Raw genomic sequence first — 56,983 nt, 5'->3', positions numbered from 1 at the left:
CCGCGCGGAGCTTCAGCGACGCGCGGTGGGCCGGAATCAGCAGAGCCACGAGGGCCGCGGCAAGGCATACGACAGTGAGCAGGGCGAAGCCGTGGGTGTAGCCGGATTCGTACGGGAGCCCGCTCGGCTGGAGCCGGCCGGTGACCAGGATGCCGGTGACCGCGGCGCCGATGGAGCCGCCGATGGTGCGGATGTTGGCGTTCATTCCGGTCGCAGCGCCGGTCTGCTCGGCCGGGACGCTGTGCACGATGAGGGTGGCCATGGAGGCGAACGCCAGTCCGATGCCGAGGCCGAACACTCCGGCGGCCACAGCGACCTGCCAGGCCTGCCCGTGCCAGACGGTGAGCAGCCCGCAGGACACCGCGCCGAGAACCGCACCGGCGACGAGCAGGTTCTTCGCGCCGACCACGGGAGCGAGGCGGCCGCTGAGCACACCGGAGGCGAACATGGCGACCAGCATGGGCAGCATCAGCAGTCCGGCCCCGGTGACACTGGAGCCGAACCCGTACCCGGCGGCCGACGGGGTCTGCGCGAAGCCCGGCAGGAACGACCACACCGCGAACATGCCCGCCCCGAAGAGCAGTGCGGCCGCGTTGGTCGTCCACACCGGGTACAGCCGCATGATGCGCAGATCGATCAGCGGGTGTTCGGCCCGCGACTCCGCGACCAGCCACGCGGCGAACAGCACGACGGCCACACCGAACAGGCCGAGGACCCGGGCCGAGCCCCAGCCCCACGAACTCGCCTCGCTCAGCGGCAGCAGCAGCGCCACCAGCCAGCCGGAGAGCAGAATCGCGCCGGCCCAGTTGACCCGGCCCTCGGCGCGCCGCGGCGACTCGGGCACGTACCAGAAGGCGATCACGGCGGTCAGCGCGACCACCGCCACCGGCAGCCAGAACAGCCAGCGGTAGTCGAGCGTGGCGACGATGGGCCCGGCGAGAACCATGCCGAGGCCGCCGCCCGCGGCGATAACCGCGGACAGGTTGCTGATGCTGGCGCCGACCCGGGAGGCGTCGAACTCGTCGCGGATGATGCCGAAGGACAGCGGGAAGAGGGCGCCGCCGATGCCCTGGACGACCCGCGCGACGATCAGGACTCCGATGCTGGGCGCGAGCGCGGCGAGCAGACAGCCGACGAGTACGGCGACCAGCGAGGCGACGAGCGTGCGCTTCTTGCCGATCAGGTCGCCGACGCGGCCGAGGATCGGGGTGAAGATCGAGGCGGAGAGGAGATAGGCCGTCATCACCCAGGTCACGGTCGCCTGCGAGGTGTGCATCGCATGCTGGACGGTGGGCAGGGCCGGCGCGATCAGCGACTGGAGGAGGGAGAACACACCCGCACCGGTCGCGAGGACGGCGAAGGTGACCCGGTTCGAGGAACGCGGTCGGGATGGAGCGGACAAAGTCGGCTTCTCTCTCGGGCATGCGGGCATACCCGTTCTGCGGAACAGCGGAGCACAGGCGTACGTCCCGGTGCGGGGTGCCCGGGGGCACGGACGCGGGCGCGGCCTCGCTGCCGCGTCTGGAAGGATGGGAGTCGTCGGACACAGCCGACGCCGGACGCTGCTCCACTGGTAAAGTGGAGGAGAGCCTCCAGATTAGCGGAGGCGCACCTCCGGTTCAAGTCAGTGAGGCAACACGGTGGCGCACACCCCTGTGAGCGAGATCGTCGAGGCCCGGCGCCCGCGCCGCGCCGACGCGCGGCGCAACTACGACGCGCTGTTGAAGGCCGCCCGTGAGGCCTTCGCCGAGCAGGGTGCCGAGGCATCCCTGGAGGACATCGCGCGCCGCGCGGGCGTCGGGATCGGCACGCTGTACCGCAATTTCCCGACCCGCGTCCAGCTATTCGAGGTCGTCTACGCGGACGAGGTCGACGCGCTGTGCAAGGTCGCCGACGAGGTCGCGGACGAGCCGCCGTGGCAGGCGCTGACCATCTGGCTGCGCCGCTTCGTCGAGTACATGGTCACCAAGCGGGCGATCCGCGAGGCCATGGACGGCGAGTCCGACGTGTTCGTCTCCTGCCGCGCCTCGATGTACGAGGCGGGCGGCCCGCTGTTCGCCCGCGCCCAGGAGGCCCGCGAGATCCGGCCCGACATGTCCTTCGACGACCTGATCCGCATGGTCGCGGGCGTCACGGGGGCCTCGTACCCCACGACCGAGCAGCGCGACCGCGTCCTGGAGATCGCCCTGGACGGCGTCCGCGCCCGCTGACCCTCAGCTCTCGGTGACCCTGCCCCCGTCCACCCGCAGCATGCGCGTGGTGCGCACGACGTCGAGCATCCGCCGGTCGTGCGTCACCAGCAGCAGCGTCCCCGTGTACGACTCCAGCGCCGATTCCAGCTGCTCGATCGCGGGCAGGTCGAGGTGGTTCGTCGGCTCGTCCAGCACCAGCAGGTTCACTCCCCTGCCCTGGAGCAGGGCGAGTGCCGCCCTCGTGCGCTCGCCGGGCGAGAGGGTCGTCGCGGGGCGCATCACATGGTCCGCGCGCAGGCCGAACTTGGCGAGCAGCGTGCGGACTTCGGCCGGTTCGGTGTCGGGAACGGCCGCGCAGAACGCCTCCAGGAGCGACTCCGAGCCGTGGAACAGCTTGCGCGCCTGATCGACCTCGCCGACCACCACGCCCGAGCCGAGCGTCGCGTGCCCGGAATCCAGCGGGAGGCGGCCGAGGAGCGCGGCAAGGAGGGTGGACTTGCCCGCCCCGTTGGCGCCGGTGATGGCGATCCGGTCCGCCCAGTCGATCTGCAGGGACGCCGGGCCGAAGGTGAAGTCGCCGCGTACGACCTGCGCCTCGCGCAGGGTGGCCACGACCGAGCCGGAGCGGGGTGCGGCGGCGATCTCCATCCGCAGTTCCCACTCCTTGCGCGGTTCGTCGACGACGTCGAGCCGTTCGATCATGCGCTGGGTCTGCCGGGCCTTCGCGGCCTGCTTCTCGCTCGACTCGCTGCGGAACTTGCGGCCGAGCTTGTCGCTGTCGGTCGCCTTGCGGCGGGCGTTCTTGACGCCCTTGTCCATCCAGGAGCGCTGCATCTGAGCACGCCCTTCGAGGGCGGAGCGCTTGTCGGCGTACTCCTCGAACTCCTCGCGGGCGTGCCTGCGGGCCCTCTCGCGCTCCTCCAGATAGGCCGCGTACCCGCCGCCGTACAGGTTGATCTGCTGCTGGACCAGGTCCAGTTCGAGGACCTTGGTGACCGTGCGCATCAGGAACTCGCGGTCGTGGCTGATGACGACCGTGCCCGCGCGCAGCCCAAAGACGTAGCGCTCCAGCCGCTCCAGGCCGTCGAGGTCGAGGTCGTTGGTGGGCTCGTCGAGCAGGAAGACGTCGTAGCGGGAGAGCAGGAGGGAGGCCAGACCCGCGCGGGCTGCCTGGCCGCCGGAGAGTGCGGTCATCGGCAGGTCGAGGCCGACGGTCAGTCCGAGGTCGGCGGCGACCTCCTCGGCGCGCTCGTCGAGGTCCGCGCCGCCGAGGGCCAGCCAGCGTTCGAGCGCCTCGGAGTACGCGTCGTCGGCGCCCGGCGCCCCGTCGACGAGGGCCTGCGTCGCGGCGTCCATCGCGGTCTGTGCGTCGGCGACGCCGGTGCGGCGGGCCAGGAACTCCCGCACGGTCTCCTCGGGGCGGCGCTCGGGCTCCTGCGGGAGGTGGCCGACGGTGGCGGTGGGCGGGGAGAGCCGCAGCTCGCCCTCCTCCGGCCGGTCGAGTCCGGCGAGCAGCCGGAGCAGGGACGATTTACCGGCGCCGTTGACTCCGACGAGACCGATCACATCACCGGGCGCGACGACGAGGTCGAGTCCGGCGAAGAGCGTGCGGTCGCCATGTCCGGCGGCGAGGTCTTTGGCGACGAGAGTGGCAGTCATCAGGGTGTCGATCCTAAACGGCGACCGGGCAGGTCCGGGCAGCCCGGCCATCCCGGTGCCGGTCCAAGTCGCCGGGAGGCCCGCCGTCACCGGCGGATCCCCCCGACGCCCACACCTTCCTCACTCTCCGTATCCGGCACCGTCCATGGTGCTCACCTCATGGGATCAACAAGTGGTATCGGCCTGACCGGTCGTGAGGTGATAGGTCGCCCGCCCGTCCAGGAGTAGCGGGATCAGATTCCGGGCCGACTGCCGCAGCGGTACGTACGCCCCATCACCGTCGGGCCGGGAGGTGACGCCGTGCAGGGCGAGTTCGTCCTTGACGTCGGCGAACTGGGCCCCGGTGAGCCGGTATCCGCACGGCGGGTCCTGGAGGACCTGGCCGTCTGCGGGCGTCTCGTTGTCGGCGCCGCCGAGATAGACGGGGCCGCGGTCCTTCGACCCGGCGGCACGGGATGCGGCGGTGGCGGCCTCGATCCGGCCGCGGCGTTCGCCGGTGAAGGCGAACAGGCCGTCGAGTGCGGCGAGTTGTGAGTGGACGCGGCGTCGGCTGTTGAGTGCCGGGTCGGCCTTCTCGGCGTCGGTGAGCGCGTCCACACGGGATTCGATGAGCAGGCCGACGGCGTGCTTGATGCCGGAGGTGTTGCGCAGGATGCGTTCCTGTCCGTCGCCCGCGGTCTGCTTGATCGGGTCGCCGGTGACCGGGTCGGTCCAGATGCCGTAGAGGCCGCTGCTGTAGCCGGCTTCCTTGGCGGTGGGCCGTACATAGCCTTCGGCGAGGGTGTGCGATTCGTCGTGCACCCGGTCGGAGGCGTTGAGGTTACGGGGCCACAGGACGAAGAGGTCCTTGTCGTAGTAGGGCGGGGTGGCTCCGTACTCGTGGAGGTCGTAGATCACATCGGGCTTCCGGTCACGGATGACCCCCGCCATGGCACGGGCCTCGGCGGTCTGCAGCGCGATGTGGTCGCGGTTGATGTCGACGCCGTCGGAGTTGCCGCGGGTGTCGGCGGCGCGTCCGTCGGGGTTGGCGGTGGGCAGGACGAGGACGGTGGTGCGGGAGAGGAAGGCCCGGGTCCAGCGGTCCCGGGCGTGGGCCAGATCGCGGATGGTCGTCAGACACGCTTCGCGGCCGGAGGGTTCGTTGCCGTGCTGGCTGCAGATCAGCAGCATCGTGTTCGCGGTGGGGCGGTGGCTGCCGATACGGACGAGCTGGAGCGGGCGGCCCTGTTTCGTCGTGCCGATCCGGTCGATGGAGACGCGGTCGCTGCCCCGGTCGACGGCTGCCAGGAAGGACTGTTCCTCGGGCTGGCCGGTCCAGCGGGCGCCGTTGCTGATCTCGAAACCGGTACGGGGCTCCAGGTGCGCGGCCTCGGCGGGCACGGTGACCAGGGGGACGGCCAGGACGGCGGCCGCAGCCGTCAGGAACAGGTTGCGGCCGACGGTCCGGTGCGCGGTCGGAGTACGGGGTGTCATGAGCGGCTGCCTCCCGGGATGCGATGGGCGGGACGCGGCGGTGCCACGCCCTCGAAGCGGTCTGCAAGGGGGGTGGCTGTCGCGGGCGCCGAGCCCGCGGTGGCGCGCACGAAGGCTCCGGCGCCGCCGACGAACGGCAGCTTCGCGGACGTACGGGCCAGGTCGAGGGCGATCGTGGGCATGGAGTCCGGCGGGTCGATGAGGTCGCGGTCGGTGCCTGCGACGATCAGGGCGAGCCGGTGTCCGGCCGGGACGACATGGTCGGTGGCCGCGAGGTCGATGGTGATCGTGTAGGCCCTGCCCGGGGTGAGCGGGCGGCCGTGTCCGGCGGTGGCGTAGGTGCCGAGGTCGGCCCAGCCGCGGCTGATAACGGTCCGGTCGACGTCGGCCGTGTCGGCCAGGGTCTCCTTGAAGCAGGAGCTGTCCCCGGTCGTGCTCGCGCCCCAGCAGGTGCGGTCGTCGAGGGTGGTGATGCCTTCTCCGGACGCGCCGTAGTCGCGGATGGTGTCGGGTCCGATGTCCACGAGGACCGCGGAGAGATGGGCGGTCGATGTGCTCGGGGTCGCGGTGACGGTCACCGAGGACGATCCGGCCAGCCGCAGGTCCCCGGTGAGCGGCGCGGTGCGGAATCCGGTCTTGGCGTCCGTGGTCCGGTCCAGGTCGGCGGCCCACTGTGTCTCGCTCTGCGCCGGATCGTCGGTGAACGTCTCGGTGGCGCCGGGGCGGGCGGGCTTCAGGGTGAGGGCGCCGACGCCGGGCGCGCTGCCGGCGGTGGGGCGCACGGTGGTGGTGTGCGTGGTGCGGGGCGGCCAGACCCGGTCGGTGGACCACTGGTCGGGGTGGCGTTCGATGTCGGCCATCGGTTCACGGTCGATGCCGTTGTCGTAGCCGAGGAGGTAGTGGTCGAACCAGCGGTGCAGCGTGTGGACCCACTCGGCGCGCCGGTAGTCGAACGGGTCGACGTGTCCGGTCTGCGAGAGCCAGATCTTGCGCTCCACGCCCTGCTCCGCGAGGGCGTCCCACCACTGGCCGAGGTGCTTGGTGCGGACGTTGAGGTCCTGCATGCCGTGTACGGCGAAGACGCTGGCCCGCACCTTGCGGGCGTCCTTCACGTAGTCTCGCTCGCTCCACAGCCTCGTCCAGTCGCCGGTGCGCGGCGCCTGGTCGATCAGTTTCTGCTGGACGGCGGCGCAGCGGTCGCGTGCCTCGGGGCTCTCGACGTAGCCGGAGAGCCAGTCGGGGCCGCTGTTGTAGAGGGGGGCGCCCTGGGCGAAGTAGTAGTCGTACCACGAGGAGATGGCGCCGATCGGCACGATGGTGCGCAGCCCGTCCACTCCGGTCGCCGCGACGCCGTTGGCGACGGTGCCGTCGTAGCTCTTGCCTATCATTCCGGTGCGGCCGTTGGACCAGCCCGCGGTGGCGCGGTCGCCTCCGGTGCGGGTGGTATAGCCGCGGGCGCGGCCGTTCAGCCAGTCGATGACGGCCTTCGCGGACTGGACATCGGAGCGGCCGCCGACGTCGACACAGCCGTCGGAGCGATTGGTACCGGCCAGATCTACAGCGACGAAGGCGTAGCCGCGCGGCACGAAGTAGTTGTCGTAGTGGAGGGGGAACCGAACGGGCCGGCCGTCGGCGTCGTACGTCTTGAGCTGGCTCTCGTTGCCGCGTCCGCAGCAGGCGTAGTACGGGCTGGCGTCCATGATCACGGGGATCTTCCGGCCCTGGTGGGCGGGTTCGCGCGGGCGGACGATGTCGACGGCGACGCGGTCGCTCCTCCCGTTTCCGTCGCCGTCAAGTCCGGTGTCGACCCAGACGGATTCGCGCACGGCGTTCTCGTACGAGTAGACGGGCCGGCTCTCCGGAGGCCCGGATTCCCGGGCGCCGCTCCCCGGGGGCCTCGCGGCGCCCTGTGCTCCTGCCGGTGAGAGCAGGACGGCCGTCAGGGCGGCGACTGCCGCCACCACCAGCGTTCTGTACGTCAAGCGGGTGCCCCGCACACGTGTCGCCATGGGCGGAAGGTACCCCGGTCAACTCCTGTGCGACAGGGGGCGATTGTCGATGAACGTGGCGTGCCCATGTCGTAACAGGGGTCGTGTGCCATGTCGGCCGAATGGCGATCGTGTGACAGCAGCGGCCATGGACACGACTGATGCGGCAGTCGCTGAATAGTGTCGACACGACGGTTCGAAAGATCATTCGCCCCGACGACCTCGGAGCATTCGTGCACCGCAGATTCATCGTCCCGAGCGCACTCGCGGCCTCCCTGCTGCCGGCCGATCCCGGCCTTGGCCGCCGAAGGCACCGTGGGCGCCCCGGGCATAGGCGACCCCTATTACCCGGCCAGCGGCAACGGCGGCTACGACGTGTCCCACTACGACCTGCGGCTGAAATACCGGCCCGCGACCGACCTGCAGGAGGGAACGGCGACGATCCTCGCCACGACGACCCAGCAACTCTCCCGTTTCGACCTCGACTTCGGGCTGGAGGTCTCCGAGGTGCGGGTGAACGGCAAGAAGGCCCGTTACGCAAGGAGCGGCGACCAGGAGCTGGAGATCACCCCGGCGGCAGCACTGGCGAAGGGCAAGGCCATATCAGTGGTCGTGGTCGTGCGGTACGCCGGGAAGCCCTCCGGGCTGAAGATCAACGGCTGGACCTCCTGGGCCCGCACCCCGGACGGCGCGGTGGCCGCGCAGGAGCCGGACTCGGCCGTGTGGTGGTTCCCCAGCAACGACCACCCGCTGGACAAGGCCACGTACGACATCTCGGTGTCCGTGCCGGACGGCATCCAGGCGATCAGCAACGGCGTGCTCCAGTCGCAGAGTTCCAAGCTCGGCTGGACCAGGTACAACTGGCGCTCCGGCAAGCCGCAGGCGACGTATCTGACGACGCTGGCGATCGGCAGGTTCGACATCACGACGGACACCACGTCGGACGGGCTGCCGGTCGTCAACGCGTACAGCAAGGACCTCGGCGCCAACGGCGGTGCGGCACGCGCCAGCATCGAGCGCACGACCGAGGTCGCCGAGTGGCTGACGGAGGTGTTCGGACCGTATCCCTTCGACGCGCTCGGCGGTTACTCCCCCAACGTGACCAGCGGGTTCGCGCTGGAGACCCAGACCAGGCCGTTCTACGGCCCGCGGCAGTTCGCGAACGGTGCGAACGTCTCGGTCGTCGTCCATGAGCTGGCGCACCAGTGGTACGGCGACAGTGTGTCCGTCAAGGGCTGGAAGGACATCTGGATCAACGAGGGCTTCGCCCGCTACAGCCAGTGGCTGTGGTCGGAGAAGGAGGGCGAGGGCACCGCGCAGGAGCTGGCCGACTACACCTACGCCCAGCATCCGGCGGACGACGCCTTCTGGACGGTGAAGCCGGGCGACCCCGGCCCCGACAACCAGTTCGACGCGGCCGTCTACGACCGGGGGGCGCTGGCGATCCAGGAGCTGCGCAACGAGGTGGGCGACGAGACGTTCTTCGAGATCCTGAAGGGCTGGCCGGCCGAGCACGCGTACGGGAACGCGAGCGTGGGGGACTTCGTGCGGTACGCGGAACGGGTCTCCGACAGGCCGCTCGCCGGGCTCTTCGACACCTGGCTGTTCCAGCCGACGCGGCCGCAGGAACCGGCGGCGGCCGGGGCGCGCTCGCTGCGCGCGACCGCGCAGCCCGCACGGCCCGCGTCGTGGAAGCAGATCGCGGCCACGAACACGATTCACGACCACCACTGACGGCTCCGCGGACCGGGTCCGGGCACCGTCGCTCCCTCTCCTCGGCGGGGCGACGGTGCCCGGCGGGCGGCCCGGAACGCCGGTTAGGCTGGTGGCGTCGGCGTTGTCCGGCCGGCCCCGGCCGATTCCGGGCCGATCCCGCGCGTACGAGGAGCGTCCCTTGTCCGGTCCGACCCCCGGTTCCCCTCGCGATGCCCGTCCCACGCTGGAGGCCGTGGCGGCCCTCGCCGGGGTATCGAGGGCCACGGCCTCCCGGGTGGTGAACGGCGGGGCGGGTGTGCGGCAGCCGCTCGTGGAGCAGGTGCGCAGGGCGGTGGACGAACTCGGTTACGTACCGAACCACGCCGCGCGGACCCTGGTCACCCGGCGCAACGGCGCGGTCGCCGTGATCATCGACGAGCCGGAGTTCCGGATCTTCTCCGACCCGTTCTTCTCCCAGCAGATCCGTGGCATCAGCCGTGAACTGAATGCATACGACGCCCAGTTGGTGCTGCTCCTGGTGGAGGGCAGCGGAGACTTCGACCGCGTCGCCCGCTATCTGGCCGGCGGCCATGTGGACGGCGTGCTGGCCTTCTCGCTGCACATGGACGACGAACTCCCCGCGATCATCCGCCGGTTCCGGGTGCCCACGGTCTACGGCGGACGCCCCGGCCGGCCGGGCGCCGCGTCCGAGCAGGCCGTCCCGTACGTCGACTGCGACAACCGGGGCGGCGCGGCCGAGGCCGTACGCCATCTCGTCTCCCTCGGCCGGCGGCGGATCGCGCACATCGCCGGACCGCGCGACCAGACCTCGGCGCTCGACCGGATCGACGGCTACCGCGACGTGCTGCCGGACGCCGATCCGGCGCTGCTCGTGGAGGGTGACTTCACCGTCGAGGGCGGCGCGCGGGCGATGACGCGACTCCTTGAGCAGGACCCCGGTCTCGACGCGGTCTTCGCCTCCAACGACCTGATGGCCTCGGGTGCGCTGCGGGTGCTGCGCGAGCACGGTCGCAGAGTGCCGCAGGAGGTGGCCCTGGTCGGCTTCGACGACATGGTGTCGATAGCCGAGGCCACCGATCCCCCGCTGACGACGGTCCGTCAGGATGTGGAGGGCATGGGCCGGTTGATGGTACGGATGCTGATGCGCCGACTGAACGGCGAGAGCGAGGGCGAGGAACTCGAATCGGTGATCACGCCGACCGAGCTGGTGCGCCGGGCCTCCGCCTGAGCCTCCCGTCGCCCCGGACGGCCTCGCGGTGCGCCGCCCGTGCCCTGCGCGCGTACGGCAGATAGCGCAGCCGCTCGGGCAGCACGGGCACGACACGCCGCACCACCGCGCACAGCCGCCGCAGCTTGCGCTCCTGCGCGTCCGTCCACTCCAGCCCGATGGCCGCCCGTGCGTCCGGCGGCGTCAGCCCGATGGTGACGAAACGGCGGAACCCGGCCAGCGGCGGAAACAGCACCGGCCACAGGGCCTTCAACAGCAGCCGGACCGGCAGCGGCCCACGGTCCGGTGGCGGTACGGGGCGATCGGTGGCGATCAGCTCCTCGACGACGACGGTCAGCTCGATCTCGTCGGCGAGCACCTTGCGGAAGTACGGCCAGAACTCCTCGATCGTCTGCGGCATGTCCCGGTCGTGGATGCCCAGAACCCGGCCGACCTGGAGCCACTCGCGGTACAGGGCCCGCTCCTGCGCGTCGGTGAGCGGGCGGACGAGATAGCGCGCGGCGTGCTGATAGACGGGAAATCCCGTGGCATGCACCCACGCGTAGTTCGCGGGCGACAACGCGTGGTAGCGGCGCCCCCGGGTGTCGGTGCCCTGGATGGTGCGGTGCAGCCTGCGGAGCCTGCGGCCCTCCTCGGCGGCTGCCTCACCCCCGTACACCCAGAGTTGGAGCGAGCGCAGTGAGCGCTCGCCGCGCCCCCACGGGTCCGTACGGAAGACGGAGTGTTCGTCGACGCCCGCACCGACCGCCGGGTGGGCGACCTGGAGGGTGAGGGCTGCGGGCAGCATCAGCAGGGCGCGGATGTCGCCGGAGAGGCTCCAGAGCACACCGCCGGGCGGAGGCGGGACGGGGCTGTCGCCTCTGGCTGCTTCGGTGCTCATGGGGTGCTCCCGGCGGTCGGCGGGGCGTGCGGCTCGGTGCCCGACCCTTGTGTGATCCAGTATGCAATCTGCGCGGTGCTGAAGGCGTTGTCGAGGACGAGTAGGACCACCGGGAACCGGAGGCGCCGTATGCCGCCCGGACCAGGGTGCCTGGGCTCCGCCTACGGCCGGGGGGTGTCGGGACACGAGCTGTCCGACTGCGTCATCGTCCATCCGTCCCCGAGCACATGGACGTTCGTGCGTGAGCGGAGGCGTGGCGCATTGGCGGGAGGAGCCGCAGGGGCGCCGTCCCGATTCGCGTCCGCGGGCAGTGCGGGAGACGGCAGAGTCACGTGAGCCACTGTGCACGCCAACTGCCGCATGGCCAGCCGGCTGAGAGGAGGGACACCTTTGGGGAGCTGGATGGAGACGGTGTGGTCGCGTTCGATCGTCACGTCCGGTGTATCCGCCAGGCGGGGCAGCTTTGAGGTGGCCGTCGCGGCCTCGCTCGTGGTCGGTCCGTCGAACAGCAGGCGCACGACGGTCACGAAGTCCTGAGGGTTGCCGATCTTGCGGGGATAAGGCGTCAGATCACCGTTGTGCAGGAAATAGAAGGGGATGACGGTCGGCACCTGGGGCTTCGCGCTGGGAGAGAACATGCCGCTCGCCGGTTCGCCGGCCTGGATGACGTCGGACGGGGGGACTCCGCACGCCGCCAGCGTGAGCGCGGCCGTGAGCCCGCCCAGCAGCGCCGCCACGCGCGAGCCCCTCACCAGGCGCTCCCAGTGACGTCGTCGGCGGCTGCGGAGTCGCGGTGCAGGGGGAGTTCGACCGTGAACGCCGCGCCGCCCCCGGGCGGATTCGCGGCACTGATGCGTCCTCCGTGCAGGTACACGTTCTCCGCCGTGATGGCCAGACCCAGCCCGCTGCTCTCACTTCTGGTCCGTGTGGTGCTCGCCTTGTAGAAGCGTTCGAAAATGTGCGGCATGGCTTCCTCGGCAATCCCCGGTCCATTGTCGGTCACCTCGATGACGGCCCACGCCACGTCCGCTCGCTCCTCCCGCACGCCCATGGTCAGCCGCACCGGCGGCGCACCGTGCCGCAGCGCGTTGCCGACCAGATTGGCCACCACCACGTCGAGTCGGCGCGGATCCACGCGCGTCCTGAGCACGCCCGGTCGGGGCAAGCGGGTCTCCACCTGGCCCACCCACCCCCGAGAAGCGAGCGTGTGCTGCATGAACTCGGCCAAGTCGATCTCGTCCAGGCTGAGTTCGGCCGCGCCCGCGTCGAAGCGGGAGATCTCCATCAGGTCGTTCACCAGCACGCTCAGCCGACTGGTTCCCTCACTGATGAGCTGCAACGCCTCGCCCGTCTCCTGGTCCAGGCGCAGCGCCTTGTCGTCCAGCATGTCGGTGACCGCCGACATCGCCGCCAGCGGCGTCCGGAGCTCATGAGAGACGTCCGCGACGAAGCGGCGCGCCCGGGCCTCCAGGCGGCGCAACTCCGAGACCGACTCCTCCAGTGCGGCCGCCGTGTGGTTGAAGGACCTTGAGAGGTCGGCCAGTTCGTCGGAGCCGTTGACGGCCAGCCGGACATCGAGGTGCCCCTCGGCCATCCGGCGCGTGGCCCGGCGCAACGCCCGTACGGGACGCAGGACGCCGCTCGCGGCCAGCAGCGCCAGAACGACGGCGAGGCACAGTGCCACCAGGGTGGCGTGCTCGATGGCGCTGACCATCGCTTCGACGTAGGCCTGTTCGGTGTTCTGCGGCACCACCAGGTACATCACGAGCCCCGAGAGCTCGGACTTCGTACCCTCGCCGCTGTTGTACGTGACCGGCATTCCGACGACGAGGTAGGGACGCCCGTCGGCGTTCACCCGCTGGAACACCGCGGCACGTGCGGTTTCCACGGACAGGCGAAGTTGCAGGCTCAGCTTGTTGGAGACGTCCGTCGACGTGTAGGCGCGGAGGCCTTCGTACGTGGCCATCACCTGCCACCCTTGTGCCTGGTTGGCGCGGAGCACCTGGTTCACCGCCACCTGCAAGTCCGACTGGCTCGGCGCCAGGGGAGTGTAAACAGCCACGGCGTCGACGCTGGTCCGGAACTGCCGGATAACAGCGTCCTGGCTCTGCTGCAGCACCCCCGTGCGCGCCTCCCGGAAGGCGAGGGCTCCGGTGCTCAGGGCACTGACCACGGCCACCAGGGCGAAGGCCGCCACCAGGCGGGAGCGCAGACCTCGCAGCGCAAGCGGTGCCTGCGCCAGGACCGCCCGAAGAAACCGCGTCGGCCTGGAACCCTGCCCGGCCGCGACGGCCTCGCGTTCCCGTACGCCTATTCGTGTCCGCACGGATCCCTGGCTGCTCACTGGATACCGAAGCGGTAACCGAAGCCGCGAACGGTCTGGATGTACCGGGGGTCGCCGCCCAGCTCACCGAGCTTGCCACGCAGTCGCTTCACACAGGCGTCCACGAGTCGTATGTCGCCGTGGTAGCTGTGCTCCCAGACCGCTTCCAGCAGCTGCTGGCGGCTGAACACCTGTCGCGGCGAGGCCGACAGGGTCAGCAGCAGCCGAAGCTCGGAGGGAGCGAGCGCGATGGGTTCACCACGGTGTGTCACCACGAGTCCGGCCCGGTCGATGACCAGCTCGCCGTGCGACTCCGCCCTGGGGCGGACGGCACTGGAGACCGACGCGTCCTGTCTGCGCAGTACGGCCCGTATTCGCGCGTCGAGCACCCGGGCCTGCACGGGCTTGACCACATAGTCGTCCGCGCCGGCCTCCAGGCCGACGACCACGTCGATGTCGTCCCCCTTGGCGGTCACCATGATGATCGGCACCTGGTCGCGATCCCTTATCCGTCGGCATACATCGAGGCCGGACATGCCGGGCAGCATGAGGTCGAGCACGACGACGTCCGGGTGGAAAAGGCGGAGTTGTTCCAGTCCCTCTTCACCCGTTCCGGCGGCGAACACGTCATGCCCCTGATGTCGCAGCGCCAGTTGGACGGCCCTACGGACATCTGGGTCATCTTCGACAATGAGGACTCGCGGCATTTTGACAGTATGCACAGATCGTGTTCGGTGACCGTCCCGGGAGAGGGCCCCCTCGGGGGCTGTTACAGAAGGATCACAACGGACAGGGATGCGCGGGCGGCTTCCGGCGGCACACCGCCGGGCGGACAATCCTGTCGAACCGGCCGGCCGAGACGGACCCGCCTGGCGGCAGTCCGGTCCGAAGCGGCGAAAGTCACCGGAAAATCGCCCGTTACCCTTTCGTGACCGTCTGAACCAATGGCGATCATCTGACGTGCCCAGTCTGGGCTGCCATGCATTCGGCACAAGAGCGGGAATCCGCACCGACGACCGGCAGCGCCGCTGACTCCCACCGGGGCGGCAGTCAGCACCGGTCGCACCGCCGTCGGCACCGTCCGCGCCGCCGGGGCCGGAGTTATCTGGTCGGCGCGCTGGTGGCCGCCGGTCTGCTCAGCTCCGCGGCGTTCTTCCTGGACGGCGCACGAAGCGACGCGTCGAGCGCCACGCCGCACCCGCGGAGCACGGTGCACATCACCACCACTCCCACGCCCACTCCGACCCCGACACCGAGCCCCACCAAGATCGACGTCCCCGAGACAGGCCCCGGCACGTTCGTCACGGCTCAGGCCAGTGGCGCGAAGGTCGGTCACGGTTCGCGTCCGCTCCGCTACGTGGTGGATGTCGAGACCGGGCTGGACATCTCACCGAACCAAGCAGCGAACGAGATCGCCGACATACTTGCCGCTCCCCGGGGCTGGACCCACAACGATGCCTACTCGTTCCAGTTGGTGAGCGCGGGGCAGCCCTACGACCTCAAAGTGAGGATCGCGACAGCGGGAACGGCGGACGCCCTGTGCTGGACGGGCATCCACCAGGACACCAAAGGTGAATACAACTGCGAGATTTCCGGCGGGGTGGTGGTGAACCTCAAGCGCTGGGTCATGGGCTCACCCACGTTCGACGGTCCGATCCACGACTACCGGGCGCTGATCATCAACCACGAGATGGGGCACTTCCTGGGCCACTCGCACATGGCCTGCGGGGGCCCCGGGCAACCGGCCCCGGTCATGATGCAGCAGATCAAGGGTCTGCACGGATGCATCGCCAACGCCTGGCCCTATGACAAGAACGGTGACTTCGTCTCCGGGCCGCACGTGCAGTGAACCGGCGGCGACCGGCCGTCCCCCTGATCGTCGCTCAACTGCCCACCCCGCAACCACGCGGCCCGACGGCCTCCATAAGAAACCTTTCCAAGACTTCACGATTAGGGCATTTGATCAGTGAGTGAACCAACACGAGAATGTGCGGATGCTCGGCAGCAGGTCGAAGCCGAGGAGCGCGCCGAGACCCTGGACACGGCGGAGACCAAACAGAGCGTCGCCGGCCGGCGGGATACCGGCCCCGGTACCTGGCGCGCGGGCATTCGCCGGGCGATGAGCGCCGCCTCCCGGCCGGGGCCGTGGAGGCGCGGCCGGGCGCTCGCGGCGCCGGCGCTGCTGCTGGGCCTGTTCATGCTGCTGCACACCGAGATCCCGAACCGGATCCGGACTCTCGGCAGCCTGGTGGAGACCTTCCTGCCGTGGTTCGGCCTGTTCATCCCGGTGCTGTTGGCCGGGGCGCTCTGGCGCCGCTCCGCCTCCGCGGTGGCCGCGCTGCTGCTGCCGGTCATCGTGTGGCTGAACCTCTTCGGCGGGCTGCTCAGCGACAAGTCCCACCCGGGCGGCGACCTCACCGTGGTCAGCCACAACGTCGGCGCCGGCAACCCCGACCCGGCCGGCACCGCCCGCGACCTGGCCGCCTCCGGTGCGGACGTGCTGGCCCTGGAGGAGCTGACCCAGCAGGCCAGGGGCACGTACGAGAAGGAGCTGGCGAAGGCGTACCCGCACCACACGGTGCTGGGCACAATCGGGCTGTGGAGCAAGCTGCCGCTGTCGGACACCCGGACGGTCGACATCAAGCAGGACGTCGGGCCGCGGGCGGACACCAAGTCGGCCGAGGACAAGCTGCCCTACAACCGGGCGCTGCGCACCACGGTGGCCACGGACAAGGGGCCGCTGGCGGTGTACGTGGCCCACCTGGGGTCCGTACGCGTGAACCCCAGGGAGGGCTTCTCGACGGGCCATCGGGACAGGAACGCGCAGGCGCTCGGCGAGGCCGTAGCCGCCGAGAAGAACGAGCGGGTGGTACTGCTCGGCGACCTGAACGGCACCATGGACGACCGCGCGTTCACCGGCATCACCTCGCAGCTGCGCTCGGTTCAGGACGCGGCCGGGGACGGTTTCGGCTTCACCTGGCCGGCGCCCTTCCCGGTGGCGCGGATCGACCAGATCCTGGTCCGCGGCGTGGAGCCGAAGAGCTCGTGGCTGCTGCCGGCCACCGGCAGCGACCACCGGCCGGTGGCGGCCGGAATCAGCTGGTGAACACCGCGTAGGGGCTCCGATTCCGTCCCGGCATCCGGGACATCGGCACCACCGAGGATGACGACCAAGGTCACCGCCTTCTCCGGGTCAGCGACGACGCTGGTGCTCGCGCTCCTCGGCCCCGGACATGCCCCTGGGCGCGCTGGTCGCCGCGCTCGCCACCGCGGCATCCTCATCACGGCGGACGTCTCATCCATTCCCGGTGGCGAAGTCGTACACCGTCACCGGTATGCCCCGCCGCCGCAGCCTCTGCTCTATCAGCGGCTCGATGCGGGACCACTTGCCGCCCGCCAGCCCGCAGCCGATCCGCGGCATGTGGACCGAGGCCCCCAGCTCGACGGCCCGGTCGGCCACGGCCCCCAAGGCCGTGTCGATCGCCTCGTAGCGCACCGGCACCCCCTTGCTGCCCGTGCGCATCCCCCGCTGGCCCACCATGTTCGCCACCCAGAGGTACGGGCTCACCTGGACGAACTGGACCGCGCCCAGGGCGAAGTCGTTGTCCGCACGATTCCGGTGCCAGTGGCGGTAGGCCGTCTCCGGTTCGGGCCAGCGGCGTGAGACGGCCAGGACGAAGCCCTTGCCCCAGCCGCCCAGGTCGTTGCAGACATGCGCGATCAGCTTGACGCCCTTGCCCTGTGGGGCGGTGGCATCCCCCCGTACGTAAGTGATCTCCGACATGAACCCAGCGTAGGCGCCACCACCGACAGCGCTGCCGGGACCGTGCTCGGATGCCGCCGGAGACTTTCACAACAGTGGTGAGACAGCAATACTGTTGGACCTGATTGGTGCAGACGCAGCAGTTCGCCGCTGGGTCGTGACGCGAGGAGCAGCCATGGCGACCGGGACCGAGGACCCGACGCTCACCGTCGACGAGCTGGCGGCGCGTGCCGGTGTCACCGTACGCACCGTTCGTTTCTACAGCACCCGGGGTCTGCTGCCGCCGCCGGTGATCGGGCCGCGTCGCGTCGGGCACTACGGGCACGAGCATCTGTCCCGGCTCGCGCTCATCGAGGAGCTTCAGCACCAGGGGATGACGCTGGCGGCGATCGAACGCTATCTGGAGCAGCTGCCGCCGGATCTGAGCGCGCACGATCTGGCGATCCACCGGGCGCTGGTGGCGTCCTGGGCGCCGGATTCGGCGGAGGACGCGACGCGGGGGGAGCTGGAGCGACGTGCGGGCCGGGCGCTGACCGAGCAGGACATAGCGCGGCTGGCCGCGATGGGGGTGCTGGAGCGGGCGGAGCCGGCTGACGGCACCTACCGGGTGGATCCGGGCCTGCTGCGGCTCGGGGTCGAGCTGCTGGGCGTACCGATCGCGCACGAGACGATCCTGGCCGCGCGCACGGTGCTGCTGGAGCACTCCCGGTCCGCCGCGCAGGAGCTGACCCGGCTGTTCCGGGACGAGGTCTGGGGGCCGTACCGGGAGCGGGAGTCCGATCCGGAGCATGTGGCGGCGATGAAGTCGCTGTCGGCCCATATGCAGCCAATGGTGCTGCAGGCACTGGTGACCGCGTTCCAGCGGTCGTTGAAGGAGGAGCTGCGGGCCGCGTTCACGGCACAGTGAACGCCGCCCGCGGGCTGCCCGTCAGTCGTGGAAGGTCTCGCCCTTCTCGGCCTTCTCCAGGAGCAGCGGGGGCGGCAGGAAGCGGTCGCCGTACTTCTCGGCGAGCTCCCGGGCGCGGGCCACGAAGCCGGGCAGGCCGCCCTCGTACCCGTTGATGTACTGGAGCACGCCGCCGGTCCACGGCGGGAAGCCGATGCCCATGATGGAGCCGATGTTGGCGTCGGCGACGGAGACGAGGACGTTCTCCTCCAGGCAGCGGACGCTGTCCAGGGCCTCGGAGAACAGCATCCGTTCCTTCATGTCGATGAAGGGGAGGTCGGTGTCGGCCTTCGTGAAGTGCTCGCGCAGCCCCGGCCACAGGCGGGTGCGCTTGCCCGCCTCGTCGTACTCGTAGAAGCCCGCGCCGCCGCTGCGTCCGGTACGTCCGAACTCGTCGACCATCCGGTCGATGACCGCGTCCGCGGGGTGCCCGGCCCAGGTGCCGCCCGCCTCCTCGACCGCGCGCTTCGTCTCGTTGCGGATCTTACGGGGCAGGGTGAGGGTCAGCTCGTCCATCAGGGAGAGCACCTTGGCCGGGTAGCCGGACTGTGCCGCGGCCTGCTCGACCGACGCCGGCTCGGCGCCCTCGCCGATCATGGCGACGCCCTCGTTGATGAACTGGCCGATGACACGCGAGGTGAAGAAGCCGCGGGAGTCGTTGACGACGATCGGCGTCTTCTTGATCCGGCGGACCAGGTCGAAGGCGCGGGCCAGGGCCTCGTCGCCCGTCTTCTCACCCTTGATGATCTCGACCAGCGGCATCTTGTCCACAGGTGAGAAGAAGTGCAGCCCGATGAAGTCCGCGGGGCGTGCGACTCCTTCGGCGAGGACCGTGATGGGCAGGGTCGAGGTGTTGGAGCAGAGCAGGGCGTCCGGCTCGATGATGTCCTGGATCTCCTGGAACACCTTGTGCTTGAGCGCGGTGTCCTCGAAGACCGCCTCGATGACGGCGTCGCAGCCCGCCAGGTCGGCCGGGTCGCCGGTCGGGGTGATGCGGGCCAGCAGCTCTTCGCGCTTCGCCTCGGTGGTACGGCCGCGCGAGAGCGCCTTGTCGAGGAGCTTCTCGCTGTACGCCTTGCCCTTGGCGGCCGCCTCCGTGGAGACGTCCTTGAGGACGACGTCGATGCCGGCGCGGGCACAGGAGTACGCGATGCCCGCGCCCATCATCCCGGCGCCGAGGACGGCGATCTTCGTGACCTGGCGCTCCTCGATGCCCTTGGGGCGGCTGGCGCCGGAGTTGACGGCCTGGAGGTCGAAGAAGAACGCCTGGATCATGTTCTTCGCGACCTGGCCGGTGACCAGCTCGGTGAAGTACCTGGCCTCGATGGTGAGCGCGGTCTCGAAGTCGACCTGCGAGCCCTCGACGGCGGCGGCCAGGATGTTACGGGGTGCGGGCATCGGGGCGCCTGCGAGCTGTTTCTTCAGGTTGGCCGGGAAGGCGGGCAGGTTCGCGGCGAACTTGGGGTGGGACGGAGTGCCGCCGGGGATCCTGTAGCCCTTGACGTCCCAGGGCTGCTGGGACTCGGGGTGGGCGTCGATGAAGGCGCGGGCCTTGTCGAGCATCTCTTCGGGCGTGGCCGCGACCTCGTGGACGAGGCCGTTCTCCAGCGCGCGCTGCGGGGTGTACTGGGTGCCCTGGAGGAGGACCTTGAGCAGCGCGTCGGCGATGCCCATGAGGCGTACGGTGCGGGTGACGCCGCCGCCCGCGGGCAGCAGGCCGAGGGTGACCTCGGGCAGGCCGATGCGGGAGCCGGGGGCGTCGAGGGCGATGCGGTGGTGCGCGGCGAGCGCGATCTCGTAACCACCGCCGAGCGCCGCACCGTTGATGGCGGCGACGACGGGGATGCCGAGGGTCTCGATGCGGCGCAGCGAGTTCTTGATGGCGGTGCCGGTGTCGAAGGCCTGCTGGGCGTTCTCGGGACCGACCCTGATCATGTCCTTGAGGTCGCCGCCCGCGAAGAAGGTCTTCTTCGCGGAGGTGTAGATGATGCCGCGGATGGAGTCCTTCTCGGCCTCGGCGCGGTCGGCGATGGCCGCGATGGAGTCCTTGAATGCCTGGTTCATCGTGTTGGCGGACTGGTTGGGGTCGTCGAGTACGAGGGTGACGACGCCGGTCTCGTCCTGTTCCCAGCGGATGGTCGTGCTCTCGGTCATTGCTGTGTTCTCCGTAAGCAAGGGGTGGCTGGGGACGGTCAGAGACGCTCGATGACGGTGGCGATGCCCATGCCGCCGCCGACGCAGAGGGTGGCGAGGCCGTACCGCTGGTCCCGGCGCTCCAGTTCGTCGATGAGCGTGCCGAGGATCATCGCGCCGGTGGCGCCGAGCGGGTGGCCGAGCGCGATGGCGCCGCCGTTGACGTTGATCTTGTCGAGGGAGAGCCCCATGTCCCTGGCGAAGCGCAGCACGACACCGGCGAACGCCTCGTTGATCTCGACGAGGTCGATGTCGTCGATGGTCAGTCCGGCCTTGGCGAGGGCCTTGCGGGTGGCGGGCGCGGGGCCGGTCAGCATGATGGTGGGCTCCGAGCCGGAGACGGCGGCGGAGACGATCCGGGCGCGCGGCGTGAGTCCGTACCGCTCGCCGATCTCCTGGTTGCCGATCGCGACGAGCGCGGCGCCGTCGACGATGCCGGAGGAGTTGCCCGCGTGGTGGACGTGGTCGATCTTCTCGACCCAGTGGTACTTCTGCAGCGCCACCGCGTCGAAGCCGCCCATCTCGCCGATCGTGGCGAACGACGGCTTGAGCGCGGCGAGCGTGTCGGCGGTGGTGCCGGGGCGCATGTGCTCGTCGTGGTCGAGGACGACGAGGCCGTTGCGGTCCTTCACGGGGACGACGGAGCGCGCGAAGCGGCCGTCCTTCCATGCCTCGGCGGCGCGTTCCTGGGAGAGTGCGGCGAACTCGTCGACATCGCGGCGGGAGAAGCCCTCGATGGTGGCGATGAGGTCGGCGCCGATGCCCTGCGGGGCGAAGCCGGTGTCGAAGTTGGTCATCGGGTCCATCGCCCAGGCGCCGCCGTCGGAACCCATCGGCACCCGGGACATCGACTCGACGCCGCCCGCGAGGATGAGGTCCTCCCAGCCCGAACGGACCTTGGCAGCAGCCAGATTGACGGCTTCCAGGCCCGACGCGCAGAAGCGGTTCTCCTGGACGCCCGCCACCGAGTCCGGCAGGCCGGCCGCGATGGCGGCGATCCGGGCGATGTCGGAGCCCTGGTCGCCGAGCGGGCTGACCACGCCGAGGACGATGTCGTCGATGGCCGCCGGGTCCAGGCCGGGGAAGCGGCTGCGGATTTCGTGGATGAGGCCGACGACGAGGTCGATCGGCTTGGTGCCGTGCAGGGCGCCATTGGCCTTGCCACGGCCGCGCGGGGTGCGGATCGCGTCGTAGACAAACGCTTCGGTACTCAAGACAGCAGCCTTTCGAGGGTGGTTGTGCGTCGGGGTCAGGCGAGCAGCGAGCGCCCGATGATCTCCTTCATGATCTCGGTCGTGCCGCCGTAGATGGTCTGGATGCGGCCGTCGGTGAACGCCTTCGCCACCGGGTACTCCGTCATGTAGCCGTAGCCGCCGTGGAGTTGGAGGCAGCGGTCGGCTACGCGCTTTTGCAGTTCGGTGGCCCACCACTTGGCCATCGAGGCGTGTACGGCGTCGAGCTTCCCGTCCGAGTGGTCGACGATGCACCGGTCGATGAAGGTGCGGGTGACGGCGCACTCGGTGGCCATCTCGGCGATCTCGAACCGGATGTGCTGGAGCTTGGAGAGCGACCGTCCGAAGGCCTCGCGCTCCTTGACATACTGCGTGGTGATCTCCAGCAGATGTTCGGCGGCGGCGATTCCGGCGACAGCTATGCCCAGCCGTTCCTGCGCCAGGTTGGTCATCAGATGGATGAACGCGCCGTCGCGCTCACCGAGCAGGTTCTCCTTGGGGACGCGGACGTCGTTGAAGAACAACTCGGCGGTGTCCTGGGACTTCTGGCCGATCTTGTCGAGGTTGCGGCCCCGCTCGAAGCCCTCCGTGCCGCGTTCGACGACGATCAGCGAGAGCCCCTTCGCACCGCCCTCCGGGGTGGTCTTGGCGACGACGACCACCAGGTCGGCGAGGATGCCGTTGGAGATGAACGTCTTGGAGCCGCCCAGCAGCCAGTGGTCGCCCTTGTCCTCGGCGGTGGTGCGGATGCCCTGGAGGTCGGAGCCCGCGCCGGGTTCGGTCATCGCGATGGCGGTGACGATCTCGCCGCTGCAGAAGCCGGGCAGCCAGCGCCGCTTCTGCTCCTCGGTGGCGAGGCCGGTGAGGTAGGGGCCGATGATGTCATTGTGCAGGCCGAGGGCGAGCCCGGGGGCGCCGGCCCGGGTGAACTCCTCGGAGAGGACGGCGCTGTAACGGTAGTCGGGGGTGCCACCGCCGCCGTACTCCTCGGGGACGGCGAGGCCGAGCAGCCCCTGCCGGCCGGCCGCGAGCCAGACCTCGCGCGAGACGATGCCGTCCTTCTCCCACTGCTCGTAGTGCGGGAGGACCTCCTTGGTGAGGAAGGTGCGGACGGTCTCGCGGAACGCGTCGTGGTCTTCGCTGAAGATCTGCCGCTGCACTGCAAGCCTCCTAGAGCCAGTTCTTGACGGTGGAGATCAGCCGGGCCGGTTCGGAGCCGACCGGAATGACGTTGAGCATCGTCACGCCGGACTCGCGGAAGGCCTCGATGCGGTCGCGTACGTAGCCCTCGGGGCCGCACAGCGACATGAGCTCGCAGAATTCGTCGGGGACGGCGGCCTCGGCCTCCTTCTTCTTCCCGGCGAGGTAGAGCTCCTGGATGAGGGCTGCTTCCTTCTCGTACCCGTAGGCGACGGCGAGGTCGTTGTAGAAGTTCTTGCCCTTGGCGCCCATGCCGCCGACGTACAGCGCGATCTGCGGGCGGGCGAGGTCCCTGAGCGCGGCCGCGTCGTCGCCGATGGAGAGGAGACCGCCTGCGACGGTCTGCAGGGGTCCGCGCGCAGGATCGCGCTTCGCCGCGCCTTCGGCGAGCGCGGTGCCCCACACCTGCCGGGCCTTCTCGGGGAGGTAGAGCGTCGGCAGCCAGCCGTCGGCGATCTCGGCGGTGAGCCGGACATTGGCGGGGCCGAGGGAGGCGATGTAGAGCGGGATCTCCTCGCGCACCGGACGGGTGAGGATCTTCAGCGGCTTGCCGAGCCTGCCGCCCTTCTCCTTCGGCAGTGGCATGTCGGTGATGCCGTGGTGGTCGATGATCTCGCGGCGCCAGATCCGGCGGCACAGTTCGACGGTCTCGCGGGTCCGGCCGAGCGGCTTGTCGTACGCCTTGCCGTGCCAGCCCTCGACGACCTGCGGCCCGGACGCGCCGAGCCCGAGCAGCGCCCGGCCGCCGGAGACCGCATCGAGTCCGGCGCCGGTCTGGGCGATGAGGGCGGGGGTGCGGGAGTAGACGTTGAGAATGGCCGCGCCGATCTTCATGCGTTCGGTGCGGGCGGCCAGATAGCCCATGATCGTGGGCGAGTCGAAGCCGTACGCCTCCGCGACCCACACGGCGTCGAGTCCGGCGGACTCCAGCGCCGCGACCTGGTCGCAGGCCTCGCGCGGGTCGCCCGCGTAGTTCAGCGGCAGGGAGAGTTCCATCAGTCGGTGGTGTCCTTCCGGGGCCTCGTGATGCTGGGTACGTTCCAGTCGGCGGCGACGGCCTCGGTGTCCGCGCCGGGCAGTGCGGGCCCGCTGCGTACGGACACGGGGGTGGCGGAGAAGCGGGGTGCGGGGGCCGGCTGGGTGAGTCCGCCGTGCTCGACGAAGGTGGAGCGGGCGGCGATGTGCGGGTGGTGGGGCGCCTCGTGGAGCGAGAGGACGGGGGCGACACAGGCGTCCGTGCCCTCGAACACCTCGCTCCACTCCGCGCGCGTACGGCTCCTGAACCGGTCGGCGACGAGCGTGCGCAGTTCCTCCCAGCGGGCGATGTCCCCCCGGTCCGGGGCCTGGTCCCCGATGCCGAGGAGCCCGCTGAACTCGTCGTAGAACCGCCGTTCCAACGGGCCGACCGCCATGTACTGGCCGTCGGAGGTCTCGTACGTGCCGTAGAACGGGCAGCCGCCGTCCAGGAGGTTGGAGCCGCGCCGGTCCTGCCAGCCCCCGGCCGCCAGCATGCCGTGGATCATCGTGGCGAGATGAGCGGCGCCGTCGACGATCGCCGCGTCCACGACCTGGCCCCGGCCGCCGGGAGTGCGGGCGTGCTGGAGGGCGGCGAGGACCCCGACGACGAGATAGAGCGAGCCGCCCGCGTAGTCGCCGAGCAGATTGGCCGGGACGGTGGGCGGCTCACCGGGCTTGCCGATCATGGAGAGCGTGCCGGTGAGGGCGATGTAGGCGATGTCGTGCCCGGCCCGTTCGGCGAGCGGCCCGTCCTGGCCCCAGCCGGTCATCCGTCCGTACACGAGCTGCGGATTGCGGGCCAGCGCGGCGGCGGGGCCGACACCGAGGCGTTCGGCGACGCCCGGCCGGTAGCCCTCGATCAGGATGTCGGCGCGCTCGACCAGATCGAGCACCTGGCCCGCCCCGTCCTCGGCCTTGAGGTCGATGAGCACGGAGCGCTTGTTGCGGTTGGTGAGGTCGTACGCGGGGTCGATGCCGAGCCCCGGACCGGCGGGCCGGTCGACCCTGACGACATCGGCGCCGAGGTCGGCCAGCAGCATCGCGGCAAACGGCCCGGGTCCGATGCCCGCCAGCTCGACCACGCGCACGCCTGCCAGCGGGCCGCGCTCCGTCGTTGCCATCAAACCCCCAGCGGTGTGACACAACTGATGTAACAGCGATGATGCTAAGAACGCACCACGCTCCGCACAACCCCTTGGGGCGAGCAAGCGCTTAGCACTTTCCCCGGGATCCTCCCCCACGATCGCCGCCCGGCCGCACACCGCCACGAACCCCTCCGCTAACCTCTGCCTGCTACATCGGCGCCGGCCCCTGCGGAGGCAGTCATGAACAGGCAGAACGGGGCACAACGCCCCTACGACGTGGTCCTCTTCGGCGCCACCGGCTTCGTGGGCGCCCTCACCGCCGAATATCTCGCCGCCCACGCACCCGCCGGCTGCCGCTGGGCCGTGGCCGGACGCAACCGGGCCAAACTGGAGCAACTGCGCGAACGCCTCACCACGATCGATCCCCGCTGCGCGGATCTCCCGCTGCTGCACGCCGACGCCGAGGACGAGCGCTCGCTGCGCGAACTCGCCGAATCCACCCATGTGGTGGCCACGACGGTGGGCCCGTACGTCTGGTACGGCGAACGGCTGGTCGCGGCCTGCGCCGAGGCGGGGACGGACTACACGGACCTCACCGGCGAGGCGGAGTTCGTGGACCGGATGTTCCTGGAGCACGACACGCGGGCCCGCGAGACCGGGGCACGACTCGTGCACGCCTGCGGTTTCGACTCCGTACCCCACGACCTCGGGGTGTACTTCACCGTCCAGCAGCTGCCGCAGGACGTGCCGCTGACGATCGACGGTTTCGTCCGCACCAACGCCGCCTTCTCCGGCGGTACGTTCGCCTCCGCGCTCACCTCGATGGGCCGCGGCCCACAGATGCTGCGGCTCGCACAGGAACGCCGTCTGCACGAGCCCCGACTGGTCGCGCGCCGCGCCCGCGCACGGCTCGGCAGCCCGCACTTCAGCGCGGAGACCGGCACCTGGGCGCTGCCGCTGCCCACGCTGGACCCGCAGGTCGTCGAACGCTCGGCGCGGGGGCTGGCCCGATACGGCCCCGACTTCCGATACCGCCACTTCGCCTCGGTGCGGCATCTGCCCGTGGCGCTGGGCGGCACGGCCGCGATCGGCGCGCTCCTGGGTGCCGCACAGATACCGGCGGCGCGGTCCTGGCTGATGGACCGGTACGAGCCGGGTGAGGGCCCGGACGCCGGGCGCAGGAGGCGCAGCTGGTTCAGCGTGCGCTTCGTCGGCGAGGGCGGTGGGCGCCGGGTGTTCACCGAGGTGTCGGGCGGCGACCCCGGTTACGGCGAGACGGCGAAGATGCTCGGCGAGTCCGCGCTCTGTCTCGCCCTGGACGAACTTGCGCCGACATCGGGGCAGGTCACGACCGCCGTCGCGATGGGTGACGCGCTGCTGGAGCGGCTGCGCGCGGCCGGACTGCGCTTCCGGGTGGCGGCGGTGCGCTGAGCGGACCGGCGACCGGCCGCGGGGTGGTGCACCCCGCGGGTCACAGCACCCAGGCCACCAGCGTGCAGATCATCGAGACCGTCCAGACCGCTCCGGCGACGATGCCGAGCGTCATTCCCACCGCGACCCGGCGCTGGGCAAGATAGACGGTTCCTGGTCGTGTGGACGTTCGATGTTCGGTCATGTGAAGCAGTTTGCCCGTCATGATCGGCGGGCGTCATCCGTACAGATACTCAGGCGGTCGCTTCCCGCAGGGCCCGGCGGCAGAGCGCGTCGGCCCTGCGGGTGGTCTCCGGCTGGCGGAAGTCGCGGGCCAGCAGCAGTGTGTGGGCACAGGCGTTCTCCAGACCGGTCCGGTGTCCCACGGAGACGAAGACCGGCTTGACGCCTTCCTGGGTGCGCAGCGCCCGGCCCACCTCCTCCTCTCCGTCGAGCAGCGGCGACCAGTCGCCCCTGCGGGGGCCCGGCTGCTCGTACGCGAAGGTGAACGGGTTCTTGGCGACGCCGATCACCGGGAGTCCGGTGATCACCCCGAGGTGACTGGCGAGTCCGAAGCGGCGCGGATGCGCCAGGCCGTATCCGTCGCAGACCACGAGTCCGGGGTCGACCGGCAGGGACTCCAGCGCGGCCAGCACGGTCGGGATCTCCCGGAAGGCGAGGAGTCCGGGGATGTACGGGAAGGTGACCCGGCCTACGGCGGTGGCCTCGGCGACCACGTCGAGCGTCGCCTCGTCGAGGACGACGGCCGCCGCCACGACGACATCGCGCTCGTCGTCGTAGGCGACGTCGACCCCCGTGACCCGGCCGGTGCCTGGCGGCGGGCCGGGTTCGTCGAGCACCACCAGGGGGCGCAGGGCGTCCTGAACGGCTCGGGCTTCGGCCTCGTCGGCGGGCATCGGGAGCGTTGTCATAGTGCCGTCAAGTCTAGGCAACGGGCACGGCGGCCGGCCGGGCGCCGGGCCAGGAGTCCCGTAACCTGCCGGTCATGTTCGTACTTGAGCTGACCTACACCGCACCCGTCGAGCGCGTCGACGCGCTGTTGCAGGATCATGTCGCCTGGCTGGACACGCAGTACGAGGCCGGGGTGTTCATCGCCTCGGGCCGCAAGAACCCGCGCGACGGCGGGGTGATCCTGGCCGTCGGGGACGACCGCGCGCGGATCGAGGAGATCGCGGCACAGGATCCGTTCGCGGCGCAGGGCGTGTGCGCGTACCGGATCACGGAGTTCATCGCGACGAAGACCTCCGACGAACTCGCCCCGTACCGGCAGCAGTTGCCGGGGTGACCGCTGCCGGTACGGCGCCCTCCTAGAACCCCGCGCGTGCCACCCGTCCGCTCTCGCCCGCGGCCCAGCAGCCGCCGTCCGGTGTGCAGTCGACGGTGTCGTACGAGCCGGTGTCGACCGCGCGCCAGGTGCGGCCGCCGTCCACGGTGAGGTCCGTGCCGGTCGGGCCGACCGCCAGCGCACCCGACCTGCTGTGCGGCAGCCAGGCGACGCCCGAGCGGTAGGAGACGGGCGGGGTGGCGGACGACTGCCAGCTGCGGCCGCCGTTGCCCGTCAGCGCCGCGGCGTCCGGCGACGGCTGACCGGCCCGGTAGTCGCCGCCGACCGCGATGCCGTGGTGGCGGTCGCGGAAGGCCAGGCCGAAGACACCGCGGGCCGGGTCGCCTGCCGGGATCGTCGATTCGGTCACGGTCCAGGTCAGCCCGCGGTCCGCGGAGTGCAGCACCCGTGCGGTGGCGGCGCCCCCGGTCGCCAGCCAGACGTCCTTGGGGCCCGATGCGACCAGGCACTGGCCACTGGCGGCGAACCCGGCCTCACCGGCCTGGGCGTCCGGCATGCCCGCGGCGGGCAGCACCCGCCAGCTCCGGCCGCCGTCCGCGGTCGACAGGATGCGGAACTTCCCGTCGACGGGATCGCTCATCGCGAGTCCGTGCCGGCTGTCGAAGAAGGTGAGGCAGTCGTAGAAGGCGCGGGCATCGGCGTTACGGAACGACTCCGTCCAGGTCGCTCCGCCGTCGTCCGTGCGGAAGACCCTGGAGGCCTCGCCCTCCCCGATGGCCAGGGCCACCGCGCGCCGGGCGTCGAACGCCTCGATGTCGCGGAACTCCAGCGCCTCCTGTGCCGCGCCGGGCGGTGACACATCACGCCAGTGACGGCCGCCGTCGAGCGTACGCAGCACCGTGCCCTTCGAGCCCGCGACCCAGGCGGTGCGGCGGCTGACGGCGGCGAGCCCGCGGAAGCGGGCATCCGTCCCTGTCCCGGTGAGGGTCCAGGCCGGTCGTTCGCCCGGCCGGTGCCGCTCCCCCGGCGTCGCCGCGGCTGCCGGTGTGGCCAGTGTTGCGGTCAGCGCCGCCACACAGAGCCCCCATGACATCAGTCGTCTCGTCTTCCCCATGGCCCTCATGGCGCTGGAAGCTAGCCCACGAGCCGTGCCCCGTCCAGGGCGCACCGGAGGGGAGCGGATGCGCGATCGGGGCTGCGGCGCGCGGTGACACAGCTCACGCCACCTCCCAGTGCACGAACAAGGGATTTCCGTCGTCCTCATCAGTGCCGGGAACCGTTCATCTGGCCGAGAAAGGGAGCAGGTCTTGTCCACCGTTATCGAGCAGTCCGTGCAGGCCCGCATGGTCGCATCCGCACCGCGGATGGAGACCCTTCCCGCCACGCTGCACTACGACCGGAAAGATCCGTTCGCCGTACGCATGGCGTTCCCGGCGACGGCGACCCTGGAAGGCACCGAGGTGTCCTGGGAGTTCTCCCGCGAGCTGCTCACGGCGGGAGTGGACACGGCCGCCGGTGTCGGGGACGTACGCATCAGGCCGTTCGGATACGACCGCACGGTCCTTGAGTTCCACGCCGCCGAGGGAATCGCGATGGTGCACGTCCGTACGTCGGAGCTGCGTCGTTTTCTGGAGCGGGCGCAGGAACTGGTGCCGGCCGGCGACGAACACCGGTTCCTGGATCTCGACCGGAGCCTGACCGATCTGCTCGGCGGACCCTGCTGACCTCGCGTCCGGGGTGAACCGGCCGGCGCGAGGGCCGGCCCGGCCGTGCGGAGCCGGGCCCGGAACACCCCGCGACCGGCGCACATAACGTTACGTAATCGGGCATCGCGGTGGCGGGCTTGGAGAAGGCCTTACTGCCGCTTTAACCTACGGTCTCGTAACCTACGTATCCGTAGGTAATTCTCCCGTCCCCAGGAGTTCCCGTGACGATCAGCGCTCCCCACCTCGGCAGCCCGAAGGCGTGGACCGACGCCCAGATGCTGTACGCCCTGGAAGAGGTGGTGGAGAAGGAGCTCAACCGCCATCTCAAGGTCGCCAAGGACTGGATGCCCCACGAGTACGTACCGTTCTCCGACGGGCGGAATTTCCCGGGCGTCTTCGAGGACGGCGAGGCATGGCAGGCCGATCAGTCCAAGGTCACCGACATCGGCAAGATCGCGCTGGTGGTGAATCTGCTGACCGAGGACAACCTCCCCAGCTACCACCACGAGATCGCCACCCTCTTCGGCCGTGACGGTGCGTGGGGCACCTGGGTGCACCGCTGGACGGCGGAGGAGGGCCGGCACGGCATCGTGATGCGCGACTACCTGCTCACCTCGCGCGCCGTCGACCCGGACAAGCTGGAGCAGTTCCGGATGGCGCACATGGCTGAGGGCTTCGAGTCCGACAACCGCCACTCGATGCTGCACTCGGTGGCGTACGTCGCCTTCCAGGAGCTGGCCACCCGCGTCTCGCACCGCAATACCGGCCACCAGTCGGGCGACCCGGTCTGCGACCGCATGCTGGTGCGGATCGCGACCGACGAGAACCTGCACATGGTCTTCTACCGCAACCTTCTCGGCGCGGCGTTCGAGCTCGCCCCGGACCTGACGATGCAGGCCGTGCGCGATGTCGTCGTCAACTTCCGCATGCCCGGTCACGGCATGCCGGGCTTCGAGCGGGCCGCCGCGCAGATGGCGATCGGCGAGATCTACAACATGCGCATCCACCACGACGACGTGATCCAGCCCGTGCTGCGCTACCTGAAGGTCCTCGACATCGACGGTCTGAACCCCGACGGCCTGAAGGCGCAGGAGGAGCTGGGCCTGTACATGGGCGGCCTGGACAGCGAGGCGTCGAAATTCGACGAGAAGCTGGCGGCCCGCAAGGCCCGCATGGCGGCGCGCGTCCTGGCGTGACGCCCGGCCGGCGGGTCGGGGCGAGGATCTGGCCCCGACCCGCCGGACAGACCCTGGGGCACATCACCCCGCGCCCGGCTCACATCGTTTCGTGCAGGTCCTGCGCGTAGTGCTCGATCGCCCTTCGGTACTTGCGTACATGCGGGTCCTCGCTGGTGGCGGCGAGCACTCCCAGCAGCAGCTGCACGGATTCATGGTGCTCGCCGGTGTTGAAGAGGGCCATGGCCAGAAACGTCCGCAGCGCCCCGTCGTCGGGGAACCGCTCGACACCGCCGCGCAGGACCTCGACGGCCCGCTCGTACTGTCCCAGCACCCGATGAGTGCTGCCGAGGCCGAGCAGCGCACCCCGGCGGTCCTCGTCCGACAGCCCGGTCCCGTCCAGGCAGCGCTCGTAGAACGGCACGGCCTCGGCCTCCAGACCGAGCACATCGTGGACCCAGGCGGTCTGGTAGGCCACTTCGGCATCCGTGGGGAAGGCGGCGGCGAGGAACAGCAGCTGCTGTCGGGCCTCCTCGGGACGGCCGTCGATGCGCAGCCGCACGGCCGCCGCGAGCCGAGCGTCCCTGTCGTGATCATTCATACGGACATCGTCCCAGGCATGCGGGCCTGTCCCGCCTGGGACGATGTCCGGGCAGGCCGGATTCAGGCCTGGCCGCGGCCGGTTCTGCGCAGCCGGTCCCGCTCCTTCTCGGAGAGGCCGCCCCATACGCCGAAGCGCTCGTCGTTGGCCAGGGCGTACTCCAGGCATGCCTCGCGCCCCTCGCAGGCGTTGCAGAGCTGCTTGGCCTCACGTGTGGAGCTGCCGGGAGCAGGAAAGAAGAACTCGGGCCCCGCCTGCGCGCACAGCGCTGTCTCCTGCCAGGCGAGCGCGGTGTCGGCCGCGGTGTTGATCAGCATGGAAGACACAGTGCCCGGTCGGGATAAACGACCGATCAACGCGTCATCAATGCGGCGCGCCGTTGGCTTCCGGTCAGCTCTCCGACGCCTGTGCGCTCTTGATCACGGCGAATTCCGCTCCGTCGGGATCGGCGACGTTGGCGAACTTGCCCACGCCTTCCATCTCCATCGGCTCCAGCGTCAGTTTGCCGCCCAGCCGCTCCACGTCCGCGACGGCGGCGTCGCAGTCGTCGACCTCGAAGTAGGGCAGCCAGTGCGGTCCGGCGACTGCTTGTGTCGGTACGGCATTGAGCGGCACCAGACCGCCGAAGCCCGCGTCCGCGCCACCGCCCTTGGTCCTGATCACCGTATAGGCCCCGCCGCCTCCGGGGTACGGCGTCTGGCCGGTCTCCCATCCGAATACGGTGTCGTAGAACGCGGCGGCCGCCGGCACGTCCGGGGTGTACAGCTCGGTCCAGCACAGGGAGCCGGCGACGCCCACCACGCCGAAGCCCGGATTCTCCCTCGGCTCCCAGATCCCGAAGAACGCCCCCGCCCGGTCCTTGAAACCGGCCATCCTCCCGAAGTCCAGGACATCCATCGGGGCGAACGGCACACTGCCACCGGCCTGCTGGACCGCCTTCGCCGTGGCATCGGCGTCCGACGACCGGAAGTACACCGACCAGGACGGCTTCGCCTGCTCCTCGGAGACCGTCATCGCGCCGCCGACCCTCTTCCCGCCCAGCGTGAACATTCCGTAGCCGCCGGTCTCCGGGCCTCCGGCCAGATACTCCCAGCCGAAGAGGCCGGTGTAGAACGCGATGGCCCCGTCGAGGTCGGGCGTGCCCAGATCGATCCAGTTGGGCGCTCCGGTGACAAAACGGGTGGTGAGCATGGCGAGCTCCTTCGATGAGGCCCGTTCTCGCGGCGCGGGGTCTTGCGGTGCAGAGTCATACCCGACGTTCCGAGTCTGGCACCCGGCACTGACAACCGCAGCCCGCGGCCGAGGCGCCGGGCGGGGCCATTTCCGTCCGCCCGCTGCATCGCTCACGACCGCCGCTCCATGGAAGATCTCCCCGTGACCACCAGAAAGGCTCATGCCGCGTAGGCGCCCCTCGCTCCGGCCCCTGGCCAACGCGCCGCCGGTCCCTGCGGACATCCGCAGCCGACCGTTCACGCAATCCGCCGAGGAGCACCATGGAGTCCATCCGTCTGACCGAGTACGCCCGCATGCCGCGCGCGTGCGGACGACTGCACCTGTTCAACAGCACCGTCGATGTGTACGGCCGCGTGCACCGGCTGCTCACCGGGCGCGCGCCCGAGCGGGGACGGGGGCCGGTCGATCCGTACGACGCGGTGGTCGTCACCGCGGACCACGGCAAGCTGTACGAGACACACCTCGGTGCGGTCCAGTTGTACCGGCCCGCACTGGACGCCCTGCCGGACGGCGGATTCGTCCTCGCGGATCCGCGCAGCGAGGCCGACGAGCAGCATGTGCAGGTCTTCGACGCGCTGGGACGGCCGTCGTGGACGTTCCGCGTGGGCGACGCCATCGAACATCTGCTGGCCGATGCGTCGGGGGCTCTGTGGGTGGGCTACTTCGATGAAGGGGTGTACGGCGACGGGACACTGGAACACGGCCGGATCACCGAAACGGCCGTCGAACCGGACGGCCACCGGACACCGGCGTCCCGGCCGGACGGAGGTGCGCTGAGACAGAACGCGCTGGTCTGCCGTGGCTCCCGCATCTATCTGCGGGAGCGCGACGACACCGACTGGTGGGTGTTCGACCTCGTCGCGTAGCACCGCAGGCGTTCGCCACGACCGCCGGGTGACTCCGAGGTGCCGGAGCGTCACCCGGCGGTTGTCGTCGCGGCAGTGCGGCCGTTCAGAGAGTCTGTCGGTGCGACAGCGTCATGCGATGGCGCTCGCGGTCGATCTCGGTGATCTTCACTACGATCTCGTCGCCGACCGCCACCACGTCCTCGGGCCTCTCCACCGGTCCTTCGGCCAACTCGGAGTTGTGGACCAGTCCTTCGAACCCGTTCTCCTGTCCGCCGATACGGACGAACGCACCGAAGGGAACCAGTCTTGTGACGCGCCCCGGGCCGATCTCACCGACGCGCGAAACGAACGGTGGCAGCGGGTCCTCCAGCAATGCCTTCCGGGAGAGGGAGATCCTTTCCCGGACCGGATCCACATCGAGGACCTCCACGGTGATGTCCTGGCCGACTTCGACGACATCGGTGTACTGCTCGAAGCTCTGCCAGGACAGTTCGGCGGCATTGATCACGCCTTCCACCTCGCCGATGTCGACGAACACCCCACAGCCGGCGATCGAGGTGACAGTGCCCGAGCGGATCTCGCCACGGTTCACCTTGTGAAGGACGGCCCAGCGGATGTCGCTCGGCGTCGGATCCGTTCTCCATCGGGCCCGGAGCACACCGTCTTCGTCCGGCAGCACGGCGGTGAACAGCGGCTCCTGCTCCCGCTGGTCGCCGAGAACGTACAAGATGCCCACGGCACGTGCGTCGGCCAGCCGCATTCTCAGTGCGGCCTCGGTCACCTCGTGGGCCATGAAGCTGCTGATCCGTCCGGCCGCGTCCACCATGATGAACTCGTCGGTGTACTCGTCGGGAAGTGCGCCGAGCACGGCATCGACGTCATGGGACAGGAAGTCCGGCCACACCGTCAGCCACGCGCGAGGAGCGAGTCCGGCCCGGACGTCTTCGATACCGGCACGGGTGACGCGGTGCCAGCGGGTGGCATTTCCCACGTAGCCCTCTTGGAGGAGCAGTGTCCCGCCCCTGGGTACGGTCAGGTACAGGAGCTGCCAGAAGTCGTCGTCCGCCGGTCTCTGTTCCACCGCCTCGTCCTCGAAATCCGGGATGAGAGGCGACTCCTGCACACGCTCCGCGAACAGCCCCAGTGCGCGGGTACGGGCCACGGCGTCGGGGCAGGGATCGCTGCAGGCCACGTAGACGTACTGGTCGTACCCCACATGTACGGCGAATGTGTCCTCCACCTCCAGCCGGCACCATGCGCCGTTGTCACGGAGCATGGCCCGGAGGAGTTCCAGTCCGACCGCGACGCGTACCTCCGCTCCGTCGTGGTAGCCGGTGAGGTCGGGTGGGAACAACCCGGCCAGGCCGTGCCCGGCGATGGGCGCCTCCAGGCCGAAGTTGACGGAACCGGCGATCTGCGGCTCCCGGATCGTCAGGTGGTGGATCCCGCTCTCCTCGGCGAACGCGGCCACCGCCTCCAGATAGGCGGATTCGACCGGCCCGTGGTCACTGACCGAGTCCTCGGCGCCGGTGTACCTGCCGTACTGGTCGCGGTCGGCAGGGTCGTACTTGGTGATCCGGTGGCAGACCAGGTGTGGGCTCACGGCCGGGAGCGTACGGTACGGCCCCCGCCGAGCGCACGGGCGCCGACGCCGAGTTGGTGAAGGTGCGGTCCGGTGCCTGCGTGTGGGCCCTGGAGGTCCTGCTGCTCTTCCCGGCGGAACGCCGACCGCCCGCGTCCCGGGCCAAAGGCACTGTCCGAGCCGCGTGGCACGATATGAATCGCCTGGGGCAGGTGCCGGGGCAGGAAGGCAGCCGGGCTGCGCGGACAGAGGAACGTACATGACAGAGGCCGGACCGACGGAGGACGGGGCGCCCACGGGAAGGGCCGCCCGGGAGCTGCTTGCGCAGGCCGAGCGGCTGCTGGAGTCGGCGCGCGCGGTGCGGGCCGATCACGCCCGCGCCGTCGATGCCGTGCACTCGGCGCTGGCTCCGCTGCTCGACTCCCTCATCAGTCGCGAGCTGTCGGCCATCCCGGTCTCCCGGCTCAAGGACGTCACCGAGGGCCGACTGCGGCTCGGCGCGGTCGAGCAGGCCGGCTTCACGACCGTCGGTCAGGTCCACGAGGCGAACCGGTACGAGCTGCGCCAGATCCCCGGGGTCGGCGCGCAGACCGCCGACCAGGCACTGGCCGCGGCCGGGCAGATCGCCCACGCCGTACGGGACACTGTCGCGGTCCGGATAGACGTGGACACCCCGGACGACTCCACGACCGCACTGGTCACCGCCTTGCACCGGCTGGTCGAGGCCGGTCCCGACGTCCGCCGGGCCGTGGACGCGGCGGGCCGGCTCGTCGGGCGGCTCGAACCCCTGCTGGCCGCGGCAGGACCGGCGCGGGGGCGGCTGCGCATGCTGTTCACCCGGCGGCAGGTCCGCGCCCGGGCGCTGGAGGCCGTCGCCTCGCTGCGGGCCGTCGTCGCCGAAGCGGCCGCGCGCGGGCTGCCCCTGTTGTTCGGGCAGGTGTCGGTCGATCTGCTGCGGGACGCGGAGTCGGACGTCGCGGCGTGGGTCGACTTCGAGCTCCGTTCCGCCGAGTACTACAGCCTGCTCGCCGAGATGTCGGGCACCGGGCCCGACCGGGACGCGGCCGAGGGGTTCCTCCCGTCCGGGATCGCGGACCGGGTGCGCGGTCTACGGCTGGACGACGCCCATCTGCGCGTCTCGCTGCGCGGCTACCAGTCGTTCGGCGCCCGCTTCGCGCTCGCGCAGAAACGGGTGATCCTCGGCGACGAGATGGGGCTCGGCAAGACCGTGCAGGCCATCGCCGCGCTCGCGCATCTCTCGGCTAGGGGCGAGACACACTTTCTGGTGGTGTGCCCGGCGAGCGTGCTGATCAACTGGGCGCGCGAGGTCCGTTCCCGCTCCACCCTGCGCGCACTGCCGGTGCACGGCCCCGAGCGGCAGGGCGCCTTCGCCGAGTGGCGGGAGAGCGGCGGGGTCGCCCTCACCACGTTCGACGCCCTGCACACCCTGCCGGGCCCCCGGGACTGCGGCATGAGGCCCGGCATGCTGGTGGTCGACGAGGCGCACTACGTCAAGAACCCCGCGACCCGCCGCTCCCGTGCGGTGTCCGGCTGGACGCAGCGGACCGAGCGGGTGCTGTTCCTGACCGGTACGCCGATGGAGAACCGGGTCGAGGAGTTCCGCAGCCTCGTCCGCCATCTCCAGCCCGAACTGGCCCCCTCGATCCACACCACCCATGGAGCCGCCGGTTCGCACGCCTTCCGCAGGGCCGTCGCCCCGGCCTATCTGCGGCGCAATCAGGCGGACGTCCTGACCGAACTCCCGGCGCTGGTGCAGGTCGACGAGTGGGAGGCGTTCAGCGAGGACGATCTCGACGCCTATCGCGAGGCGGTGGGCGCCGGGCAGTTCATGCGGATGCGCCGGGCCGCCTACGCCCGGCCCGACACGTCCGCGAAGCTGAACCGGCTGCGCGAGCTGGTCGCCGAGGCCGCGGACAACGGCCTCAAGGTCGTGGTGTTCTCCTACTTCCGCGAGGTGCTCCTCACGGTCGGACAGGCCCTGGGGAAGGGCGTGTTCGGGCCGCTCACGGGAAGCCTCCCGGCCGCCCGGCGCCAGGAGATGATCGACGATTTCGCCGCTGTCGAGGGCCATGCCGTCCTGCTGAGCCAGATCCAGGCCGGTGGCGTCGGACTGAACATGCAGGCCGCTTCGGTCGTCATCATCTGCGAACCGCAGATCAAGCCGACGATGGAGCACCAGGCCGTGGCCCGCGCCCATCGGATGGGTCAGATACGGACCGTCCAGGTGCACCGGCTCCTCGCGGCCGACAGCGTCGACGAGCGGATGCTGAACATCCTGGCCCGCAAGGAGCGGCTGTTCGACCTGTACGCACGGCGCAGCGACGTCGCCGAGACGACGCCGGACGCCGTGGATGTGTCGGACGGGGCTCTCGCCCGACGCATCGTCGAGGAGGAACAGCTGCGCCTTGCGACCGGAGCGGCCGGAGCAGTCGGAGCGGCCGAAGTGGCTGGAGCGGTGTCGCAGGGCTGACCGCCTCAGGACCCGTGTGCCGCCGGGTCGTGAGGGGCCGTGTCCTTTGGCGTCTTGCCCGGGGCCGCCGCGTCCGGTGCGGTCTTGCCCGGAGCCGGCGTGCTGTGGGTCGTCATGTCGTGCGGGTCGTAGCCCGGCACCGTTCCGTCCGCCTTGGCGACCAGCAGCAGCCCGGCCATGCCCATGTCGGAGTGAGTCTGGACATGGCAGTGGTACATCCAGGCACCGGCACCCACGTGTTCGCCCGCGATGACCTGGAACCCGAAGGAGTCCGCCGGGCCGACAATCTTCGTATCGATGACGCGGCTCGGGTCGTCCGGGCCGGTGAGCAGGCCGGTCCGGTTGTCCGCCCAGCGATGACCGTGAATATGGAACGTGTGGTAGTAATCGCCGTGCGTGATCATGACCACTTCGAGCCGGTCCCCCACCGTGGCCTGGAAGTCGGGGGCTTCATGGGCCGCCTTGTTGTTGATCGTCATGTCGTTGAACACGATCGCGATCGTCTTGTCCGGCAGGATGTCCCCCTTGCGCCGGACGACCAGCGGACCGTACAGGCCCTTCCGGATGCCACCGGTGCCGTGATCCGTACCGACGACATGGTCGTGGTAGTGCCAGTAGCCCGCGCTGCCCGGCTGCCAGGTGCCGTCCTTGCGCCGGCCCGGCGCATGGGTGCGCCAGGTGTAGGTGCGGGTGGCACCCGGTTCGACGATGCTCCTGTTCAGCCGGGTGCCGTCGCTCGCGATGTCGTAGTCGACGCCGTGTGTGTGAAGACTGACCGGAACATCCATGGTGTTCTCGAACTCGATATGCAGGGTGTCGCCCTCATTGAGCTCGATGAGGGGGCCCGGAATCGTTGCCTTGCCCTTCTCCAGGCCGTATCCCATCTGACCGTCCGCCAGCTTCTCGGCGTACAGCTTGAGATGGCGGACCACACCTCCCGCCGGGGCGGTCCTGGGCGGGGGTTCTGCCGAGCTGGCCTCGATCGCACCGAGCGACAACGATGTCGCACCCGTCGCGGCCGCCACCCCACCGCCTACCAGAATCCGCCGGTTGAAGCTCCTTCTGTCCATGTCGAACTCCCCACTGCGCTAAGGAATTTACGGAGTTTTTGCCAACTTGCCCGGATCGCGGAGACTGCGGAGGTTACGGAGGTTACGGGGATCGAGGCGGCTTCAGAGCTTGTCGGGGTTGGCGGGGCGCGGGTGCCGCCCGGACGGCCCACACCGTAGCCGGGTGATCTTCGTTTATCCACACCCAGGACAAAGTTCGTGCCATTGCTGCCATAGCTATTGGCGGGCCGCAAAAAGAGGTCTAGCTTCGTGCGCTGTTGAAGTGACCAAAGAGGGGTGGGTGACCACATGAAGCGCACACCACATCACAGGTCCAGATCGCGACGCGGTCTCGCGGCGGCCCTGGCCGCCGGCGCACTGACCGCTTCCTTACTCGGCGGCAACGCCGCCAGCGCGAGGCCCTATCCGGATCCACCGAACAGCATCAGGACAACGTTGTCCCTGCCGTCGCCACCGGGCGGCGCCAACGTCAAGGTGCTGGTGTTCCACGCCTCCGCCACCGAGGAGTCCCCGACCGTCGACGCCGGGATCGCGGCGATCGAGAGGATCGGGCTGACCGGGCCGGAAGCCGGCCGGTTCCGGACCGTTGCCACCGACGACCCGGCCGTCTTCACCAACGGCAAGCAGCTCGGCAAGTACAACGCCGTCGTCTTCCTGACCGGTGGCGGCGACGTCCTCGACCCGGAGCAGGAGGCGGGTCTGGAGGCGTACATGGAGGCCGGCGGCGGCTTCCTCGGCATCCATGACGCGGCACGCACCGAACCGTACTCGGACTGGTTCACCGCTCTGGTCGGGGCGCGCCCGGCCGCTGACAGCCCAAGCAACGTACAGCGCGCGACGGTTGAGATCGGCGACCGGCAGCACCCGGCGACGAAGAAGCTCCCGCTGGAGTGGAAGCGCCCCGACAAGTGGCTGAACTGGACGAAGAATCCGTCCGGTGAGGTGCACACCGTGGCGCGCGTCCGGGAGATCACGTACAAGCCGGGCGCGAGCGCCAACGGCTGGGACCACCCGGTCTCCTGGTGCCGGGACTACGACGGCGGCAGGTCCTTCTACACGGCGATGGGCGGCACGGTCGACAGCTTCGCGGAGACCGACTTCCGCGACCATCTGCGCGGCGCGCTGGACTGGACGACGCGGATATCGCAGGCCGACTGCAGTGCGACGATCACCTCCAACTACAAGGCCGAGCGCGTCACCCAGCCCAACCAGCCGGGCCGCAACGACCAGATCGGCGAGCCGCACGGGCTGGTCGTCGCCCCCGACGGGCGGGTGCTGTACATCGGGCGCGGTGGCGCCGACAACAGCAAGCCGGTCGTCACCGACTGGAACAACCCGGAGATCGGCAAGGGTCTGGGACAGATCCATGTCTACGACCCCGGGACCAAGAAGGTCACTCTCGCCGGAGAGCTGACCATCTTCGGCAACAAGGGCGGCGGCGACGAACTGGTCAAGGTCGAGGAGGGGCTGCTCGGCATCGAGCTGGACCCGGACTTCGAGAAGAACGGCTGGGTGTATCTGCACTACACACCCCACTCGAAGATCGACCGCGACAAGCAGATGGCGGTGCGTCAGGTCTCCCGGTTCACCCTGGACCTGGCCACCAACAAGCTCGATCTCGCCTCCGAGAAGGTGCTGCTGCACTGGCCGGTCCAGATCCACAGCTGCTGCCACGCGGGCGGCGGGATGGCCTGGGACTCCAAGGGCAACCTGTACATCGCGACCGGTGACAACAACTCCTCCGGTTTCAGCGACGGTTACTCCGGCAACAACCCGCAGCCGAACTACAAGGGCGTCTCGTTCGCCGATGCCCGGCGCACCGCGGGCAACACGAACAACCTCAACGGGAAGATCCTGCGGATCCACCCCGAGGACGACGGCACGTACACACTGCCCGAGGGCAATCTCTTCACCGGCCAGGAACCGGACGAGGGCGGTGGCAAGACCCGCGGCGAGATCTATGTGATGGGTGTGCGCAACCCGGCCCGGATCTCAGTCGACAGGGCGACCGACACTCTGTACGCGGGCTGGGTCGGCCCCGACGCGGGCGCGCCGAGCACCACTTGGGGTCCGGCGAAGTACGACACGTTCGCCGCGATCACCAAGGCGGGCAACCACGGCTGGCCGTACTGCATGGGCAACAAGCAGCCCTACCGGGACCGCAATCTGCCGGACCCGGGCAAGCCGCTCGGCTGGTACGACTGCGACCACCCCAGGAACGAGTCGCCGAACAACGACGGCCTGGTGAATCTGCCGCCGATCACCTCCAACACCATCTGGTACTCGCCGCAGGGCGGTGGCGTGGACTACCCGCGCGACGCGAACGGCATCCCGAGCTACAAGGTGGAGGACCAGAAGCAGCTGCTGCCGTGGCTCAAGGGCGGCGGTCAGGCGACGATGAACGGCCCGGTCTACCGGTACGACGCGGCGAGCACCAGCGCCGACAAGTGGCCCTCCTACTGGGACGGCAAGTGGTTCGTCGGCGACTTCTACGACGACACCCAACCGCGGCACGCCGTGCTCACCGACCCGAAGACGGCCGGAAGGGGCGGTCTGCCCACGCACGCCGAGTCCTTGAAGAAGATCATCCCGGTGGGGGCCGACGGCATCCGCAACCTGATGGACTGGAAGTTCGCCCCGGACGGTTCGCTGTACGTCCTGGACTACGGGCGCGGCTTCTTCACCTCCGACTCCAAGTCCGCGCTGTGGCGTGTGACGTACAAGGGCGGCGGTCCGACCCCGGCCGCCGAGGATCTGGCCAGGAAGGCGGCAGTGCAGTGAGACACCGTTCGATCCTCTCGCGACAGCGGTACCGTCCCGCCCGGTTGTGGCTCGCCCTGCTGGGTTCGTTCCTGATGGTGCTGGGGCTGACCTCGACGGCGGCGTACGGCCGTACGGCGGCTCCCGCCGCCGCGGCGGCGGACCAGGTCCTCACCTGGACGGCGGGCGACCCGATCGACCACTATCTGTCGGCTCCGAAGACCGCGGTGGCCGGCAAGGCGACCATCGTCTTCGAGAACAGCGCGGCGACCGGCAACACCACGGGGATGCCGCACACCCTCACCTTCAGCGTCTCGGACCCGGAGTTCAACAACGACGTCACGCTGAACATCCTGGCCAACCCGGCCGACGACCAGGGCGGCAGGCACACCGCCGAGGTCACGCTCTCGCCCGGCCGGTACTTCTACCACTGCACCATGCCGGGCCACGAGGCGATGCAGGGCATTCTCACCGTGACCGAGGACGGGGGCGGCGATGACACCACCGCGCCCGAGACCTCCGCGAAGGTGGACGGCGACAGGAACGCCGACGGCGCGTACATCGGTCAGGCGACGGTCACCGTCTCCGCGACCGATGACAGCTCCGGTGTCGGCACCGTCGAGTTCGCGGTGGGGGCGGACGGCGCCTGGCAGCCGTACACCACACCGATCGTGGTGAACGAGGTCGGGACGCACACCATCCGGTACCGCGCCACCGACAAGGCGGGCAACGCGGCGGCCGAGAAGTCGGTCGGCTTCGCGGTCGCCCCGCCGCCGACAAACGACACGACACCGCCGGAGACCTCGGCGACCGTCTCCGGTGAGAAGGACGACCAGGGTCAGTACCTGGGGATGGCGACGGTCACCGTGACCGCCTCCGACACCGGTTCCGGCGTCAACACCATCGAGTACGCGATCGGGGCGGACGGCGCCTGGCAGCCGTACACCGCACCCGTGATGGTGCATGAGACCGGCACGCATCAGGTCCGCTACCGGGCCACCGACAAGGCGGGCAACGCGGCGGCCGGGAAGTCGGTCGACTTCACCGTCGTCGCACCGCCGACGCAGGACAAGACGCCGCCGGTGACCTCCGCGAAGGTCGAGGGCGACAAGAACTCCGACAACGCCTACATCACCAGCGCCAGGGTGACGGTCACCGCGACCGACGCCGAATCGGGCGTGGACAAGGTCGAGTACTCGCTCGACGGCGGCCCGTACCTCGCGTACACCACCACCGTCATCGTCGACCGCGTCGGCTACCACACCGTCGCCCACCGGGCGACGGACAAGGCCGGCAACACCTCCGAGGCCAAGCAGGTGTCGTTCACCGTCGCGGAGAGCGGGGGCGTACCCGCGCCGAACTGCCCGGAGTTCGACGAGCGGCTCACCGTCATCGTCGGCACCGTCGACACCGGGGTACCCAACCGCATCACGGGCAACCGCTGCACCATCAATGAGCTGATCGAGGACGAGAAGGACTGGTCGTCGCACGCGCTGTTCCTCAAGCACGTCGACAAGGTTCTCGACAAGCTTCTCGCCGACGGGGTGATCGACGCCCGCGAGCACAAGAAGATCTACCGGGCGGCCAAGCAGTCGGGCATCGGCAAGCCGGGCCAGGACGAGGGGTACAAGAAGCTCTTCGACGGCACGGCGGCCTCGCTCGCCAAGTGGCAGCAGGTCGGCGGTGGCAAGTTCGGGCTCAACGCCGACGGCTCGATCACCAGCTCCACGACCGTGGACGGCATGGGGATGCTCTGGTTCCCAGGACGGCAGTACGGCGACTTCTCGCTCAAGCTCCAGTGGCGCGACGACGCCCCCGGCACGGGCAACGCCAACGGAGGTGTCTTCGTCCGCTTCCCGAACGTCCACGACAACCCGGAGGAGTCCCGCCCGGAGTGGGTCGCCATCAAGTACGGCCATGAGGTGCAGATCCTCGACAAGCCGGACGGCGACATGTACAAGACCGGCTCGATCTACGGATTCGACCGGATCGGTCTGGCCGGCGCCGGGGTCACGCCCAAGGGCACCTGGAACGACTACGAGATCCGGGTGGTGGACCAGCACTACTCGATCTACCGCAACGGTGTCCTGCTGAACGAGTTCGACAACAACGGCGGCCAGGTCTTCGAGCCGCCGCGGGGCGACGACCCGGGCACCGACGGCAGGCGGTACTCGTCCGGCTACATCGGACTCCAGGTCCACAGCACCTCGGATGTGATCTCCTACCGCGACATCCGTATCAAGGAGCTGTAGCCGGGTCCGGCATCAGGTGGCCGCGGCCGCATGCTGAGGCATGTGGTCGCGGCCTCCCGGGTGCCGGTGGCGCAGTGTCCAGAACACGGCGCAGGAGACCAGCAGCCATCCGGCGAGCACCAGGTACGGGAAGACCCGCTGGTGACCCTGGTAGTAGACGGCGGCGTGCTGGGCGTTGACCGAGGCGCCCGGAGGGAGCCAGCGGCCGATGAAGCCGAGCAGCGACGGCAGCAGCGGCCAGGACACCGCACCGCCGGAGGACGGGTTGCCGAGCATCACCATCAGTCCCCAGGTGGGGATCATCGCCCAGCGCCCGATCAGGGTGTTGAACATGGTGAAGACCATGCCCGTGGTGAACATGGTGAGGGCGAGGATCATCCACGACTGGACGAACGGCAGGTCGACGGAGCCGAGCAGCCAGTCCACCACAGCGGCGATCGCGAACCCGCCGAGCAGGGCGTAGGCGATGGTGAACCCGACCCGCTCCAGCGGCTCCAGCCCCTTGGCGTGCACACTCAGCTGGATCGCGCCGACGAATCCGATGATCACCGCGGCGAGCGAGATGTAGAAGAGGGCGAGGCCGCGCGGGTCGCCCCGCTGCAGGGGCTTCACGTCCGTGACCTTGACCGGCACACGGGCCGCTTCCCCCGCCTTCAGCGTGGACTCGGCGAGCAGTTGGGCGACCGAGGCTCCGGACGCGCTCGCGATGTCCAGGCCGACCCCGCCGTTCTGGGACCGCAGGACGGCGAAGACCTTCTGCTCCTCCAGCGCTGTGCGGGCCTCGGCCTCGGTGGCGTACTCGTGCAGCACCAGCGAGGTGTCGAGCGTGCCCTCCAGCCGGTCGAGGAAGACCTTGTCGCGCGGGGTGTCGGGGTAGTCGACCGCGGCGGCCGGGATGTTGCGCGGGGTCGGGTTGGCCATCGCGTACGTATAGGAGCCGGCGAAGAGACCGGCCGCGGCCGCGATGATGAACAGGAGCACGACGGCGGGCAGATACGGGGACTCCTTGAACGCCGCCCATCGGTCACCGCGGGCCAGGGGCCGGGCGTGTTCCCCGTGCGGGGTGACGGGCTCCGGGTCGGATGCGCTCATGCATCGCCGTCCTCGTCGTTCCGGGCGCGGCTCGGCTGGACCCGCTTCGGTTCGCCGGGCATCTTCGGGTACTCCGGCGGGTACGGCAGGTCTCCGAGGCCGCGCTCCCGCTCGTCGCGGTCCGCCAGTTCCAGCAGTCCGTCGAGCCGGAAGGCGTGTTCGTCCATGTCCGCGTGCACGTCGCCGGCCTCGGCGTAGCGCTTGGGCATGGTCCTGATGTCGAAGTCGCCCGGCCGGGCGTCGTCGATCTCCTCCCAGCGCAGCGGGGCGGAGACCGGGGCGTGCGGAAAGGGGCGTACGGAGTAGGCGGAGGCGATCGTGCGGTCGCGGGCGGTCTGGTTGAAGTCGACGAAGATCCGCTCGCCGCGCTCCTCCTTCCACCAGGCGGTGGTCACCCGGTCCGGCATCCGGCGTTCCAGTTCGCGCCCGGCGGCGATGGCGGCGCGCCGGACCTCGGTGAAGGTCCAGCGCGGCTCGACGGGGACGAAGACATGGATGCCCCGGCCGCCGGAGGTCTTGGGCCAGCCGCGCAGACCGTGCTCGTCGAGTACGGACCGCAGCTCGTGGGCGGCCCTCACCGCGTCGGCGTAGTCCGTTCCGGGCTGTGGGTCGAGGTCGATGCGCAGTTCGTCCGGGTGGTCGGTGTCGGTGCTGCGGACCGGCCAGGGGTGGAAGGTGAGGGTGCCCAGGTTGGCCGCCCAGATCACGGCGGCGAGTTCGGTGGGGCAGATCTCGTCGGCCGGGCGGCCGCTGGGGAACGCGATCCGGGCGGTGGGGATCCAGTCGGGGAGGTTCTTCGGGGCGCGCTTCTGGTAGAAGAACTCGCCTTCGACACCGTCGACGAAGCGCTGCAGGGTGGTCGGCCGGTTGCGCAGGGCGCGCGTGATGCCGGGGCCGACGGCCAGAAAGTACTCGGCCACGTCCCTCTTCGTGTAGCCCTTCTCCGGGAAGTACAGCTTGTCCGGACTGGACAGCCGTACGACCCGTCCGTCGGCTTCCAGTTCCACCGCTTTTCCCACTGCGCCCATGACGGTCACGGTAGGCCGGACTCACATATGCCGCATATCGGGAGACGTATGTCCACCCGTGGGCAAGAATCGGGGCCATGGATCTGCCGGTGATGCCGCCTGTGAAGCCGATGCTCGCGAAGTCCGTCTCGAAGATCCCGCCCGGTATGCAGTACGAGGCCAAGTGGGACGGATTCCGCGCGATCGTGCACCGCGACGGCGACGAGGTGGTGATCGGCAGCCGCACCGGAAAGCCGCTCACCCGCTACTTCCCCGAGCTGGTCACCGCCGTCCGGGACAATCTGCCGCCGCGCTGTGTGATCGACGGCGAGATCGTGATCGCGTACGAGGGCCGGCTGGACTTCGACCGGCTCAGTGAGCGCATCCACCCCGCCGATTCCCGGGTGCGGCTGCTCGCCGAGCAGACCCCGGCCAGTCTGGTCGCCTTCGACATCCTGGCGGTGGGCGACGACTCGCTGCTCTCCACCAGGCAGTCCGACCGGCGCACCGTGCTGGAGGCGGCTCTGTCCGGTGCGTCGGCCCCGGTCCACCTCGCACCGGCGACCACGGATCCGGCCCTCGCCCAGGAGTGGTTCGAACGGTACGAGGGCGCGGGGCTGGACGGCGTCGTCGCCAAACCGCTCGATCTGCCGTACCGCCCCGACACCCGGGTGATGTACAAGATCAAGCACGAGCGGACCGCGGACTGTGTGGTGGCGGGGTACCGCTTCCACAAGAGCGGCCCCGTCGTCGGCTCGCTGCTGCTCGGCCTGTACGACTCCGAGGGCGTCTTGCAGCACGTCGGAGTCTGCGCCGCCTTCTCGATGAAGCGCCGTGAGGAGCTGATCGCGGAGCTGGAGCCGCTGCGGATCGATTTCACCGGCCATCCGTGGGCGGCCTGGGCGGACGCCGAGGCGCATGAGCGCGCCCGGTTGCCCGGAACGCCGAGCCGCTGGTCCGGGAAGAAGGACCAGTCGTGGGTGGCGCTGCGTCCGGAGCGGGTGTGCGAGGTGGCGTACGACCACATGGAGGGCGACCGTTTCCGGCACACCGCCCAGTTCCGCCGGTGGCGGCCGGACCGCACCCCCGCGAGCTGCACGTACGCGCAGCTGGAAGAGGTGGTGCGGTACGACCTGGCCGAGGTGCTGTCAGGCGGCGGACTCTGAGCCCGACGGCGTGGCGCACGGGTCCTCGCTCGTGGTGGGGTCGGGCGACGGGGACTCGGTGGTGCCGGCCGAGTCGGTCGGGTCGGGGGATGCGGAATCCGTGGGACAGCCGGGGTCGGGGCCCGGGTCGGGTTCCGAGGTGCTTGGGTCCGGGTCGGGGCTCGTGCCGGGGTCCGGGGTGGCTGATCCGCTGTCGGTCGGATCGGGGGAGCCCGTGGGGTCGGTCGGGTCGGTGGAGCCGCTCGGGTCCGGGGAACCGGTCGGCGAGTCGGATGGCTCCGGGGACGCCGATGACGAGGGCCCGGGCGAACCGCCGGGCTGCGGGCCCACGATGATGCCGCCGCCCGGGGCGCCGGGACCGCCGACCGGGTGTGTCGGCTTGTTGGGGCCGCCCGCGCCGGGGCTCTTCGGTACGGGGCCCTTGCCGTCGGCCACCGGATGGATGCCCTTGCGGTAGAACTCCAGCCAGGACAGCACGGTGCGCAGATACGTGTCCGAGTGGTTGTAGCTGAGGATCGCCCGGTCCAGATCGGCCTTCACGGACAGATCACGGGGCCCGGCACAGAGGTAGTACCCGGCGGCCAGGGCGGCGTCGTAGACGTTGTTCGGGTCGCGGCGGCCGTCGCCGTTCCCGTCCCTGCCCCAATGGGCCCAGGTGGACGGGATGAACTGCATGGGGCCGACCGCCCGGTCGTACCGCCTGTCACCGTCGTACGCGCCGTTGTCGGTGTCCGGGATGTTGGCGAAGCCCGCGCCGTTGAGCACCGGCCCGAGGATCGGGACGGTCGTCGTGCCGTGGGCGTCGACCCGTCCCCCGCCGGCCTGGCCGGATTCGACCTTGCCGATCGCCGCGAGCAACTGCCACGGCAGACGGCATTCGGAGTCGGTGCGCCCGAGTGCGCTCTGTGCCTTGCGGTAGGCGGCGAGCACGGTGGCCGGGATGCCCGCCTCGGCCCACGAGCGGGCGACGGCCGGGCTCTGCTTCACACCGGTCTTCGGCGGCTTCGGAGACTGCAGCGGCGGCAGTTCGGTGTGGTACGAGTCGTCATTGGGTATCTGGGACCACCTGACCTCGTCGGCCTCCTGGCGCTCCTTCGCGGTCGGCTCGTGGCGGGCGAGTCCCGGTGCCTGGGACGCGGTGAGCGCGGCCATGGCGGCGACCGCGGCTGCCGTGCCACCGAGCCCGCGGCGCATGGTGCCGTTGAACCTCATGCGTGCTCCCCTCTCCCCCGGGTCACTGGGTGAACGTATCGATGGCGGAGATCCGCCAGGTGTCACCGCGGCGAACGGCGTCCACGGCGAACATGGCCGCCGCGTAGGTCGTCTCGTCCGCCTTGCCGGTACGGGTGTTGCTCTGGTCGGCGTAGATCAGCAGCCTGGCCCGGTCGCCGTCGAGGAGTTCGACGCCGCTGTCCGTGACGGTCGTGGTCAGCACGAGCTTCTGCTTCTGCCCCTGGGCCCGTACCTGCGCGAGCATGTCCTTGTGCTGCTGAACGGCCTTGCCGACCAGGTATGTTCTCGCCGCCTGATCGGACTTGGCGGTAGCGGCGTAGTTGTACGAGAACACCGCACCGACCGCCTCGGAGATCTGGCCCTTCACCTCGCTGGTGCGGCTGATGTCGGTGAGGGCGGTGTTCTGCCGGGACGGGTCGTCGCGCAGGCTCGCGGCCGAAGCGAACGCCCAGGCGGCGAAGGCACCGAGGAGCACGGTGAGGGCGCAGAGAACGGCAGGCAGCCGGATGCGGAGCCGGGGTGGCCGCTTGCGTCGCGGTTGCGTCTTCTCCGTCTTCTCCGTCGTATCCGTTGAGTCCGCTGCATCCCTCGTCTCGGCGTCGTCCGTGATTGCGTGGTCGTTCGTGGGCTTGAGCGGCGGGGCGGTAGTAGTGGCGGTGGAGCGTTCCGCGGCGACGGTGGCCAGGCGGCGTCGGCGGTTGACGAGGTGACGGGTCGTCGACATGTCCGGGGTCCTCTCGGGTGGCGGCGGGGCGGCAGTCGGCGGCGTCAGCCGGCCGTGTTGCCGACGGGTGCCTGGCCGAGGGCGCTGAGCTTCCACCCCTCGGAGGTACGGGTGAGCTGGCCGAGCATCCGGCTCTCCTTCACCGCGGGCTCGCCCTTCGGCGCGGTGACGGTGACCCGCAGCGCCACCATGACCCCGGCCCTGCCGGCCCGGTCGTCGAGTTCGGTCACCGCCCCGGACAGGACCTGAGCCGTGCTGACGGTCCTCGCCTGCTGAATCTGCTTCACGAACGCGTCGCGTCCATCGACGAGTTGCTGGTGCAGATCACCGGTGGTGGAGTCCTCCCAGCTGTCGAGCCCCTTCTCCAGCTTCCGGTGGTCGAGCGTGTTCATGTTCTGCACGGCCTGCTCGCCCGCGGCCAGCGCGTCGTCGCGGACCTGTGCATACGCCGCCGATTCGTCGTGCGTCGCGTCGTAGCGGGACACTCCGCCCCAGACCGTCGCGACGGCCGCCGCGACGGTCAGCGCGGTCGCCACCGCCACCAGCGGGTTCCTCGTCATCCGTACCCGTGCCATCTGCTGTCTCTCCCCTGCCGGCCGATCCGTGCTGAGTCGGGCTCGCGTGTGAGCTGTGGCTGTGGCTGTGGCTGTGGCTGTCCTATCTGGCGGTGATCTCGACGACGGTCCAGTGGCCGTCCTGGAGCCGGGCCGTGACGGAGAGCTGAGCAGCCGCCGTGGTGGCCGGCCTGCCCTCGCGCTCGTAGACCTGATCGAGGAAGACGAGCAGGTGGGCGCTGCTGTGCGTCAGCCGGGTCACTCCGGCCCGTACGACATGGGTCGTGAGCGTCAGCTTCTGGTCGGCGGCCTGCTTCTCGACCTGGCCGAACAGGGCCGCGTACTGCTGGAGCGCCTTGCCCGCCAGGAGTTGTTTCGCCGACTCCTTGGTGACGTCCGTCGCCTGCGGGCTGTAGGAGAAGACCTTGCCGAGCGCGTTGCTGACATCGCCCGCGACCCGGGTGGTCGCCTCGCTGTCTGTCAGTGCGCGGTTCGACGCGGCGGGGGCGTCGCGCAACTGCCTGCCCTTGGCGAAGAGTGCGCCGCCGGCCGCGAGCAGTGCGACGACGAGTACCGCTGCCACGATGCCGGGCCATCGGCGGCCGTCGCCGGGCGGGGCCGCGGGATCGGGCGGGTCCTCACCGGCGGCCGCATCGCGTTCCTCGACGTCCTCGGTTTCGGATTCGGATTCGGATTCGGATTCGATCTCGGCTTCGGCTTCGGCTTCGGCTTCGGCTTCGGCTTCGGCTTCGGCTTCGGCTTCGGCCTCGGCTTCGGCCTCGGCTTCGGCTTCGGCTTCATCGACGTCTTTCGCGTCCTTTGCTGCCATGTCCGTGCTCACGACCGTTGTCCCTCCCCGCTGCTTCATGCGCCGCCCCCGACCGGAATCGCTGTGAGCGCCTTGACCTTCCAGCCGTCCGCGGTCCTGGCGAGCGTGGCCTCGAAGCGTTTGCGTTCGGTGCCGCCCTTGCCGGTGCGCGGGGTGACCTCGACGTCGACGGTCGCGATCATCTGCGCCGTACCGGTCCGCTCGTCGAGCGCGGTGAGTGCCGAGTCCGTGACCTTGCCGCGCGCGGTGGAACCGGACTTCGTCAGCTCGCCCGCGTCCTTGGTCCGGGTGCGCTTCAGCTGGTCGTGCAACGGGCCGGTCGAGGAGTCGAGCCAGGTGCCGAGGCCCGCACCGACGCTCCTGGCATCCTTGCCGTCGAGGCTGTTGAGCCGGGCGAGGTGGCGTTTCCCGTCGGCCAGCGCGGCGTCGCGGCTCTTCGCGTACGACAGGTCCTCGTCGCCGCGCGCCTGGGCGTAGGACCAGCCGCCGAGTGCGCAGATCAGTACGGCGGCGAGCAGCACCGCCCAGCCGCTCAGGGCCTTCGCACGGGACGTCATGCGCCGCCTCCCTGTCCGAGCCCCAGCAGGCCGGCCATGCCGTCGGCCGGTGGCGAGGCGTCCCCGGTGACGCCGAGTGCACCGGGGAGCCGGTCCGCCGAACCGGGCCCGAGGAGCATCGAGCCGGGCTTGGCGGGCTCGGGGACCGGGCCGCCCTTCGGCGCGTTGGCGCTGCCCCGCACGTTGATGCCGGTGCCGGGCGACGAGGCGCAGCGGGCCTTGGTGTTGACCGGCGGGCCCGCCGAGGTGTCCAGACCGTTGCGGTAGACGGTCGAGCCGTATCCGGCGGTGCAGGGCAACGGTTCGAAGAAGGTGACGGACATGCCGAACCGGGCCCCGTTCTGGTCCACGGCGCTCGACCCCGCGGCCGCCACCGCGGGTAGTTTCACCAGGAGTTCCTCCAGTCCGCGCTGTCGGGTGACGGCAACCTCGGAGGTGGTGAGAAGGTTTGCGACGACGACGCCGAAGCTGGGGTCGATGTCCCGCAGCAGTCCGCTGATCTGGCCGGTCGCATCGGGGGCGACCGCGATCAGCTTGCGCAGGTCGGTGTCGGATCCCTTGAGTTCTGCGGCCAGTTCCTTCGCGCCGGAGGCGAATCCCTTGAGCGCCTCGCCCTGTTCGGCCTGGGTGCGCAGCACGGTCTCGCCGTCGACCATCAGCCTGGTGTTGACCGGCAGAGCGTCGTCGGCCGCCTGGACGAAGTCGCTCCCGGTGTCCAGCAGCACCTGGAGGTCGTCACCGCGCCCCTCGAACGCGGCGCCGAACTCCTCGACGACCGTGCGCAGGGACTCCTGATCGACGGAGCCCGCCAGGTCGTTGACGCTGGTGAGGACATCGGTGACGGGGGCCGGGACGGTGGTGTCGGCCTGGTCGATGACCGAGCCGTTCTCCAGGTACGGGCCGCCGGTGCGGGTGGGCCGCAGATCCACGTACTGCTCGCCGACCGCGGACAGGTTGGCGACGACGGCCTTGAGGCCGTCCGGGATGGGTGCGGCGTCCTTCTCGATGCGCAGTTCGGCCTCGACTCCGTCGTCGGTGAGCTCGATCGGTCCGACCCGGCCCACGGACACACCTCGGTAGGAGACGTTGGAGTGGGTGTACAGCCCTCCCGTACGCGGGAGTTGGACCGTGACGGTGTAGTAGCTGCGCAGGCCGAGGTAGTGGCCGAGGTCGGCGTACCGCACCCCGAGATAGCCGAGGACGAGCACCGCGACGATCAGGAAGGCGATGTTCTTGAGCCGGATGGCGAGGGTGATCATCGGCTGCTCCCCTTCGTGCCCGCCGTCGGGACCGGGGGAAGCGGCAGCGGCAGCGCCGAGCCGGATTTCGCAGGCGTGGAGATTGCGGGAGGCACGGTGGCGTCCGGGTCGAGCGGCGGGATGATCTGTGTGCCGGGCATGGCCGTCACATCCAGGTAGACGTTGAGGTAGTCGCCCTTCACTCCGCGCAGCACCTCGTCCGTGAACGGGTAGGTGAGCAGCACCTGGAGGGAGTCCGGCAGGTCGCTGCCGGAGTCGGCGAGCGCCTTGAGGCTGGGGGCGATGGCTCTGAGGTCGGCGATCATGTCGGCCTTGCTCTTGTTGATCGTGTCGACGGCGACGGTGGAGAGGGTGTCGAGCGAGCGCAGCATGGTGAGGAGCGAGCCGCGCTGTTTCTCCAGGACTTTCAGTCCGGGGCTGAGCCCGGTGAGGACGGTGCCGACGTCCTGTTTGCGGGTGGCGAGGGTGGCGGAGAGCCGGTTGACCCCGTCGAGTGCGTCGGTGATGTCGTCCTTGTGGCCGTCCAGGTTCGTGACGAGGGTGTTGACCCTGCTGAGCATGGAGCGGACCTGGGGTTCCTGTCCGGCGAGTGCTTTGTTGAGCTCGGTGGTGATGGTCTTGAGCTGGTTGATGCCGCCGCCGTTGAGGAGCATCGACAGGGCGCCGAAGACCTCTTCGACCTCGGGGTTGCGGTTGGTCCGCATCAGCGGGATCCGGTCTCCGTCGGCGAGTCTGCCCCGGGCGGTGCCGGTCGCCGGTGGGGCCAGCTGGATGTACTTCTCGCCGAGGAGGCTGGACTGTTCGAGGTGGGCGTAGGCGTTCTCGGGCAGTTCGACCTTGCCGTTGACCCGCATGGTGACCTTGGCGTTCCAGTTGCCCGGGTTCAGGGAGATCTTGGTGACCCGGCCGACGGCGACGTCGTTGACCTTCACCGAGGACTGCGGGGCGAGGCTGAGCACGTCCGCGAATTCCGCGGTGATCTCGTACGGGTGGTCGCCGAGGTCGGCCCCGCCGGGCAGCGGCACCTGGTCGATGCCGGTGAAGGTCGCCAGCCCCGGCCCGGTGACGACCAGGGCCAGACCGACGCCCGCGGCCAGTACTGCGACGACGCCGGTCGTGCGGGCTCCGGGTGCGCGGAGGGCTCGGCTCATCGGTTCGCCCCCTTCTTCTGCGTGGCGGTCTTCGCCGGGGTGCCGTAGACCGTGCCGACGGGCGGGAGCGGCAGGGCGGGCAGCGCCTTCTGCCGTGTGCCGTCCACCGGTGTGAGGCCCGCGAGTCCGGCGGCCGGGCCCTCGGTGAGCGGTCCGCCCATGGACAGCTCGTTGAGGTTCGTACGGCCGTTGAGGGTGCGGTTCACCGGGTCGTAGGCGTTGATCACGTTTCCCGCGGAGAGCGGCAGCGTGTCCATCGACTCGGCGAGCGAGGCGCGCTGGTCGACCAGGGTCTGGGTGAGCGGCACCAGGGCGTCCACGTTCGCCTTCAGGGCGCCGCGGTTCTTCTGGATGAAGCTCTTGACCTGGCCGAGGGCGGTGCCCAGCTCCTTCAGTGCCGCGCTGAGGTTCTCCTTGTCGTCGGCGAGGAAGCCGGTGACGGAGTTGAGCTGCTGTTCGGCGGCGCGCACATTGCCGTCGTTCTCCTTCAGCACGGTGGTGAAGGTCTGCAGGTAGGCCAGGGTGTCGAAGAGGTTCCCGCTGCTCCTGTCGAGGGTCTTGGTGGCCTTGCCGAACTGTTCGATGGAGTTCCCGATGGCCTTTCCGTTGCCGTCGAGGTTCTCGGCGCCGGTGTCCAGGAGCGCGGAGAGCGCTCCGTCGGCGTTCGCTCCGTCCGGGCCGAGGGCCGTGGAGAGTTCCGTGATGGAGTCGTACAGCTGGTCGACCTCGACGGGTGTGGCGTTGTCCGCGGCCGGCAGTACGGCATCGTCCGCCATCACCGCTCCCCCGTCGTAGACGGGGGCGAGTTGTACGTAGCGGTCGGCGACGAGGCTGGGGGCGACGACCACGGCATGGGCTTTTTTGGGGACCTTGATGCCCTTGTCGACCCGCAGGGTGACCCTGACCTCGTCGCCCCGCGGCGTGACCGATTCGACGCGGCCGACCTTCACGCCGAGGATCCGCAGGTCCGATCCGGCGTATACGCCGGTGGCCCGGTCGAAGTAGGCGGTGATGGTGGTCGTTCCCTCCTCGCCCATGGCCATCACACCACTGGTGGCCGCGACGGCCACGACGGCGAGTCCGGCGCCGATGCCGACGATGCGCGTGAGTCTCATGTCAGCGGCCGCCTTGCTGCTGGGGTGGCATGCATCCGGTCGCCGGAGGTGTGCCGGCGGGCAGGTAGTTCTTCGGGACGACCCCGCAGACGTAGTTGTCGAACCAGCGTCCGCTGCCCAGGGTGTTGCCGACGAGCCGGTTGTACGAACCCGCGAGCGACAGCACCTTGTCGAGGCTCTTGCGGTTCTTCACCAGTACCGCGGTGACCCGGCCGAGGGAGTCCAGGGTGGGCTTCAGCTGCTTGTTGTTGTCCTCGACGAGGCCGGTGAGCTGGGTGCCGAGGTCCCGGGTGCCGGTGAGCAGCAGGTGGATGGAGTCGCGGCGGGCCTGGATCTCGCCGAGGAGCAGATTGCCGTCCTCCAGCAGGGTCTCGAAGCTGCTCTTCTTGCCGGCGAGCGTCTTGGTGAGCTGCTTGCTGCCCTTGAGGAGAGTGGCGAGCTGGGCGTCCCGCTCGGAGACCGTCCTGGAGAGGGCGGACAGTCCGTCGGCCGCGCTCTTCACGTCGGGCGGGGAGTCCTTGAAGGTGGCGGAGATCGTCTCGAAGCTCTTGGCGAGCTGTCGGGTGTCGATCTCCGCGATGGTCTCGCCGAGTCCGTTGAACGCCTGGGTGACGTCGTACGGGGATGTGGTGCGGCTCGCCGTGATGCGTTCGTGCGGGTCCTGCGGGGCCTCGCCCAGCGGGTCGACGGCGAGGTACTTCTCACCGAGGAGGGTCTTGATGGCGATGCCCACGGTGGAGGAGTTGCCGATCCAGACGTCCTTGACCCTGAAGGCGACCTTCACCTTGGCGCCGTCGAGCGAGACGCCGGTGACCTCGCCGACCTTCACTCCGGCGACGCGCACCTCGTCGCCCTCGCCGAGTCCGGCGGACTCGGTGAAGTCGGCGCTGTAGGTGGTGCCGCCGCCGCTGAAGGGCAGCGAGTCGGCGCGGTAGGCGGCGAGGGAGACGAGGGCGAGGACGAGCAGCCCAACGACGGCGACGGCCACGGGGTTGCGTTCCCGTACGGGTCTGATTCTCATGCCAGGCACCTCGGCTGGGTGATCGCGATGCCGGTGGGCGGGGCGCTGCCGTCCTCGGTCGTCACTGCGCTGACCCTGGCCTCGCAGAGGTAGAGGTTGAGCCAGGAGCCGTACGAGGCGAGGCGGCTGATCGCCTCCATCTTGGCCGGGGTCTTGCGCAGGAAGTTCTCGATCTGCGGGGTTCCCTTGCCCAACTGGTCCGACAGGCGGCCCAGTTGCCTGATGTCCTCCTTGAGGGGCTTGCGGCCGTCGTCGAGGAGGTCCGCGGTGACGGTGGTGAGCGCGCCCATAGCGGTGACGGCCTCACCGAGTGGTTTACGGTCGCCGGAGAAGCCTGTGACGAGCTTCTGGAGGGTGACGACGAGGTCGTTGAAGCCGGCCTCGCGGTCGTTGACGGTCTTCAGGACCGTGTTGAGATTCTTGATCACCTCGCCGATCACCTTGTCCTTGGCGGCGACCGTGCCGGTCAGCGAGCCGACGTGCTGGAGGATGCTGTCGACGGTGCCGCCCTCGCCCTGGAGCACCTGGACGATGGAGCCCGCGAGCTGGTTGACGTCCGGCGGGGAGAGCCCTTCGAAGAGCGGCTGGAAGCCGTTGAAGAGCTGGGTGAGGTCGAGTGCCGGAGTGGTGCGGGAGAGCGGAATGGTCGCTCCGGCGGCGAAGCTGTGGCCGACCGGCCCGGCGCCCTGGTCGAGGTCGATGTATCGCTGACCGACCATGTTGAGGTACTTGATCGAGGCGGTCACCGAGGCGGGGAGCTTGCGCCCCTTGCGTACGGCGAAGCCGACCTCGGCGAGGCGCTTGTCGGCGACCTCGATGGACTCGACCTGTCCGACCTTGACCCCGGCAATCCGGACGCTGTCACCGACGATCAGTCCGGTGACGTCGGTGAACCTGGCCTTGTAGGCGGTGGTGTCGCCGACGCCCGTATTGGCGATGGACAGGGCCAGGACGGTGGTGGCGAGAACGGTCACCAGGATGAAGACGATCGATTTCGCGAGCGGACCCGCGAGGGAGCGGCGCTTCACTTGAGCTTCACCTCCGCACCGCGGAAAGCCGGACCGATGAGCACGCTGCTCCAGTCGGGCAGGGTCTGCGGCTGGACTTTCAGTGAGGGAGCGACCAGTTCGTTGACGAGTTGGCTCTCCTGCGGGGAGTTGGGCATGCCGAGACCGGGGTCTGTGTCCGTACCCGTACCCGTACCCGTGTCCGCGCCCATGCCCGTGTCCGTGGGAGCACTTCCGGCCGGGGTGACCGCCTCGGCCGTACGGACGTCGGCGGTCGGCGCGGTCCGGCCCACGTACGGCACGGAGTAGCAGTGCGGTCCGCCGGTCGCGTCGTAGACCGGGGCGTCCCGGCCGGGCACGTACTTGCCCTTGGACTTGACGGACTTGACGGAGACGTGGAGTCCGGGCTGGTCGGTGCCCTTGCCGAGCGCCTTGTCCATGGCGGGGACGAAGCCGGCCAGGGTCCGCAGGGTGCAGGGGAATTCGTCCGAGTACCGCGCCAGCAGTTCCAGCGTCGGGCGGCCCGTGGCGGAGAGCCGGATCAGGTTGTCCTTGTTCTCCTGGAGGAACGAGGTGATGTCCTGGGCGGAGGCGGTCGTGGACCCGTACAGGTCAGCGAGTTGCGCCTGCTGCTCGGCGATGGTGCCGCTGGTGGTGGTGAAGTCGGTGAGCGCGTCGAGGACGTCGGGGGCGGCGTCCTCGTACACCTTGCTCACCTTGACGAGTTCCTTGATGTCGGCGTTGAGCGTGGGGAGTTGGGGGTTGAACTTCTCAAGATGGGCGTCGAGCGCGAGGAGTGTGTCACCGAGTTTCTCGCCGCGTCCTTCGAGCGCCTGGGAGACCGCGCCAAGGGTGGCGGCGAGCTTCTCCGGCTTGACCGCGGTCAGCAGCGGCAGGACGTTGTCGAGGACCTCCTCCAGCTCGATGGCGTTGCTGGAA

General features: G+C 69.9%; 49 protein-coding genes and 1 pseudogene (2 of these 50 only partly in view). 15 read left to right on the top strand and 35 right to left on the bottom strand.

Annotated elements, in window-relative coordinates; genetic code table 11:
- On the bottom strand, window positions 1-1,402 hold the 5' portion of the coding sequence (locus tag OG507_RS36800) for an MFS transporter (protein ID WP_327371429.1). It extends 50 nt beyond the left edge of the window; the window shows 1,402 of its 1,452 coding nt (coding positions 1-1,402); its start codon is at window positions 1,400-1,402; its stop codon lies off the left edge, out of view.
- 238 nt (window positions 1,403-1,640) lie between these two features.
- Here OG507_RS36800 and OG507_RS36795 point away from each other — a divergent pair, with 238 nt between their 5' ends.
- Window positions 1,641-2,210 (top strand): TetR/AcrR family transcriptional regulator, encoded by a 570-nt coding sequence (locus OG507_RS36795; RefSeq protein ID WP_327371428.1) that lies wholly within the window; start codon window positions 1,641-1,643, stop codon window positions 2,208-2,210.
- Between the two features lie 3 nt (window positions 2,211-2,213).
- On the opposite strand, the gene OG507_RS36790 is transcribed toward OG507_RS36795, so the two are convergent.
- The 3 genes from OG507_RS36790 to OG507_RS36780 all read right to left on the bottom strand — a co-directional run bounded on the left by OG507_RS36790 (window position 2,214) and on the right by OG507_RS36780 (window position 7,333).
- On the bottom strand, window positions 2,214-3,851 hold the full coding sequence (locus OG507_RS36790; RefSeq protein ID WP_327371427.1) for an ABC-F family ATP-binding cassette domain-containing protein: 1,638 nt from the start codon (window positions 3,849-3,851) through the stop codon (window positions 2,214-2,216).
- A 165-nt stretch (window positions 3,852-4,016) separates the two neighbouring features.
- A complete protein-coding gene (locus OG507_RS36785) occupies window positions 4,017-5,324 on the bottom strand; it encodes a M14 family metallopeptidase (RefSeq protein WP_327371426.1) in 1,308 nt (435 codons plus the stop codon).
- Complete coding sequence (locus OG507_RS36780; protein WP_327371425.1) at window positions 5,321-7,333, bottom strand: Xaa-Pro dipeptidyl-peptidase; 2,013 nt, start codon at window positions 7,331-7,333, stop codon at window positions 5,321-5,323. The genes OG507_RS36785 and OG507_RS36780 overlap by 4 nt, the downstream gene beginning before the upstream one ends.
- 212 nt (window positions 7,334-7,545) lie before the next feature.
- Between OG507_RS36780 and OG507_RS36775 the strand changes: the two are divergent.
- A pseudogene (locus OG507_RS36775) lies at window positions 7,546-9,046 on the top strand (M1 family metallopeptidase).
- A gap of 160 nt (window positions 9,047-9,206) precedes the next feature.
- A complete protein-coding gene (locus OG507_RS36770; RefSeq protein ID WP_327371424.1) occupies window positions 9,207-10,256 on the top strand; it encodes a LacI family DNA-binding transcriptional regulator in 1,050 nt (349 codons plus the stop codon).
- Here the strand turns inward: OG507_RS36770 and OG507_RS36765 are convergent.
- The 4 genes from OG507_RS36765 to OG507_RS36750 form a co-directional block, all read right to left on the bottom strand.
- Entirely contained in the window at window positions 10,219-11,136 is a 918-nt protein-coding gene (locus OG507_RS36765; protein ID WP_327371423.1) for an oxygenase MpaB family protein, read from the bottom strand. The genes OG507_RS36770 and OG507_RS36765 overlap by 38 nt on opposite strands.
- Before the next feature lie 161 nt (window positions 11,137-11,297).
- Window positions 11,298-11,888, bottom strand: a complete 591-nt coding sequence (locus OG507_RS36760) for a hypothetical protein (RefSeq protein WP_327371422.1) — start codon at window positions 11,886-11,888, stop codon at window positions 11,298-11,300.
- On the bottom strand, window positions 11,885-13,462 hold the full coding sequence (locus OG507_RS36755; protein ID WP_442811074.1) for an ATP-binding protein: 1,578 nt from the start codon (window positions 13,460-13,462) through the stop codon (window positions 11,885-11,887). Before OG507_RS36755 ends, OG507_RS36760 begins: the two co-directional genes overlap by 4 nt.
- Window positions 13,463-13,476: 14 nt before the next feature.
- Complete coding sequence (locus OG507_RS36750; protein WP_327371421.1) at window positions 13,477-14,166, bottom strand: response regulator transcription factor; 690 nt, start codon at window positions 14,164-14,166, stop codon at window positions 13,477-13,479.
- 272 nt (window positions 14,167-14,438) lie between these two features.
- On the opposite strand from OG507_RS36750, the gene OG507_RS36745 reads away from it, so the two are divergent.
- Complete coding sequence (locus OG507_RS36745; RefSeq protein WP_327371420.1) at window positions 14,439-15,308, top strand: DUF3152 domain-containing protein; 870 nt, start codon at window positions 14,439-14,441, stop codon at window positions 15,306-15,308.
- Window positions 15,309-15,578: 270 nt separating this feature from the next.
- Window positions 15,579-16,565: an endonuclease/exonuclease/phosphatase family protein gene (locus OG507_RS36740; protein ID WP_327372224.1), complete on the top strand. Its 987-nt coding sequence runs from the start codon at window positions 15,579-15,581 to the stop codon at window positions 16,563-16,565.
- Window positions 16,566-16,754: 189 nt separating this feature from the next.
- Here OG507_RS36740 and OG507_RS36735 read toward each other — a convergent pair whose 3' ends face one another.
- Window positions 16,755-17,243: a macro domain-containing protein gene (locus OG507_RS36735; RefSeq protein WP_327371419.1), complete on the bottom strand. Its 489-nt coding sequence runs from the start codon at window positions 17,241-17,243 to the stop codon at window positions 16,755-16,757.
- A 154-nt stretch (window positions 17,244-17,397) separates the two neighbouring features.
- Between OG507_RS36735 and OG507_RS36730 the strand changes: the two genes are divergently transcribed.
- Window positions 17,398-18,129, top strand: a complete 732-nt coding sequence (locus OG507_RS36730) for a MerR family transcriptional regulator (RefSeq protein ID WP_327371418.1) — start codon at window positions 17,398-17,400, stop codon at window positions 18,127-18,129.
- 21 nt (window positions 18,130-18,150) lie between these two features.
- On the opposite strand, the gene OG507_RS36725 is transcribed toward OG507_RS36730, so the two are convergent.
- The 5 genes from OG507_RS36725 to OG507_RS36705 are packed head-to-tail and all read right to left on the bottom strand — an operon-like array spanning window position 18,151 to window position 24,931.
- Entirely contained in the window at window positions 18,151-20,322 is a 2,172-nt protein-coding gene (locus OG507_RS36725; protein WP_327371417.1) for a 3-hydroxyacyl-CoA dehydrogenase NAD-binding domain-containing protein, read from the bottom strand.
- 38 nt (window positions 20,323-20,360) lie between these two features.
- Window positions 20,361-21,575 (bottom strand): acetyl-CoA C-acetyltransferase, encoded by a 1,215-nt coding sequence (locus OG507_RS36720; protein WP_327371416.1) that lies wholly within the window; start codon window positions 21,573-21,575, stop codon window positions 20,361-20,363.
- A gap of 35 nt (window positions 21,576-21,610) precedes the next feature.
- On the bottom strand, window positions 21,611-22,753 hold the full coding sequence (locus OG507_RS36715) for an acyl-CoA dehydrogenase family protein (RefSeq protein WP_327371415.1): 1,143 nt from the start codon (window positions 22,751-22,753) through the stop codon (window positions 21,611-21,613).
- A 10-nt stretch (window positions 22,754-22,763) separates the two neighbouring features.
- Window positions 22,764-23,789, bottom strand: a complete 1,026-nt coding sequence (locus OG507_RS36710) for an LLM class F420-dependent oxidoreductase (RefSeq protein WP_327371414.1) — start codon at window positions 23,787-23,789, stop codon at window positions 22,764-22,766.
- Window positions 23,789-24,931 (bottom strand): CaiB/BaiF CoA transferase family protein, encoded by a 1,143-nt coding sequence (locus OG507_RS36705; RefSeq protein WP_327371413.1) that lies wholly within the window; start codon window positions 24,929-24,931, stop codon window positions 23,789-23,791. Before OG507_RS36705 ends, OG507_RS36710 begins: the two co-directional genes overlap by 1 nt.
- Window positions 24,932-25,135: 204 nt before the next feature.
- Here OG507_RS36705 and OG507_RS36700 point away from each other — a divergent pair, with 204 nt between their 5' ends.
- Entirely contained in the window at window positions 25,136-26,326 is a 1,191-nt protein-coding gene (locus tag OG507_RS36700; RefSeq protein WP_327371412.1) for a saccharopine dehydrogenase family protein, read from the top strand.
- 40 nt (window positions 26,327-26,366) lie between these two features.
- Here the strand turns inward: OG507_RS36700 and mmpA are convergent, their stop codons facing one another.
- Window positions 26,367-26,510, bottom strand: a complete 144-nt coding sequence (gene mmpA / locus OG507_RS36695) for a morphogenic membrane protein MmpA (protein ID WP_327371411.1) — start codon at window positions 26,508-26,510, stop codon at window positions 26,367-26,369.
- Between the two features lie 49 nt (window positions 26,511-26,559).
- A complete protein-coding gene (locus OG507_RS36690; RefSeq protein ID WP_327371410.1) occupies window positions 26,560-27,237 on the bottom strand; it encodes an endonuclease V in 678 nt (225 codons plus the stop codon).
- Between the two features lie 74 nt (window positions 27,238-27,311).
- Between OG507_RS36690 and OG507_RS36685 the strand changes: the two genes are divergently transcribed.
- Window positions 27,312-27,611 carry a YciI family protein gene (locus OG507_RS36685; protein ID WP_327371409.1) on the top strand — a complete coding sequence of 100 codons (300 nt, stop codon included), beginning with the start codon at window positions 27,312-27,314 and terminating at the stop codon, window positions 27,609-27,611.
- 22 nt (window positions 27,612-27,633) lie between these two features.
- Here OG507_RS36685 and OG507_RS36680 read toward each other — a convergent pair whose 3' ends face one another.
- Window positions 27,634-28,734, bottom strand: coding sequence for a WD40/YVTN/BNR-like repeat-containing protein (locus OG507_RS36680; protein ID WP_327371408.1), 1,101 nt, complete (start codon window positions 28,732-28,734; stop codon window positions 27,634-27,636).
- 184 nt (window positions 28,735-28,918) lie between these two features.
- On the opposite strand from OG507_RS36680, the gene OG507_RS36675 reads away from it, so the two are divergent.
- Both OG507_RS36675 and OG507_RS36670 read left to right on the top strand, forming a co-directional pair.
- The gene (locus tag OG507_RS36675) at window positions 28,919-29,335 is read left to right on the top strand and encodes an SsgA family sporulation/cell division regulator (RefSeq protein WP_327371407.1); all 417 of its coding nucleotides are present in this window, start codon (window positions 28,919-28,921) and stop codon (window positions 29,333-29,335) included.
- 203 nt (window positions 29,336-29,538) lie between these two features.
- A complete protein-coding gene (locus OG507_RS36670; RefSeq protein WP_327371406.1) occupies window positions 29,539-30,513 on the top strand; it encodes an acyl-ACP desaturase in 975 nt (324 codons plus the stop codon).
- Between the two features lie 79 nt (window positions 30,514-30,592).
- Here OG507_RS36670 and OG507_RS36665 read toward each other — a convergent pair whose 3' ends face one another.
- The 3 genes from OG507_RS36665 to OG507_RS36655 all read right to left on the bottom strand — a co-directional run bounded on the left by OG507_RS36665 (window position 30,593) and on the right by OG507_RS36655 (window position 32,284).
- On the bottom strand, window positions 30,593-31,093 hold the full coding sequence (locus OG507_RS36665) for a tetratricopeptide repeat protein (RefSeq protein ID WP_327371405.1): 501 nt from the start codon (window positions 31,091-31,093) through the stop codon (window positions 30,593-30,595).
- 62 nt (window positions 31,094-31,155) lie between these two features.
- Window positions 31,156-31,410: a WhiB family transcriptional regulator gene (locus OG507_RS36660; RefSeq protein ID WP_327371404.1), complete on the bottom strand. Its 255-nt coding sequence runs from the start codon at window positions 31,408-31,410 to the stop codon at window positions 31,156-31,158.
- Between the two features lie 73 nt (window positions 31,411-31,483).
- On the bottom strand, window positions 31,484-32,284 hold the full coding sequence (locus tag OG507_RS36655; RefSeq protein ID WP_327371403.1) for a VOC family protein: 801 nt from the start codon (window positions 32,282-32,284) through the stop codon (window positions 31,484-31,486).
- A gap of 302 nt (window positions 32,285-32,586) precedes the next feature.
- Here OG507_RS36655 and OG507_RS36650 point away from each other — a divergent pair, with 302 nt between their 5' ends.
- A complete protein-coding gene (locus OG507_RS36650) occupies window positions 32,587-33,192 on the top strand; it encodes a hypothetical protein (protein WP_327371402.1) in 606 nt (201 codons plus the stop codon).
- 85 nt (window positions 33,193-33,277) lie between these two features.
- Here OG507_RS36650 and OG507_RS36645 read toward each other — a convergent pair whose 3' ends face one another.
- The gene (locus OG507_RS36645; protein ID WP_327371401.1) at window positions 33,278-34,777 is read right to left on the bottom strand and encodes a S1 RNA-binding domain-containing protein; all 1,500 of its coding nucleotides are present in this window, start codon (window positions 34,775-34,777) and stop codon (window positions 33,278-33,280) included.
- 238 nt (window positions 34,778-35,015) lie between these two features.
- Between OG507_RS36645 and OG507_RS36640 the strand changes: the two genes are divergently transcribed.
- Window positions 35,016-37,247 carry a DEAD/DEAH box helicase gene (locus tag OG507_RS36640; protein WP_327371400.1) on the top strand — a complete coding sequence of 744 codons (2,232 nt, stop codon included), beginning with the start codon at window positions 35,016-35,018 and terminating at the stop codon, window positions 37,245-37,247.
- 5 nt (window positions 37,248-37,252) lie between these two features.
- On the opposite strand, the gene OG507_RS36635 is transcribed toward OG507_RS36640, so the two are convergent.
- Window positions 37,253-38,317 (bottom strand): multicopper oxidase domain-containing protein, encoded by a 1,065-nt coding sequence (locus OG507_RS36635; RefSeq protein ID WP_327371399.1) that lies wholly within the window; start codon window positions 38,315-38,317, stop codon window positions 37,253-37,255.
- Window positions 38,318-38,605: 288 nt separating this feature from the next.
- On the opposite strand from OG507_RS36635, the gene OG507_RS36630 reads away from it, so the two are divergent.
- Both OG507_RS36630 and OG507_RS36625 read left to right on the top strand, forming a co-directional pair.
- Window positions 38,606-41,098: a ThuA domain-containing protein gene (locus tag OG507_RS36630; protein WP_327371398.1), complete on the top strand. Its 2,493-nt coding sequence runs from the start codon at window positions 38,606-38,608 to the stop codon at window positions 41,096-41,098.
- The gene (locus OG507_RS36625) at window positions 41,095-43,329 is read left to right on the top strand and encodes an OmpL47-type beta-barrel domain-containing protein (protein ID WP_327371397.1); all 2,235 of its coding nucleotides are present in this window, start codon (window positions 41,095-41,097) and stop codon (window positions 43,327-43,329) included. Before OG507_RS36630 ends, OG507_RS36625 begins: the two co-directional genes overlap by 4 nt.
- Window positions 43,330-43,341: 12 nt before the next feature.
- On the opposite strand, the gene OG507_RS36620 is transcribed toward OG507_RS36625, so the two are convergent.
- Both OG507_RS36620 and ligD read right to left on the bottom strand, forming a co-directional pair.
- A complete protein-coding gene (locus OG507_RS36620) occupies window positions 43,342-44,421 on the bottom strand; it encodes an ABC transporter permease (protein WP_327371396.1) in 1,080 nt (359 codons plus the stop codon).
- Window positions 44,418-45,428 carry a non-homologous end-joining DNA ligase gene (ligD, locus tag OG507_RS36615; protein WP_327372223.1) on the bottom strand — a complete coding sequence of 337 codons (1,011 nt, stop codon included), beginning with the start codon at window positions 45,426-45,428 and terminating at the stop codon, window positions 44,418-44,420. The genes OG507_RS36620 and ligD overlap by 4 nt, the downstream gene beginning before the upstream one ends.
- Window positions 45,429-45,526: 98 nt before the next feature.
- Between ligD and OG507_RS36610 the strand changes: the two genes are divergently transcribed.
- Entirely contained in the window at window positions 45,527-46,594 is a 1,068-nt protein-coding gene (locus tag OG507_RS36610; RefSeq protein ID WP_327371394.1) for an ATP-dependent DNA ligase, read from the top strand.
- Here OG507_RS36610 and OG507_RS36605 read toward each other — a convergent pair.
- From OG507_RS36605 to OG507_RS36555, 11 genes are all read right to left on the bottom strand, one after another.
- The gene (locus OG507_RS36605) at window positions 46,577-47,806 is read right to left on the bottom strand and encodes a lytic transglycosylase domain-containing protein (RefSeq protein WP_327371393.1); all 1,230 of its coding nucleotides are present in this window, start codon (window positions 47,804-47,806) and stop codon (window positions 46,577-46,579) included. The genes OG507_RS36610 and OG507_RS36605 overlap by 18 nt on opposite strands.
- A 22-nt stretch (window positions 47,807-47,828) precedes the next feature.
- Window positions 47,829-48,551 (bottom strand): hypothetical protein, encoded by a 723-nt coding sequence (locus tag OG507_RS36600; RefSeq protein ID WP_327371392.1) that lies wholly within the window; start codon window positions 48,549-48,551, stop codon window positions 47,829-47,831.
- A 44-nt stretch (window positions 48,552-48,595) separates the two neighbouring features.
- A complete protein-coding gene (locus tag OG507_RS36595) occupies window positions 48,596-49,126 on the bottom strand; it encodes a nuclear transport factor 2 family protein (protein ID WP_327371391.1) in 531 nt (176 codons plus the stop codon).
- An 82-nt stretch (window positions 49,127-49,208) separates the two neighbouring features.
- The gene (locus OG507_RS36590; protein ID WP_442811073.1) at window positions 49,209-49,946 is read right to left on the bottom strand and encodes a hypothetical protein; all 738 of its coding nucleotides are present in this window, start codon (window positions 49,944-49,946) and stop codon (window positions 49,209-49,211) included.
- Window positions 49,947-49,969: 23 nt separating this feature from the next.
- Window positions 49,970-50,491 carry a hypothetical protein gene (locus OG507_RS36585; protein WP_327371390.1) on the bottom strand — a complete coding sequence of 174 codons (522 nt, stop codon included), beginning with the start codon at window positions 50,489-50,491 and terminating at the stop codon, window positions 49,970-49,972.
- Window positions 50,488-51,750 carry an MlaD family protein gene (locus tag OG507_RS36580; protein WP_327371389.1) on the bottom strand — a complete coding sequence of 421 codons (1,263 nt, stop codon included), beginning with the start codon at window positions 51,748-51,750 and terminating at the stop codon, window positions 50,488-50,490. Before OG507_RS36580 ends, OG507_RS36585 begins: the two co-directional genes overlap by 4 nt.
- A complete protein-coding gene (locus OG507_RS36575) occupies window positions 51,747-52,901 on the bottom strand; it encodes an MCE family protein (RefSeq protein ID WP_327371388.1) in 1,155 nt (384 codons plus the stop codon). The genes OG507_RS36580 and OG507_RS36575 overlap by 4 nt, the downstream gene beginning before the upstream one ends.
- On the bottom strand, window positions 52,898-54,016 hold the full coding sequence (locus tag OG507_RS36570; RefSeq protein WP_327371387.1) for an MCE family protein: 1,119 nt from the start codon (window positions 54,014-54,016) through the stop codon (window positions 52,898-52,900). The genes OG507_RS36575 and OG507_RS36570 overlap by 4 nt, the downstream gene beginning before the upstream one ends.
- A gap of 1 nt (window position 54,017) precedes the next feature.
- Complete coding sequence (locus OG507_RS36565) at window positions 54,018-55,037, bottom strand: MCE family protein (protein ID WP_327371386.1); 1,020 nt, start codon at window positions 55,035-55,037, stop codon at window positions 54,018-54,020.
- Entirely contained in the window at window positions 55,034-56,065 is a 1,032-nt protein-coding gene (locus OG507_RS36560; RefSeq protein WP_327371385.1) for an MCE family protein, read from the bottom strand. Before OG507_RS36560 ends, OG507_RS36565 begins: the two co-directional genes overlap by 4 nt.
- Window positions 56,062-56,983 carry the 3' portion of an MCE family protein gene (locus OG507_RS36555; protein WP_327371384.1) on the bottom strand. The gene runs 407 nt beyond the window's last position, so the window shows 922 of its 1,329 coding nt (coding positions 408-1,329); its start codon lies off the right edge, out of view; its stop codon occupies window positions 56,062-56,064. The genes OG507_RS36560 and OG507_RS36555 overlap by 4 nt, the downstream gene beginning before the upstream one ends.

It is taken from the genome of Streptomyces sp. NBC_01217 (genome assembly GCF_035994185.1).
Taxonomy (GTDB): domain Bacteria; phylum Actinomycetota; class Actinomycetes; order Streptomycetales; family Streptomycetaceae; genus Streptomyces.
The sequence above is the reverse complement of the archived record's forward strand: the minus strand, read 5'-3'. Positions and strand labels throughout refer to the sequence as shown.

Bases quoted from the DNA above. Each gene is read 5' to 3' on its own strand.
- OG507_RS36790 (WP_327371427.1), bottom strand. From the start codon at position 3,851: ATGACTGCCACTCTCGTCGCCAAAGACCTCGCCGCCGGACATGGCGAC.
- OG507_RS36785 (WP_327371426.1), bottom strand. From the start codon at position 5,324: ATGACACCCCGTACTCCGACCGCGCACCGGACCGTCGGCCGCAACCTG.
- OG507_RS36780 (WP_327371425.1), bottom strand. From the start codon at position 7,333: ATGGCGACACGTGTGCGGGGCACCCGCTTGACGTACAGAACGCTGGTG.
- OG507_RS36765 (WP_327371423.1), bottom strand. From the start codon at position 11,136: ATGAGCACCGAAGCAGCCAGAGGCGACAGCCCCGTCCCGCCTCCGCCC.
- OG507_RS36750 (WP_327371421.1), bottom strand. From the start codon at position 14,166: ATGCCGCGAGTCCTCATTGTCGAAGATGACCCAGATGTCCGTAGGGCC.
- OG507_RS36745 (WP_327371420.1), top strand. From the start codon at position 14,439: ATGCATTCGGCACAAGAGCGGGAATCCGCACCGACGACCGGCAGCGCC.
- OG507_RS36740 (WP_327372224.1), top strand. From the start codon at position 15,579: ATGAGCGCCGCCTCCCGGCCGGGGCCGTGGAGGCGCGGCCGGGCGCTC.
- OG507_RS36735 (WP_327371419.1), bottom strand. From the start codon at position 17,243: ATGTCGGAGATCACTTACGTACGGGGGGATGCCACCGCCCCACAGGGC.
- OG507_RS36730 (WP_327371418.1), top strand. From the start codon at position 17,398: ATGGCGACCGGGACCGAGGACCCGACGCTCACCGTCGACGAGCTGGCG.
- OG507_RS36725 (WP_327371417.1), bottom strand. From the start codon at position 20,322: ATGACCGAGAGCACGACCATCCGCTGGGAACAGGACGAGACCGGCGTC.
- OG507_RS36710 (WP_327371414.1), bottom strand. From the start codon at position 23,789: ATGGAACTCTCCCTGCCGCTGAACTACGCGGGCGACCCGCGCGAGGCC.
- OG507_RS36705 (WP_327371413.1), bottom strand. From the start codon at position 24,931: ATGGCAACGACGGAGCGCGGCCCGCTGGCAGGCGTGCGCGTGGTCGAG.
- OG507_RS36700 (WP_327371412.1), top strand. From the start codon at position 25,136: ATGAACAGGCAGAACGGGGCACAACGCCCCTACGACGTGGTCCTCTTC.
- mmpA (WP_327371411.1), bottom strand. From the start codon at position 26,510: ATGACCGAACATCGAACGTCCACACGACCAGGAACCGTCTATCTTGCC.
- OG507_RS36690 (WP_327371410.1), bottom strand. From the start codon at position 27,237: ATGACAACGCTCCCGATGCCCGCCGACGAGGCCGAAGCCCGAGCCGTT.
- OG507_RS36685 (WP_327371409.1), top strand. From the start codon at position 27,312: ATGTTCGTACTTGAGCTGACCTACACCGCACCCGTCGAGCGCGTCGAC.
- OG507_RS36680 (WP_327371408.1), bottom strand. From the start codon at position 28,734: ATGAGGGCCATGGGGAAGACGAGACGACTGATGTCATGGGGGCTCTGT.
- OG507_RS36665 (WP_327371405.1), bottom strand. From the start codon at position 31,093: ATGAATGATCACGACAGGGACGCTCGGCTCGCGGCGGCCGTGCGGCTG.
- OG507_RS36660 (WP_327371404.1), bottom strand. From the start codon at position 31,410: ATGCTGATCAACACCGCGGCCGACACCGCGCTCGCCTGGCAGGAGACA.
- OG507_RS36655 (WP_327371403.1), bottom strand. From the start codon at position 32,284: ATGCTCACCACCCGTTTTGTCACCGGAGCGCCCAACTGGATCGATCTG.
- OG507_RS36650 (WP_327371402.1), top strand. From the start codon at position 32,587: ATGGAGTCCATCCGTCTGACCGAGTACGCCCGCATGCCGCGCGCGTGC.
- OG507_RS36640 (WP_327371400.1), top strand. From the start codon at position 35,016: ATGACAGAGGCCGGACCGACGGAGGACGGGGCGCCCACGGGAAGGGCC.
- OG507_RS36635 (WP_327371399.1), bottom strand. From the start codon at position 38,317: ATGGACAGAAGGAGCTTCAACCGGCGGATTCTGGTAGGCGGTGGGGTG.
- OG507_RS36630 (WP_327371398.1), top strand. From the start codon at position 38,606: ATGAAGCGCACACCACATCACAGGTCCAGATCGCGACGCGGTCTCGCG.
- OG507_RS36620 (WP_327371396.1), bottom strand. From the start codon at position 44,421: ATGAGCGCATCCGACCCGGAGCCCGTCACCCCGCACGGGGAACACGCC.
- OG507_RS36610 (WP_327371394.1), top strand. From the start codon at position 45,527: ATGGATCTGCCGGTGATGCCGCCTGTGAAGCCGATGCTCGCGAAGTCC.
- OG507_RS36605 (WP_327371393.1), bottom strand. From the start codon at position 47,806: ATGAGGTTCAACGGCACCATGCGCCGCGGGCTCGGTGGCACGGCAGCC.
- OG507_RS36600 (WP_327371392.1), bottom strand. From the start codon at position 48,551: ATGTCGACGACCCGTCACCTCGTCAACCGCCGACGCCGCCTGGCCACC.
- OG507_RS36595 (WP_327371391.1), bottom strand. From the start codon at position 49,126: ATGGCACGGGTACGGATGACGAGGAACCCGCTGGTGGCGGTGGCGACC.
- OG507_RS36585 (WP_327371390.1), bottom strand. From the start codon at position 50,491: ATGACGTCCCGTGCGAAGGCCCTGAGCGGCTGGGCGGTGCTGCTCGCC.
- OG507_RS36580 (WP_327371389.1), bottom strand. From the start codon at position 51,750: ATGATCACCCTCGCCATCCGGCTCAAGAACATCGCCTTCCTGATCGTC.
- OG507_RS36575 (WP_327371388.1), bottom strand. From the start codon at position 52,901: ATGAGCCGAGCCCTCCGCGCACCCGGAGCCCGCACGACCGGCGTCGTC.
- OG507_RS36570 (WP_327371387.1), bottom strand. From the start codon at position 54,016: ATGAGACTCACGCGCATCGTCGGCATCGGCGCCGGACTCGCCGTCGTG.
- OG507_RS36565 (WP_327371386.1), bottom strand. From the start codon at position 55,037: ATGAGAATCAGACCCGTACGGGAACGCAACCCCGTGGCCGTCGCCGTC.